Origin of the sequence: Nocardia sp. NPDC127579 (genome assembly GCF_042672005.1) — a bacterium.
In the GTDB taxonomy this organism is placed as follows: domain Bacteria; phylum Actinomycetota; class Actinomycetes; order Mycobacteriales; family Mycobacteriaceae; genus Nocardia.
In genome coordinates this window covers 282,229-339,899 of record NZ_JBHXVZ010000009.1, presented here as the reverse complement: position 1 = coordinate 339,899, position 57,671 = coordinate 282,229, and the positions used below count along the sequence as shown (strand labels likewise).

Annotated in this window: 49 protein-coding genes and 2 pseudogenes (2 of these 51 only partly in view); 29 read left to right on the top strand and 22 right to left on the bottom strand. The window is 67.6% G+C overall.

Features of this window, described 5'->3' with window-relative positions; all coding sequences use genetic code 11:
- Both ACFVMC_RS28530 and ACFVMC_RS28525 read right to left on the bottom strand, forming a co-directional pair.
- Positions 1-1,106, bottom strand: partial view of a WD40 repeat domain-containing protein gene (locus ACFVMC_RS28530; RefSeq protein WP_379215294.1) — the 5' end (the start) only. The gene continues 2,281 nt to the left of window position 1, outside the view; only the first 1,106 of its 3,387 coding nucleotides appear in the window; it begins with the start codon at positions 1,104-1,106; its stop codon lies off the left edge, out of view.
- 84 nt (positions 1,107-1,190) lie between these two features.
- Positions 1,191-1,850 carry a DUF4190 domain-containing protein gene (locus ACFVMC_RS28525; protein WP_379215292.1) on the bottom strand — a complete coding sequence of 220 codons (660 nt, stop codon included), beginning with the start codon at positions 1,848-1,850 and terminating at the stop codon, positions 1,191-1,193.
- 94 nt (positions 1,851-1,944) lie between these two features.
- On the opposite strand from ACFVMC_RS28525, the gene ACFVMC_RS28520 reads away from it, so the two are divergent.
- Genes ACFVMC_RS28520 through ACFVMC_RS28495 form a run of 6 tightly spaced genes read left to right on the top strand, consistent with a single transcriptional unit; the run spans position 1,945 to position 7,826 of the window.
- Positions 1,945-3,453, top strand: a complete 1,509-nt coding sequence (locus ACFVMC_RS28520; protein WP_379215290.1) for an Hsp70 family protein — start codon at positions 1,945-1,947, stop codon at positions 3,451-3,453.
- Positions 3,450-3,917 carry a nucleotide exchange factor GrpE gene (gene grpE / locus ACFVMC_RS28515; RefSeq protein WP_379215288.1) on the top strand — a complete coding sequence of 156 codons (468 nt, stop codon included), beginning with the start codon at positions 3,450-3,452 and terminating at the stop codon, positions 3,915-3,917. Before ACFVMC_RS28520 ends, grpE begins: the two co-directional genes overlap by 4 nt.
- Positions 3,914-6,661, top strand: a complete 2,748-nt coding sequence (locus tag ACFVMC_RS28510) for an FtsK/SpoIIIE domain-containing protein (RefSeq protein WP_379215286.1) — start codon at positions 3,914-3,916, stop codon at positions 6,659-6,661. Before grpE ends, ACFVMC_RS28510 begins: the two co-directional genes overlap by 4 nt.
- Positions 6,661-7,182 (top strand): hypothetical protein, encoded by a 522-nt coding sequence (locus ACFVMC_RS28505; protein WP_379215284.1) that lies wholly within the window; start codon positions 6,661-6,663, stop codon positions 7,180-7,182. Before ACFVMC_RS28510 ends, ACFVMC_RS28505 begins: the two co-directional genes overlap by 1 nt.
- 9 nt (positions 7,183-7,191) lie before the next feature.
- Positions 7,192-7,452, top strand: a complete 261-nt coding sequence (locus tag ACFVMC_RS28500; protein ID WP_379215282.1) for a hypothetical protein — start codon at positions 7,192-7,194, stop codon at positions 7,450-7,452.
- 2 nt (positions 7,453-7,454) lie between these two features.
- Positions 7,455-7,826, top strand: coding sequence for a hypothetical protein (locus tag ACFVMC_RS28495; protein WP_379215280.1), 372 nt, complete (start codon positions 7,455-7,457; stop codon positions 7,824-7,826).
- Positions 7,827-7,838: 12 nt separating this feature from the next.
- On the opposite strand, the gene ACFVMC_RS28490 is transcribed toward ACFVMC_RS28495, so the two are convergent.
- From ACFVMC_RS28490 to ACFVMC_RS28460, 7 genes are read right to left on the bottom strand one after another with little or no spacing between them, the layout of a single operon-like run.
- Positions 7,839-9,647 carry a hypothetical protein gene (locus ACFVMC_RS28490; protein ID WP_379215278.1) on the bottom strand — a complete coding sequence of 603 codons (1,809 nt, stop codon included), beginning with the start codon at positions 9,645-9,647 and terminating at the stop codon, positions 7,839-7,841.
- On the bottom strand, positions 9,637-11,373 hold the full coding sequence (locus ACFVMC_RS28485) for a hypothetical protein (RefSeq protein ID WP_379215277.1): 1,737 nt from the start codon (positions 11,371-11,373) through the stop codon (positions 9,637-9,639). The genes ACFVMC_RS28490 and ACFVMC_RS28485 overlap by 11 nt, the downstream gene beginning before the upstream one ends.
- Positions 11,374-11,379: 6 nt before the next feature.
- On the bottom strand, positions 11,380-12,528 hold the full coding sequence (locus ACFVMC_RS28480; RefSeq protein WP_379215275.1) for a hypothetical protein: 1,149 nt from the start codon (positions 12,526-12,528) through the stop codon (positions 11,380-11,382).
- The gene (locus tag ACFVMC_RS28475; protein WP_379215273.1) at positions 12,525-15,170 is read right to left on the bottom strand and encodes a hypothetical protein; all 2,646 of its coding nucleotides are present in this window, start codon (positions 15,168-15,170) and stop codon (positions 12,525-12,527) included. Before ACFVMC_RS28475 ends, ACFVMC_RS28480 begins: the two co-directional genes overlap by 4 nt.
- 13 nt (positions 15,171-15,183) lie before the next feature.
- The gene (locus ACFVMC_RS28470; RefSeq protein ID WP_379215271.1) at positions 15,184-16,770 is read right to left on the bottom strand and encodes an Hsp70 family protein; all 1,587 of its coding nucleotides are present in this window, start codon (positions 16,768-16,770) and stop codon (positions 15,184-15,186) included.
- Positions 16,771-16,796: 26 nt separating this feature from the next.
- Positions 16,797-17,351, bottom strand: a complete 555-nt coding sequence (locus tag ACFVMC_RS28465; RefSeq protein WP_379215270.1) for a nucleotide exchange factor GrpE — start codon at positions 17,349-17,351, stop codon at positions 16,797-16,799.
- Positions 17,348-19,195 carry a hypothetical protein gene (locus ACFVMC_RS28460; RefSeq protein ID WP_379215268.1) on the bottom strand — a complete coding sequence of 616 codons (1,848 nt, stop codon included), beginning with the start codon at positions 19,193-19,195 and terminating at the stop codon, positions 17,348-17,350. Before ACFVMC_RS28460 ends, ACFVMC_RS28465 begins: the two co-directional genes overlap by 4 nt.
- A gap of 180 nt (positions 19,196-19,375) precedes the next feature.
- On the opposite strand from ACFVMC_RS28460, the gene ACFVMC_RS28455 reads away from it, so the two are divergent.
- The 4 genes from ACFVMC_RS28455 to ACFVMC_RS28440 are packed head-to-tail and all read left to right on the top strand — an operon-like array spanning position 19,376 to position 24,469.
- The gene (locus ACFVMC_RS28455; RefSeq protein WP_379215266.1) at positions 19,376-22,231 is read left to right on the top strand and encodes an ATP-binding protein; all 2,856 of its coding nucleotides are present in this window, start codon (positions 19,376-19,378) and stop codon (positions 22,229-22,231) included.
- On the top strand, positions 22,228-22,527 hold the full coding sequence (locus ACFVMC_RS28450) for a hypothetical protein (protein ID WP_379215264.1): 300 nt from the start codon (positions 22,228-22,230) through the stop codon (positions 22,525-22,527). Before ACFVMC_RS28455 ends, ACFVMC_RS28450 begins: the two co-directional genes overlap by 4 nt.
- Positions 22,528-22,538: 11 nt before the next feature.
- Positions 22,539-24,074 carry a hypothetical protein gene (locus tag ACFVMC_RS28445; RefSeq protein ID WP_379215262.1) on the top strand — a complete coding sequence of 512 codons (1,536 nt, stop codon included), beginning with the start codon at positions 22,539-22,541 and terminating at the stop codon, positions 24,072-24,074.
- Complete coding sequence (locus ACFVMC_RS28440) at positions 24,071-24,469, top strand: hypothetical protein (RefSeq protein WP_379215260.1); 399 nt, start codon at positions 24,071-24,073, stop codon at positions 24,467-24,469. Before ACFVMC_RS28445 ends, ACFVMC_RS28440 begins: the two co-directional genes overlap by 4 nt.
- A 9-nt stretch (positions 24,470-24,478) precedes the next feature.
- Here ACFVMC_RS28440 and ACFVMC_RS28435 read toward each other — a convergent pair whose 3' ends face one another.
- From ACFVMC_RS28435 to ACFVMC_RS28425, 3 genes are read right to left on the bottom strand one after another with little or no spacing between them, the layout of a single operon-like run.
- Entirely contained in the window at positions 24,479-24,877 is a 399-nt protein-coding gene (locus ACFVMC_RS28435; protein ID WP_379215259.1) for a hypothetical protein, read from the bottom strand.
- A complete protein-coding gene (locus ACFVMC_RS28430) occupies positions 24,874-25,563 on the bottom strand; it encodes a J domain-containing protein (protein ID WP_379215257.1) in 690 nt (229 codons plus the stop codon). Before ACFVMC_RS28430 ends, ACFVMC_RS28435 begins: the two co-directional genes overlap by 4 nt.
- 39 nt (positions 25,564-25,602) lie before the next feature.
- Positions 25,603-26,472 (bottom strand): hypothetical protein, encoded by an 870-nt coding sequence (locus tag ACFVMC_RS28425; RefSeq protein WP_379215255.1) that lies wholly within the window; start codon positions 26,470-26,472, stop codon positions 25,603-25,605.
- Between the two features lie 153 nt (positions 26,473-26,625).
- Between ACFVMC_RS28425 and ACFVMC_RS28420 the strand changes: the two genes are divergently transcribed.
- From ACFVMC_RS28420 to fabG, 3 genes are all read left to right on the top strand, one after another.
- Positions 26,626-27,282: a DUF3558 family protein gene (locus tag ACFVMC_RS28420; protein WP_379215254.1), complete on the top strand. Its 657-nt coding sequence runs from the start codon at positions 26,626-26,628 to the stop codon at positions 27,280-27,282.
- A 369-nt stretch (positions 27,283-27,651) separates the two neighbouring features.
- The gene (locus ACFVMC_RS28415; protein ID WP_379215253.1) at positions 27,652-28,593 is read left to right on the top strand and encodes a hypothetical protein; all 942 of its coding nucleotides are present in this window, start codon (positions 27,652-27,654) and stop codon (positions 28,591-28,593) included.
- 43 nt (positions 28,594-28,636) lie between these two features.
- Complete coding sequence (gene fabG, locus ACFVMC_RS28410) at positions 28,637-29,335, top strand: 3-oxoacyl-ACP reductase FabG (protein ID WP_379215251.1); 699 nt, start codon at positions 28,637-28,639, stop codon at positions 29,333-29,335.
- Between the two features lie 9 nt (positions 29,336-29,344).
- Here the strand turns inward: fabG and ACFVMC_RS28405 are convergent, their stop codons facing one another.
- Positions 29,345-30,583: an MFS transporter gene (locus ACFVMC_RS28405; protein WP_379215250.1), complete on the bottom strand. Its 1,239-nt coding sequence runs from the start codon at positions 30,581-30,583 to the stop codon at positions 29,345-29,347.
- On the bottom strand, positions 30,580-31,800 hold the full coding sequence (locus ACFVMC_RS28400; protein WP_379215248.1) for an acetyl-CoA carboxylase biotin carboxylase subunit family protein: 1,221 nt from the start codon (positions 31,798-31,800) through the stop codon (positions 30,580-30,582). The genes ACFVMC_RS28405 and ACFVMC_RS28400 overlap by 4 nt, the downstream gene beginning before the upstream one ends.
- Before the next feature lie 253 nt (positions 31,801-32,053).
- Between ACFVMC_RS28400 and ACFVMC_RS28395 the strand changes: the two genes are divergently transcribed.
- Complete coding sequence (locus tag ACFVMC_RS28395; protein ID WP_379215246.1) at positions 32,054-32,863, top strand: alpha/beta fold hydrolase; 810 nt, start codon at positions 32,054-32,056, stop codon at positions 32,861-32,863.
- A 10-nt stretch (positions 32,864-32,873) separates the two neighbouring features.
- Entirely contained in the window at positions 32,874-33,221 is a 348-nt protein-coding gene (locus tag ACFVMC_RS28390; protein ID WP_379215244.1) for a zinc ribbon domain-containing protein YjdM, read from the top strand.
- Here the strand turns inward: ACFVMC_RS28390 and ACFVMC_RS28385 are convergent.
- The 3 genes from ACFVMC_RS28385 to ACFVMC_RS28375 all read right to left on the bottom strand — a co-directional run bounded on the left by ACFVMC_RS28385 (position 33,208) and on the right by ACFVMC_RS28375 (position 37,055).
- Positions 33,208-34,830: a SulP family inorganic anion transporter gene (locus ACFVMC_RS28385; RefSeq protein WP_379215242.1), complete on the bottom strand. Its 1,623-nt coding sequence runs from the start codon at positions 34,828-34,830 to the stop codon at positions 33,208-33,210. The genes ACFVMC_RS28390 and ACFVMC_RS28385 overlap by 14 nt on opposite strands.
- 2 nt (positions 34,831-34,832) lie before the next feature.
- Positions 34,833-36,659: a phosphoenolpyruvate carboxykinase (GTP) gene (locus ACFVMC_RS28380; protein ID WP_379215240.1), complete on the bottom strand. Its 1,827-nt coding sequence runs from the start codon at positions 36,657-36,659 to the stop codon at positions 34,833-34,835.
- A 96-nt stretch (positions 36,660-36,755) separates the two neighbouring features.
- Entirely contained in the window at positions 36,756-37,055 is a 300-nt protein-coding gene (locus tag ACFVMC_RS28375; RefSeq protein WP_379215337.1) for an ArsR/SmtB family transcription factor, read from the bottom strand.
- A 754-nt stretch (positions 37,056-37,809) separates the two neighbouring features.
- On the opposite strand from ACFVMC_RS28375, the gene ACFVMC_RS28370 reads away from it, so the two are divergent.
- The 3 genes from ACFVMC_RS28370 (at position 37,810) to ACFVMC_RS28360 (ending at position 39,221) form a co-directional block, all read left to right on the top strand.
- Complete coding sequence (locus tag ACFVMC_RS28370) at positions 37,810-38,385, top strand: transglycosylase SLT domain-containing protein (RefSeq protein ID WP_379215238.1); 576 nt, start codon at positions 37,810-37,812, stop codon at positions 38,383-38,385.
- A gap of 88 nt (positions 38,386-38,473) precedes the next feature.
- Positions 38,474-38,797 carry a hypothetical protein gene (locus ACFVMC_RS28365; protein ID WP_379215236.1) on the top strand — a complete coding sequence of 108 codons (324 nt, stop codon included), beginning with the start codon at positions 38,474-38,476 and terminating at the stop codon, positions 38,795-38,797.
- Positions 38,798-38,927: 130 nt separating this feature from the next.
- Positions 38,928-39,221 (top strand): excalibur calcium-binding domain-containing protein, encoded by a 294-nt coding sequence (locus ACFVMC_RS28360; protein WP_379215235.1) that lies wholly within the window; start codon positions 38,928-38,930, stop codon positions 39,219-39,221.
- Positions 39,222-39,289: 68 nt separating this feature from the next.
- Here ACFVMC_RS28360 and ACFVMC_RS28355 read toward each other — a convergent pair whose 3' ends face one another.
- Positions 39,290-39,514 carry a DUF3618 domain-containing protein gene (locus ACFVMC_RS28355; RefSeq protein WP_379215234.1) on the bottom strand — a complete coding sequence of 75 codons (225 nt, stop codon included), beginning with the start codon at positions 39,512-39,514 and terminating at the stop codon, positions 39,290-39,292.
- Between the two features lie 72 nt (positions 39,515-39,586).
- Between ACFVMC_RS28355 and bcp the strand changes: the two genes are divergently transcribed.
- From bcp to ACFVMC_RS28325, 6 genes and pseudogenes are all read left to right on the top strand, one after another.
- Complete coding sequence (gene bcp / locus ACFVMC_RS28350; protein WP_379215232.1) at positions 39,587-40,057, top strand: thioredoxin-dependent thiol peroxidase; 471 nt, start codon at positions 39,587-39,589, stop codon at positions 40,055-40,057.
- A 74-nt stretch (positions 40,058-40,131) separates the two neighbouring features.
- Positions 40,132-40,284, top strand: a pseudogene (locus ACFVMC_RS28345) (helix-turn-helix domain-containing protein); the annotation flags it as partial.
- Positions 40,285-40,419: 135 nt separating this feature from the next.
- Positions 40,420-40,833, top strand: a complete 414-nt coding sequence (locus tag ACFVMC_RS28340) for a hypothetical protein (protein WP_379215339.1) — start codon at positions 40,420-40,422, stop codon at positions 40,831-40,833.
- Between the two features lie 64 nt (positions 40,834-40,897).
- Positions 40,898-41,260, top strand: coding sequence for a hypothetical protein (locus ACFVMC_RS28335; RefSeq protein WP_379215230.1), 363 nt, complete (start codon positions 40,898-40,900; stop codon positions 41,258-41,260).
- Positions 41,261-41,298: 38 nt separating this feature from the next.
- Positions 41,299-41,616: a hypothetical protein gene (locus ACFVMC_RS28330; RefSeq protein WP_379215228.1), complete on the top strand. Its 318-nt coding sequence runs from the start codon at positions 41,299-41,301 to the stop codon at positions 41,614-41,616.
- A 22-nt stretch (positions 41,617-41,638) separates the two neighbouring features.
- Positions 41,639-41,701, top strand: a pseudogene (locus ACFVMC_RS28325) (peroxiredoxin); the annotation flags it as partial.
- Here the strand turns inward: ACFVMC_RS28325 and ACFVMC_RS28320 are convergent.
- The gene (locus tag ACFVMC_RS28320) at positions 41,698-42,429 is read right to left on the bottom strand and encodes a TetR/AcrR family transcriptional regulator (protein WP_379215226.1); all 732 of its coding nucleotides are present in this window, start codon (positions 42,427-42,429) and stop codon (positions 41,698-41,700) included. The pseudogene ACFVMC_RS28325 and the gene ACFVMC_RS28320 sit on opposite strands and share 4 nt — an antisense overlap.
- 158 nt (positions 42,430-42,587) lie before the next feature.
- Here ACFVMC_RS28320 and ACFVMC_RS28315 point away from each other — a divergent pair, with 158 nt between their 5' ends.
- Together ACFVMC_RS28315 and ACFVMC_RS28310 are read left to right on the top strand one after the other, a co-directional pair.
- Positions 42,588-43,532 (top strand): ATP-binding cassette domain-containing protein, encoded by a 945-nt coding sequence (locus tag ACFVMC_RS28315; protein ID WP_379215224.1) that lies wholly within the window; start codon positions 42,588-42,590, stop codon positions 43,530-43,532.
- Positions 43,533-43,551: 19 nt separating this feature from the next.
- The gene (locus tag ACFVMC_RS28310) at positions 43,552-44,322 is read left to right on the top strand and encodes an ABC transporter permease (protein WP_379215222.1); all 771 of its coding nucleotides are present in this window, start codon (positions 43,552-43,554) and stop codon (positions 44,320-44,322) included.
- 54 nt (positions 44,323-44,376) lie between these two features.
- Here ACFVMC_RS28310 and ACFVMC_RS28305 read toward each other — a convergent pair whose 3' ends face one another.
- Complete coding sequence (locus ACFVMC_RS28305; RefSeq protein WP_379215220.1) at positions 44,377-45,636, bottom strand: hypothetical protein; 1,260 nt, start codon at positions 45,634-45,636, stop codon at positions 44,377-44,379.
- 252 nt (positions 45,637-45,888) lie between these two features.
- Between ACFVMC_RS28305 and ACFVMC_RS28300 the strand changes: the two genes are divergently transcribed.
- From ACFVMC_RS28300 to ACFVMC_RS28290, 3 genes are all read left to right on the top strand, one after another.
- Positions 45,889-46,509, top strand: coding sequence for a TetR family transcriptional regulator (locus ACFVMC_RS28300; RefSeq protein WP_379215335.1), 621 nt, complete (start codon positions 45,889-45,891; stop codon positions 46,507-46,509).
- 16 nt (positions 46,510-46,525) lie between these two features.
- Complete coding sequence (locus tag ACFVMC_RS28295; RefSeq protein WP_379215218.1) at positions 46,526-47,197, top strand: Uma2 family endonuclease; 672 nt, start codon at positions 46,526-46,528, stop codon at positions 47,195-47,197.
- Between the two features lie 69 nt (positions 47,198-47,266).
- On the top strand, positions 47,267-47,944 hold the full coding sequence (locus tag ACFVMC_RS28290; protein WP_379215216.1) for a Uma2 family endonuclease: 678 nt from the start codon (positions 47,267-47,269) through the stop codon (positions 47,942-47,944).
- Here the strand turns inward: ACFVMC_RS28290 and ACFVMC_RS28285 are convergent, their stop codons facing one another.
- Positions 47,945-48,382 carry a holo-ACP synthase gene (locus tag ACFVMC_RS28285; RefSeq protein WP_379215214.1) on the bottom strand — a complete coding sequence of 146 codons (438 nt, stop codon included), beginning with the start codon at positions 48,380-48,382 and terminating at the stop codon, positions 47,945-47,947. It abuts the gene before it with no gap.
- 79 nt (positions 48,383-48,461) lie between these two features.
- Positions 48,462-57,671, bottom strand: the 3' portion of a protein-coding gene (locus tag ACFVMC_RS28280; RefSeq protein ID WP_379215212.1) for a fatty acid synthase subunit beta domain-containing protein. Its footprint extends 123 nt past the window's final position; only the last 9,210 of its 9,333 coding nucleotides appear in the window; its start codon lies beyond the right edge, outside the window; the stop codon is at positions 48,462-48,464.

Sequence of the window (57,671 nt, the reverse complement as noted above, 5' to 3'; positions counted from 1 at the left end):
GTCAGATTTCGCCGCGTGCGGGTCCGCGCGATGGCCTCGTCGACGGTGCGGGCGGATTCGATTCCGGTGTAGTGATGCGGCGCGGTCCGGACGGCGTCGTCGCTGCCCGCGGCGGCGACCACGACACGCAGCGAATGTCTTTGGGCGGCCTGCAGTTTCCCGGCGTAGCCGCCCACCTTGGTGAGTTTGCTGCCGTCCAGTCCGGCCGTGACCGCGCAGTGTGGGTCGAGACGACGTGGTCGCAGCTGGCGCAACCACCGATAGCGCGGCGCCAGATCGTCCAGGGCGACCGCCAGTGCGGCGCCTAGAGATTCGCCGTTGACATCGTTGGCCGGCGCGCCACGATCCGCGGTCACGGACCAGAGCACGCAGGCATCGCTCGCCGCGAGCCTGCTGATCTGCCATGCCTTGCCGAGACTGGCGGTGAACGCGGCATCGGCTTGCAGGAAGCCCATCCGGGCGGGATCCGGATGCAGACCGGACGGCCCGCCGTCGACCTGGGTCAACCGCAGCAGACCGACCTGCCCGACGTCGTAGGCGTCGACGAACAGCACACTGATCTCGGTGGTACGCACCGTGTCCGGTCGCCGCCCCGCGAGCTCGAGTGCGGCGAGGATGGCGAATCCGCGTGCGGCTCGATCACCACGCCCGAGCAGGTGCAGTACCAGCGCACCGAGGGCGCCGGGTTCGCTCGTCAGCGGGACACCCGCCGGCAACAGCTGAGTGCCCATGGAGCACAGGCCCGCTCGTTCGGCGTGGTCGAGAAAAGCGGTCGCGGCCGCACCGGCCGACGTCACCGCGCTGAGCGCGCAGGCGAGTTCGGCGAATGCCCGCGCCGCCGAGAGATCCGCGGTGATGGGCAGATCGTCCTGATCGAGAGTCTCGGCTTCCTCCGCCAGCAGATCATCCTCGCTGTCGAGGTCCTTCCATCGTGCCAGCGAGGCTCGGGCCAGCACCGCGGTCTCGGGTCGCGGCGCCAGCAGCCCACGAGCCGCCACCGGACCGTCGGCCACCGCCGCCCGGCACATTCGCAACCAGCCCTGTTCCGCCCCGGTCAACTCATCGAGCAGAACATCGTCGGGCTGACCGGCTCGGACCGTCGTCATCGTCCCCCCTGGTTCGGTAGCCGTCGATGCTACGCGGCGGATTCGCGGCATGACGGTGGTCGGCCTACTCGATCGGGACCACCCTCAGATGTACAGCGTCCGGCTCAACGTGACCAGCGCGAACCCGACCAGGCCGACGCCACCGAGCACGATCGCCAGTATCGCCTTGCCCTGCCCCTCCGCGCCGGTGCGCGCGATCTGGTTTCGGGCGAGCACGCCCAGCACCAGACCCGCGATCGAGAACATCCCGATCGGGCACAGGACCAGGCCGACGCAGGACAGAATCAGCGCGGGCGTCACCATCGTGTTGGCCGGCATCGGCGCGGGCGCCGCGAATTGCGGTGGGGGCTGATAGGCGGGGGGCGCGGGCTGCCAGGCCGGAGCGGGGGCGGGCGGCGGCACCGGTGCGAAACTCTGCACCGGCGCGACGGCCGTGGTGGATGCCGGCGGCCGTTGCGCGTCCGCGAGCCGCTGGTCGTACTCGGATCGTTTCCCCGGATCCAGCAGCACGGCTTTCGCGTCGGCCAGCCGCTGGACGTTTCGCTCGGCTTCCTGTCGGCGCTCCAGATCCGGCAGCCCGGTGCGTTTCATCCACATTCGCTGCGCCTGAGCGATCTCCGACCTGAGCAGGTCTTCGGACGCCGACGGTGACACACCGAGCAGATCGTAGAAGTCGTCCAACGACGTTCCCTTTCGTTGTCGCAGCAGTCGGCCGTCGGTCAACAGCGTTCTGGTGTCACTCACAGAGAAGCCATCGGGCTCGGAATCGGTTCGAACCGATTACCCGCCGAACCGCATCTAACGTTCGACCACCTTTCAGACCCGGCGAGGACACTTCATGCAAGCGATCGGCATCGATCTCGGGACCACCTACTCGGCAGCGGCATTGGTGCAGGCGGGTAACCCCACGCTCATCGAGAACCAGGACGGCGATCAGCTGACGCCGTCGGTGGTGCTGATCGGCGCACCCGACGATGTCCTGGTCGGTGAGATGGCCAAGCGCAGCGCGGCTCTGATGCCGACGAGTTGTGTGCAGTTCGTGAAACGCGAGATGGGCAACCCGAATTGGCGGTTCATCGATCCGACCGGCGCGGAGTACACGCCGGAGCAGATCTCGGCGGCAATCCTCAAACGGCTCGCCGCGGGGGTCGCGAGCCGTTTGGGCGAACCGGTCACCGACGCGGTCATCACGGTGCCCGCCTATTTCGACGACGCACGTCGCAAAGCGACCCAGGACGCCGCCACGATCGCCGGTCTGAACGTGCTCCAGCTGGTCAACGAGCCGACCGCGGCGGCCATCGCCTACGGCGTGACCAAGCGCCGGGACGGTCTGCTGTTCGTCTTCGACCTGGGCGGCGGCACATTCGATGTCACGCTGTTGCGGGCCGACGGAACCGATTTCGACGTCAAGGCGACCGACGGCGACCGCAACCTCGGCGGCTACGACTTCGACAACGAGCTGATGGCGCATATCAACCGTATGGTTCAGGCCGACGGCGGTCCGGATCTGACCGAGGACGAGGTCGCCGTGGCGGATTTGCGCGAGCGCGCCGAAATCGCCAAGCGCACATTGACTTCGGTGGCGAAGACGCAGGTGATCGTCAGCGGCAAGGGCCGTACACACCGGATCGCGATCACCCGCACCGAGTTCGAGCAGCTGACCAAACCGCTGCTGGACAAGGTCGAGGTGATCGTCGAAGGGGTGCTCGCCGACGCCGGGGTCGGCTGGGCCGAGATCGACCACATTCTCCTGGTCGGCGGGTCGACCCGGATGCCGATGATCCCCGAGTTGCTGCGACGGCTCTCCGGCAAGTCCCCGGAGACCGGAATCAATCCCGACGAAGCGGTCGCGCTGGGCGCCGCGATTCTCGCCGATCAGCTCGCCGCGGTGGATACCGGACTTCCGCCGAAACTGGATGTGCCGCTGACCATCTCCGATGTCACGTCCCAATCGCTTGGCACGCTGGTCATCGACGACGGTCAGTTGGTCAACACCGTCATCATTCCCCGCAATTCCACCATTCCCTGCGCCGAGGAGGCCGTCTTCGGAACGACCGTGCCGAACCAGGAGACGGTCAAGACCGAGATCACCGAAGGGGAAGGCAGCGATCCCGACTACGTGACGATCTTGACCCAGAAGCTGATTCCGCTCCCGCCGGGATTACCCAGGGGCGCCCCGTTGCGCCACATCATGTCCTATGACATCGACGGCATGGTCCACCTGGAGATCATCGACGAGACCAGCGGCCACACCCTCGGCGAGATACCGCTGGACCGTCCGCTGAATCTCGGAGACGCGCAGGTCGACGCCATGCGGGCGGCGATGCAGGCATTGGAGATCCAGTGACACAGCACGACGAGACAGCAGTCGACGGCCTGGTTCGTGAAATCGGCTACCTGCGTGACCTTTTCGTCCGGCGGCTACGCGAGGACACCGACAAGCGCGCGCTCATCGACGACCTGTTCGCACGTACCAAACAAGCCGAGCTCGGACCGTTCCGTCAGTATCTTCAGCCACTCGTCTCCGATCTCGCGCTCCTGATCGGCCGGCTCGACGACTACGCGGGCAGCGACGCGGGATTCATCGATTCGGTCCGGGACGAACTACTCGAGGCCCTGGCGCGATACGGCGTCCGCGAGGTTCCGACCGACGGCGTCTTCGACCCGAGCCTGCATGAGGCGGTGGCAGTTCAGGAGTCCGAGGCCCCTCAGCACAGCGTGCTCGCTGTCCGGCGGCGAGGGTTCAGCCATGACGGCTGGGTATTCCGGCCCGCATCGGTGGTCATCAGCACACAGGACGCCGGGCAATGAACAGCCCGCTCGACCGGATCGATCTCGACGACATCGCCGGCTGGCAGGGGCGCGTCCGCGCGCTGAACGCGGCGACCGGCCGATTCCGCACGGCAGCCGCGCGGGTCGGCGCCGAGATCGTCGCCACCGCGCAGCGGCAACGAGATACCGAAGCCGCCGCGGCGAACTCGGCCGCACAGCTGGCCGCCCAGAAGCTCGACGCGGCGTCGGCACAGGCGGTTCGAGCGGCTGAGACGCTCGCCACCCGCATGTTCGACCAGCTGTGCCCGGGTGGTGCGGGGATGCCGTTCGATTCCGCGCAATGGAGGTCACCCGACCTCGTGGGCATCGGGCTGCCGACCCACCTGCGCGCCGGTAGCTGGCGGGGTGTCCCGGTAGCACTGCCGCTGCTGTCGGCCCGCGGCTGGTCGGTCAGCGGCGACCCGGCCCGTACCGCGGATTTCCTCCGCGGCGTCGTCTTGCGTCTGATCAGCTCGGCCCAACCCGGCCGGCTCCAGATCAGCTGCTTCGACCCGAACCTCTCCGGAACGCTCGGTGCGTTCGGCGGTCTGCGCGAGGACGACCGAGCCGCCGAGATCCTGCCGCCGACCATGACCTCCACCGCCGAACTCGAAACCCACATCAAGGATCTGGTCGCCACCATCTCCCGGCGAGCGGACCGGCTCAATCAGTTCGGCTATCAGTCCTTCGAACAGATGCAGCGCGAGAATCGTCGTCTCACCGAGAGCTTCCGGGTGCTGGTCCTGCTCGACTATCCAGCCGGTATCGACGCCCGCCTACAGCAGGAGGTGAAACGCGTCGTCACCTCCGCGGCCGGACGGGGGGTCTTCGTGCTCGTGCAGCACAACACCGAGGTGGTGCCCGCACCCGATGTCGTCCCCGCCGAGGTGACCGACCAGCTGTCCGGTATCACCGGGTCGGGCACCGGATGGGCCAGCACCGTTCTGCCGTCGGTGCGGATCGAGCACGAGAACGCGCCGGGTGCGCGGGAATGCGCGGCGGTCGCGGCGGCGGTCGCGACGGCAGCGGCCGGGGCCGCCCTGGACTCGGTGTCGCTCTCCGAGGTGCTGGTGCCTCCGGCCCGGAGGCTGGCTCGCGTCGAAGACGAACTGCACGTCCATATCGGCCTCGACGAGAAGGGCGAACCGACCGGACTCCGCCTCCGCAGTTCCAATCCGCCCCTGCCGAACGTGCTCATCGGCGGTGCGGTCGGCCAGGGTAAGTCGAACCTGCTGCTGACTCTGATCCACGGTCTGGCCGCCGCGTACGCACCGCGGGACCTGGAGATGTACCTGCTGGATTTCAAACAGGGACTGGAGTTCTCGGTGCTCGGCCCCGGGCCGGACCGCAACTACTGGCTGCCCCACGCCCGGGTGCTCGGTGTCTTCGCCGACCGCGAATTCGGGCTCGCGGTGCTGCGCCACGTCACACAACAGCTCGAGGTGCGCAGCACGCTGTTCCGCGAACTCGGGAACATCACCGATATCGCGAGCCTGGCACCGGACGTCGAACGGCGACCGCCGCGAATCCTGCTCGTCCTGGACGAATTCCAGACGCTGCTGAGCGAGGACGACGAGATCGCCGTGGAAGCCACCGAACTCCTGGAGAAGCTGGTCCGGCAGGGGCGGGCGTACGGCATCCACCTGGTTCTGGCGACCCAGACGCTGCAGGGAATCCAACGGCTCGCGGTCAAACGCGACGCGATCTTCAATCAGGTCCCCTACCGAATCGTGTTGCGCACCAGCGAGAACGACTCGCAGGAACTGTTGTCCCCGCGCAACACCGCGGCTGCCGGTTTGCGATTCCGGGGCCAGGCGATCGTCAACGACAGCCTGGGCGCCGTCGACGCGAACAAGGAAGTCCTGATCGCGCATGCCGACAAGTCCGAACTCGCCGACCTGCGCCTGGAGCTGTGGCGAACCGCGCCGACTCCCCCGCCGCGGATCTTCTCCCAGGAGGATCCGGCGGCGCTACTGGACACCGTCCGCCGGCATCATGACACGCTGCGTACCGGCGAGGAGAGCCGGCGCCTGTGGCTGGGGCTCCCGGTGAGCGTCGAGGAGACCCCCGTCGCGTTCGAGCTCCGGCCGGAACCGGGTGCGGGACTGGTGATCCTCGGAGACGACGCGGCGACCGCGCTCGGCGTGTTGTCGGGTGCCGCTGTCTCCCTTGCGATCTCGGCGCGCGGTGCGGGCGACCGCTTTCTGTTCCTGGATCTGCTGCCCGCTGACCCGCAGATCTCGCGGGCACGCGACACCCTGCTGCGCACGATGCGCAACCTGGGCGCGGATGTCGACATCGTCGGACGAGCCGAGGTCTCCGCGACCCTGATCGACCTGGCGGAACGCATCGCGTCGCGTGATGGCACCGAACCGCCCATCCACCTGCTCGCCTTCGGCTTACACCGAGCCGTCCGGCTCGACGCGGGGATCGGCGGCACCGCCCGAGATGCCCTGCAGACAGTGGTCACCGAGGGCGCGACGGTCGGTGTGTTCCTGCTCGGCTGGTGGAACCGTTTGAAATCCTGTGTCGACCAACTCGGATACAACCACGGTGTCGGTGCGCATCTGTTCTTGAGGCACCCGCTCGACGGCATCCGCGAGATCTGCGGATCCGGCACCGTGTGGGCACCGCGGCCGTTTCGCGGGCTGTTGAACGACGGCATGGCCGACGAGCCCCGCGCTGTGGTCACCTTCGTCGCTCCGACCCCGACCGAAGCCTCGGCCATCGTGCGGAGCGTGTGATGACCGATCCATGGAATCACTATGCCGAGGCTTTGCGCGCGCTGGCCGACGCACCGAACATGACCGCCGGTCAGCGGCGGGCGATCACCGACACCAGAACCAAACGTATCCAGAACGCGGACAAGCTGTTACGGGCGAGCATCGAGAAGCGTGAGCGGCTCGATCAACGGCTGCGCGAGCTGGCCGCCCTGGCCCGCAGCGCCGACTCGCAGGTTGTCGGCGACCGCAGCACACCACCGCCGACCATCACCCTGCCCGAACCGAAGACGATCGCCGAGGTCGTCCAGATCTGCGATCTGCTGACCGAGCATTTGCGGCACGCGACCAAATGCCTTGCCGAAGCGCGTCGCCGGAAAGAACGCCGGCAGATCGTCGTACCCGCGCCGGTCGCGCCCGCGCCGGTCGAACCACCACCGGTGCCCCAGGTCCCGCAACGGTCGGAACTTCCGTGGCCGTTGGTCGCGGCGGGCGTCATCGCCGCGGTATTGCTCCTTACTCTTCTCGTCCTCCTCGCCTTGTAAAGGAAAATCATGGCTCAATTGCAGAATCTCCGGTCCGAATTGCACCGCCTCGCCGCCGACGCCAAGAAGGTCAGTGCGGAGATCGCGGCGTTCGAGGCAAAGTTCTCCAAGCAGATCAGCGAAGTGGAGCGGCTGATTTCCGGGGCCTCCAAACGGGAGGACAAGAAGATCATCGAAATCCTGCAATCGGCCTCGAGCACGACCAAGAGCGCCGCGGCGACATTGCAGCAGGCGGGCAATGCCGCGCGGTCCTTCGGCGACAACCTCTGACCATGTCCGAGCTGAAGCGGATCACCGATGAGCTGACCGAATGCCTGCGCGCGGGCCTGGAGTCGGCCGACCGGTTGCGTTCGATCGCGCGACGGCTCGACCTGCTCGCCCATTCGGCACGCAGTCTGGCGGCGCGCGCCGACATCGACTCGCCCGATTACGTGCCCGCGGCGGCCGCCGCACGGACCGCGAGCCTGCTCGAGCAGGCGGCCCGCCAATGTGTCCGGGCCGCACCGCAGTTGGAGCAGGCCCACCGGCTGGGCATGCGATGGGTCGCCACGGCCGGCGAGTCCGCGTTCACGGAGAGCCTGCTCGCGCCGGACCCCGTGGACGAGGCCGCCGCGCGCGCCCGAGACGCGCAACGGCAGGCGTGAGCACCTGTCCGCTCAGCACTCCGGATCGACGCTCGCATCGCACAGGTCGGGAGCGTCGGTTGCTCTGTTCTGTTCGACCGTCCCCCAGACCGCCCGGGTAGCGATCAGTCCTCCGTTCAGGCCACCAACGACTCCACCCACGAGAACAAGCACCGCGGCGCACACCGCCGCGGCGATACTCATGACATACAACGCCTTTCGGCCGTGCCTGTAGCCCCGCGGCAGGCCGCTGACTGCCGCGCTCGCGGGCGGCATCGACACCGGGGCCGCGGTTGCGGGCCGTACCTGGCCCAGCCACAGCAGCGGATCGGCACCGGCCGAGTTGCCCGGATCGAGCCCGGATCGGTAGTACCTGACCTCCGTCGCGCTCTGTTCGAGCAAACGAACGTTGTTTCCCCAGCCGACCTGTTCCAGCCAGCTGCGCACGGACTCCCCCGTCCGCAGGTCCTGTCCCACCGCATGATCGATCAGCGCATCGGCCTTGCTCACCACCACGGCGATACGCCGCAGCCTCGGCAGCCGGGAGCGCGAGCGCAGCGCATCGAGCAGACGTCCGACGATGACATCGGGCAATCCCACCTCGGGCATGCCCTGCGGGCCGCCGACAGCGTGGCTGATCTGCTCACGTTCCATCGGTGTCAGCACGCGTGCCACCCCGTCCAACGCGAGCGGGTCGACCACGATCAGAAGTCCCTCGGCGTGCTCCAGGTAGCCCTGCGCTTCGACCCCGGCAGCGTCGACATAGGACTCGCCCGCCGGATCGAAGACGTAGAGAATGCGGTCCGAGCGACCGCCGGAGTCGATGTCGACCATCAGGCCGTCCGGCATGCGCTGCACGGTCTTCAGCACCGATCCCCCGTCGCGCAGTGCCGCTCGTGCCGCTTCGAACGCCGACTGCTGTGCTTGTTCACCGAAGGTCATGCGGGCGCCGGCGCTGTCGAGCGTGTGCCGCAGCGAATCCACCGACAGGCAGATCAACGTGCTCTTGCCCGCGGCCGTGCCGCCCACGACCGGGATGGCGACAATCGGCACCCGGCCGATGCGCCGGGGCAGTCGACGGTCGCAGTGCGGGCAGACCGCCGCCGCGGCGCCCCGGTGCCGCCCGAAGAGGACTGTCGTGGTCAGCGAAGTGCCACAACGACAATCGTGGCGCAGCAAGCCGAACCGATTGGGTAGCAACCGTCGATGCACCTGCTGACAGCCCGCACAATCGTAGGCGGGCAGCGCGATCGCTCGATAGCAGCCCGCGTAGGGACACGATTGGCGAATCCCCCGCCACACCATGACGAGGGATTCCATCGCGCTCACCGCGCTCCAGGCCACCAGCCACACCGACCCGCCCACCATCAGCAGCAGCGTCAGGAAGACCGCGATCAACAGATACGCGGACATGATTCCGGCGACGCTGCCGGCCACGATCGCGACCAAGGCCGGCAGCAGGACGAGCACCGGCACCACACCGAGGTCGAGCCGATCGAAGCCCGCTCGGGCCGCGAGCCTGGTCTCTTCCCACGCGCTGCCGCCGATTCGCGCCAGGTCCTGCCACAGCTGTCTGATCGGATAGGCGAGGTAAGCGGGTTCACCGGAGTCCTTGTCCGCACGCCGACGATAGGGCGGCAATTCCGTTCCGGCTTTGGTCCGGTCGCCCAGCACGATCCGGGTCTCGTTCACATAGTGCAGGATCGTCACGCCGGCGAAACCGATCAGTGCCACGCACCCGATGATCGGAACCAACGCGATCTGCAGCATGAAGAACATGACCGCGACGCAGACGCCGAACCCCGCGATCAGCAGCCACACGATCCATCGGTCATCTTTCACGAGTGAACTTCCTTAGAAAATGCCCCGGCTCGGCGGCGTTGTGCGCGCGGCGACCACGCAGCAGATCGTTGAATTCCGTAACGAATCCAGGGTCACGCTGACCGAGATAGCGTTCACATCGGTGCTTCGCCGACCGGGTACCGAACAGATTCCGCAGGTGGTATTCGAACTGTCCCTCGGTCTGCCCGAGTCGGTAGAAGCGCAGAATCGTCTCCGCCAAGAAATGCGGATCCACGTGCAGGTTGGTCGATTCGATCCACACCTCGGCGATATCGCATCGAAACCCCGGGGCCATCTCGGCCAGCAGCTGGGCCAGGAACGCCGAATCGTAGGAACGGAGTAGACCCGCCAGGGCACGGTCGGCGTGCTGCCTCAGCAGCGGGGAAGCGTGCCGCCTGAGCTGGTACACCGACTCGATCGCGGCCCCGGGATCGAGGTCGGCGTCGAATGCCTCGCAGACCTCCCAGACGGCGAGCACGAACTCGGCGTCGCAGTGGATGGCCTGATCGGACCAGCGGTCCCGCTCGCCGACCGCCGCGGTGCGCGACAGATCGAGGACCGCCCGCGCCAATTGCGCGCTCGCGCGCGCGTCGGCCAGGCCCGATGCGAGCGCCTGGCCCAGCATGGCGAATACGTCCGGCTGGTATGCGATATCGCGGTCGAGGACTTCGAGCACATCGAGGCTCTCGCGTGCGCTCGGCGGATTGCCGTCCCACAGCCGGGCCACGCTCGCCGCCAGGTCCCGGCCGGACAGTTCACCGCTGTGGTAGCGCCGCACTGCCTGATCGACGGCGTCGAGGCGACAGCGTGGATCATGGCGGGCCGCCGCGCGCTGTGCGGCGGACCCCACCTCGACCTCGACCTCGGCCCCCGCCTCCGACATCTCGATCAGCGTGTCGATGGCCTCGAGATCTCGCTCCCGCCACGCCCGGACCACGGCGGTCGCGAACGGGCTGCACGCCGTGGAATCGATCTCCGCGACATCGGACATATCGAGATGGAAGACGCGGCCCCGGGGGCGCGCAGTAGCCCAGATGCCCGGCGTGGTGCCCACCAGGCGATACTGCGCGGCATCCGGGTCCGCCGAGTAACTGAGGAAGCTCAGTTCGTCCGTGCTCGTCGCGGGCAGCGAATAGAACAGTGCCGCGATCCACAACGCGATCTCGTCCGTGTCGACGGCGGTGAGCAGAATTCGACCGACATTGCGAGCCAGGCTGTCCTGGACCGCGTCGAGCAGCGAGCCCAAGAGCGTGTAGGCGTCGGGTCCGCGCGCATCGAGGTGCTGCGCGATCACGTCGGGGCTCAGGTCCGGGTTCGGCATGATCTCTGCCAGCTCCGGCAACACCGCGTTCTCGGCGACGGATTGCGGCCATATCGGCGAGCGCCAGAGTTCGATCGGGCGAATGCCCTCGAGTTCGTCACCGTCGATGATCAGCGCGTGCGCGAGGAAATTCCCGTACCGCCCCGAATAGTCCCTGCCCAGATATCGGGTCTGGGTGATGGTGCGACGCGGGCCGCCGGACAGGTAGCCCAGAGCGACCGGAAATCCGGCGAGGTCCGCGGCGTCGGGCCGGGCCGCCAGCTCCGGTGGCGGCCGATAGGTCATGTGCGGCAGCACAAGTCGCTTCTCTTCGTCCGATACCGCCGGGCTCGCCGCGACGTATTGGAACCCCGAATGGCCGGAGAGCCCGCGTTCCACCGAGGAGAACTGAAGTTGCTTGACCATCCTCGTTCACCCCTTCGTCGCGGGCAGCATGCCGAATTCGTGCAGCAGCCACAGCACGGGATCCTCAACGCGATGCGGCTGCACGCCGACCGGGTCGACCGTCTGATCGATCGGGGCGTTGCCCAGGGCCGAGAGGCCGAACAATCCGTACCGTCGATAGTTGTGTGAGATGAACAGATCCAGTTGCCGGGCCTGCCAGATATCCAGTAGCGCGCGAATCTCCTCGTGCACCGCGTTGCGGTCGGCGCCGTCGAGGATGCCTGAGGCCGGCCGGGGCTCCAGCAGACGCGAGTTGCGGGGCAGGTCCGAACGCAAGGTGTCCGCCTTGGATAGGGCGAGTGCGATCGGAACAGGCAGCAGCGCACCGCTTTTCACCCGATGGTGGGCACGCAGATGCTCGGTTACCCGTGCGATCACGTCCAACCCGGCTTCATCCCGCAGCGTGCTCGGATCGACCAGGAAGATCACCGCGTCGGCGGCGCCCAGGTAGGCGAGATTGCGAGCGACGGCATCCTCGCTGGTGAAATCCTCCCCGGCATTGTCGAACAACACCATCGTCACGGCGGGGTTGCGCCCCCAGCGCCGACGCTCACGGCCGCCGGTGATGGTGTACAGCAGCGGATGATTGAGGCCCACCGCCGTGGACTGGGTGCTCTTGACCATTGTTCGCGCACCGAACAGCGGATCGAAGAATTCCTCGCGATAGCGCCGCCGGGTCGTGTCATCGCACTCGGCGAGCGACAAACCGAATTCCTTGCCGACCCGATTCTTGAGTTCGTGGATCAGTGTCGCGATGTAGGTACTCTTCCCCGACTCCTTGGCTCCGATCAGTGCGACGATCCGGGCCGGTGTGTCCACATACTGCCCCGGCAATCTGCTGTGGCAGTGCGGGCATACCCGGTGCGCGGATTCGAGCCTGCACTCCGGGCAGATCGCGAGCGAATTCCGGCCGTCCGCCGCGAACACCGGCGCCATCAACTCCGGTGCGGGTAGCCGCTTGAACGTCGCGAACGCCCTATCCGGCACGTCCGCACACCCACGCTGACCGGCCACCTGGCCGCGACACCGGAACTTCACCTCCTCCAGCGACGCGGAGCCGAAACAGTACGGGCAGGTCAGTGCGGCCCGCGCGGCGACACTGCGTTTGGGTCTCACCGTCGGCCCCTCCGAAGTTGATCCACTGGCGGGTCGGCCAGTTCGACAGCGTCACCTTCGACGAATCCGCGCAGCCAGAACGGTTTCGGTCCGGCGGGCAACGAGAGCACCCGGCGCACCGGCGCGTCCGGGGCGATATCGACGACCAGCTCGAGCACCCGGGCGCATTGCTCGACCAGCACCGGCATGACCGTGCCCGCCCGCTGCCCGAGGATGAACCGGACACCGGACACGCTGGTCGCCGACCGCAGTTCGAGAACCAGCTCGCGCCGCCAGGGCAGCCCCTGGGCGGTAAGGGTGTAGGACACCCGGGATATGGCGGGAACAGTGGCGCGCTGCGGTGCACCGACCCGGTCGATACCGCCCAGCCGCGCGATCGGGCGCACCGCGACCACGGTCGCCCGGCTCCGGTCGACGTCGAATCGGATGGCACCGTCACGCTCGTACTGCGCCCTGCTCGCGGTGATCAGCCGGCGCTGGTCCCCGTTCCACCATTCGACCGAGGCCGAGGCCAGTTCCTCGGGCCAATGCCAGCTGACCGTGACCTGATCGCCGGCACCGCCGGCACGCAGCCCGCGCAGCGGGGCCAACGGCAGGTACTCGATATCGGCGCCGATCACCGCCGACTCCCCGCCGATGCTCACCGCGACCACACGCAGCGCGCGGTCCGGCAGCTCGAGGGTCATCCCGCGCGATCCCGCGCGTCCAGGCAATCGGCGTCCCGCGGCGGTCAATTCGGCGATCGGAACACCGGCGCCGAACGGCCACGGCACACCCGACTCGAAACCGAAGAATTGGACGACCCCCTCCGCCGGCTGGGTGTAGCTCAGGTCGAGCCGGCCGTTGTCGACATCGAAGTCGAGTTCGCGCACCGGCTCGGGCGGGCTGGACGGCTGGACCGTGTGGAACGTCCCCGCGGTGCGGGTCTCCGCGCCGTCACCGTCCAGATAGACCGCGGAAATGTGGTAGCGGTAGGCGATTCCGTTGCGCACGCCCCGGTCGAGGAATCCGTCCCGCTGACAGGGAATCTCGACTCCGGTGTCGTCTCTGCCGACCTCCCGGCGCCGAACCACAACCCGGTCGGCTTCGGGTGCGATGGTCCAGCGTCCCGATACCGTCAGGTCGTGGGTCTGCAACCCGATACCGTCCGGTTCGGGCCGCAGCACGATCGGCGAGGCGACCGCCAGCGTGGACGCGATGCCGTCCCGCTCTGCGAGCACCGCGTAATGCAGCGCCGAGTTCACCGGCGGTGCGCCGTCGAGCACGGATCGAGTGCCGGTCTCGCCCACTGTCCGTTCCGCCTCGAGCTCGGTGCTCGGCGCGCGATCTCGCCCCACCAGCACGCGATAGGAGATCTCCCCGGCCTGCGACCGCGATCCCCGCCACGTCACCACGACACCGTTACTTGCCTGCGCCGCAACCACATCCGTCACCGGCGCCGGTGCCAAGAGCCGGGCGAGCCGGGGCAGCGCCGGCAGGTCCGCGGCGAGGTCCTGCGCTTGCTTCCACAGACCCCAGTGCAGATCGACCGTCACCGGATCGGCGCGGCCGGGTTCGATTCGCGCACACAATTCTTCGGCCTGCGCGACGCGCTCACGAGCCAGTGTCGCGATGGTCTGCGCGTCGGGGGGCACCGGCGCGGAGTTGGCGACCAGCTGCGCCGCCGCGTAGACCTCGCCCGCGGCCATGAGATCCTGCAACTGCGCGAACAGGGGACTCGCCCCCACCGCCAGGTCCTCGTGCATCACCGCGAACACGACACGCTTGCCGTCGGCGCGATCGATACCGAGGTCGCCGACGAGGTATTCGAGCAGCCGATCCTCCGGTGTCCGGCTACGGCGCCGGTCCCGCACATATTCGGCGATCTCGTACTGGAGCAGCTTCAGGATCGCGTCGTGTCCTTCGGCGACCACACCATGCAAAGCGACTCGAACGGTGTCCGCGTGCGTCGACCGATGATCGCGTGGGCGTTCCTCCCAGGCTCGGCGCACCCGCTCGAGCTGGGCATCATCGATCCGGAGCCCGGCGCGCCGCCCCACCGCGAACCGGTCGAAGACCGAAATCGCCTGATGCCGCTCCTCGAAGACGAAGTCGACGGTATGGCGATGATCGAGGACACGCAGCGCGTCACTGTAGGTCCCGAAGGTTCGGATCGGCGGCACGGCAGGCAGTAGGTCGGGCTCACCGATCCGAACATCCGGCAGCGCGCCGGCCGTAGCGAAGGCGGACTCGCGCACGAGCCCGTGCTGTCGCGCCAGCTGTTCGACAATCGCCGGCGCCACCCGTCCGGTCACTCGTGCGACCGCCGTGACCGCCTCACCGAAGCCGCGCGACCGGGAACTCAGCTCTTCGCGTTCCGCGCGGATCGCGGCCTTGATCGCCGAATCGTCGCCCGCCCGCGCCGCGGCGAAAATCGCCTCCAGATCGGCGTGTTCGGCCATCATACGATCGACGAGGACCGCGTACTGGGCCTTCTTCCTGGCCCGTCGCCACGCGGCCCGCACCTCGTCGGCCCGCTCGGCGATCCGTCGTCCCGAGAGATCCCCGATCTGATACCGCTGCTCGAGTGCGGGCAGAAGATTGCCCGCCCGCCGCGCGGGCGTGAGCACTTCCTCCACGTAGCGCTTTTCGTCGAAATCCACGGCGGTGCCTCGTCTAGCTGACCGCCGCCGCGGACACCGATTGCCGTGCCTGCTCGACCTCGTCCTCGGTCATCCCGCCGACATCGATGGTGAGATCGAGCCGGGCGCCTGTTTCCCGCTCGATCGCGACGACATCGAGGGTGCCGTTCTTCGCCAGCCCGAAGGTGACGTCGATCGGCCAGCCCGCGAGTTTGCCCGGCGGTATGGCGACATCACCCTCACCGATGCAGGCGTTGTTCTCGAGCTTGTCGGATTCGCGCGCCCCGGCCTGCTCGTGCACCCGGACCCGGATCCTGGTCTGGCCGTCTTCCAGGGTGTAGAACGGCTGGGTCGCCTCGGTCGGCAGCACATCGTTGCCGTGGATGAGGTGATGGACACGTTTGATCCGGGTCGTCTTGTCGGTTGCCTCCATGCCGAAGCTCCGTGAGGCGACCGTCTGGATCTGGCGTTGCGCGATCACCTGTTCGTCGGCCGCGGACAAACCCGCCTCCGCCGCCAGTTGTTTCGCCTTCTCGGTGTCGCCGCTGATGACCGCGTGCCGGAACGACTCCTCGAAGGCGTAGCGGGTGGCCCCCTTCGCCACGGCGAGATCGGGGTCATGGACTTTGACGTCGAAGCCGAACTGTTCGGTGAGCCGCGTGAGAACGGCCGGCATGCGGGTGGATCCACCGACCAACAGGACCTTGTCGAACGACGAGACACCCCGCCGCGCCGCCTCTTCGACGGTGCGTTTGGTGATGTCAATGGTGCGGTCCAGCAGGTCGCGGGTCAGATCCTCGAAGCCCTGCCTGGTGAGCGTGACGTCGACCCGGCGGCCGTCGTGCAGGATCTTGCGCGTCAACTCCTTCTTCGAGGACAGCATCTGCTTCGCCTCCTCGGCCAGTTTCAGCAGATCCTGCTCGACCTCGCTGCTCTCGAGCGGGTCGGAGGCATCGGGTTGACCCGCCCGGAACTCTTCGGCGAAGTACTCGACAAGCCTGCGGTCCCAGTCCGCGCCACCGAGATCGTGGTCGCCGTCGGTGCACACCACCTGGATGTCGCCGCCACGAATACTGATCACCGTGGTGTCGAACGTGCCGCCGCCGAGGTCGTAGACGAGGATGTCGGCATCGGTGCCACCGCTGACGACACCGTAGTCGACCGCGGCCGCGACGGGCTCGCTGACGATATCGATGACATTCAGTCCGGCGATCTCGCCCGCGCGCCGCGTCGACTCGCGTTCGGCCGCACCGAAATACGCGGGGACGGTGATGACGACGTCACGGACTTCGTGCCCGGAGAACTGCTCGGCCTCCGCCGCGAGCTTGCGCAGGATGTAGGCCGAAACCTCCTCCGGGGAGTACCGCCGGCCATGGATCTCCGGCGTCTTGTACTCGTTTCCCATCTCCCGCTTGATGAGACCGACGACCAGGTCGGGCTGAATCAACGCCGACTCCTTGGCCGCGGCGCCGACCGTGATGTCCTCGGCCGATTCGAAATAGACGACCGACGGCAGGATGTCGCGCCCCTCCGACAGGCGCACGATCGCTGGGCGGCCGACGTCATCCATATAGGCGATGCACGAATAGGTCGTGCCGAGGTCGATTCCGAACACTGCCATGTGAATTCCCGTTCGCTAGAGGGCGTTTACTGTTCTCGATCGGCGACGAATCGACCGACCACGACTTGCGCGGGCCGCACGACGCGGTCACCGCGTTCGAATCCGACCGCCGTCACCTCCAGCACGCACGCGTCCGATTCCGGATCATCGACGTCCATCCGGCGTCCGACGCGGTGCCGGACCGGATCGAAACGCTGCCCCGGCGCCACGTCGTAGGGCTGCACGCCCGTGCGTTCGATCAGTTCACGCACGTCATCGGCGAAGGCGTCGAACAGATCGCGCACCGCTTCGACCGGGGGCGGAGTTCCCGGTGCCCAGCGGCCCACCTCGCGGCACAGCGCATCGTGCAGTCGAAACAGCCCGTTGCGCACCGGGACCAGCATCGAATCGATCTGGTCGCGGCGCAGTGCCTGGTTCTCCTGATGCAGCCGGTCGATCACGACTTCCCGGGCACGGGCCCGATCGTGTTCCCGGCGCACCTGCGCGGTGAGCTCGCACAGCGCGTGCACGAGGTCGGTCTCGGGAGCCGCGTCGGCGACTGCGTGCGGCTCGGCCGATTGCTCGATCGCGTCGGATGTCATCTGGTCCTCGCTGGACTGTCGAGTTCACGGGAAATGCGGTCGTGCAGAACGAGTCCGGGATTGCAATCGCCGAATACGATCCGCCGTTGCTCACCGGCCGGTTCGACCAGGCAGAACGCCGTCGGGGGCAACGCCTGGAAACGGGTGGGCTCGACGATGAACTCGTATTCGCGCGCGGTCACCTCGCCGCGGCCTTCGCTGGTGCCGCCGCCCACCGTGGTGGTGCGGCTCCATGCGATATTGCGGGAGTCCGTCACCGATCGCGATTTCTGCGTATCGATGAATTCGTTCCATTGCCGGGAGCCGCCCTTGGTGCCGGAATCGCCGTAGCCCTTGTTGACGCCGTCCGACTCCGACCAGTTGACCTGCTTGCCGAACTCGACGGTGAGCTGGCTGAGGGTGAATTTGTGGTCGCGGCCGATGAATTCCGCCGCTGCCGCCGCATCCTGGTCGTGCCCCAGTTGCATCAGGATCGCCGCGCTGTGCGCGGTACCGATCAGCTCGCGCAGATCCCCGTGCAGTCGCTCCATGACGAAGACCAATCGGGTGCCGCCACGGCGAGCCTGCAATGCCATTTCCGTGAGCCGTTCGCGCCCGATGCAATCGGCGCCCGCGACGACGAGAACCCGGTCGCGCGCCCGGCCGGACCGCCCGCTCAGTTCGTGCAGTGCCCGTTCGAACAGCACCCGCTGCATGGTGCGGCGACGCCGCGCGTGCGGGCTGCTGCAGGTGGCGACCACCAATCCTGGCTCGTCCCACCAGGTCCGCGGCGTCGGCCGGTGCGGTGCCGGGCCCGATTCGGCGCGGGCGGCCGCACGCGCGAGGTGGCCCAGCTCCGAGGCGAGGAACTGCAGATTGCGATCCGACTCTCCGGTGGCGTCGGCGACCTCGACCAAGCGCCGCGTCTCGTCCTCGGACAACGCGGTGCTGCCCGCCGATCGGTAGGTGCGGCGCAGCACACTCAATGCCTGGGACAGGCGTTCCAGGGTGATCGTCGTTTGCAGCTGTGCCGCGGCCAGTTCCAGTAATTCGGCATCCAGAGCGCGGAGGTCCTCCTGCTCGGAAGGGGACTGGACGGGCCGGATCGACGCGGCCAGGATCTCGGCGACGTCATCGGGCGAGAGTCCGTCGAGCAGTCCCCCGATCTCGAGGTCGGCGGGGAAGTCGAGCTTGACCGCGCGATGTCCCACCTGCACCGTGCACCGGCCCAGGGCGTTGGCGACGTCCTCGTCGGTGAAGTCGAGTATCACCACGGCGCTGCCGGACCGCAGCGCCGAGGCGCCGAAAGTCGTGAGCAGACTTGCCCACCCGTGGCCGGAGCCGCCGAACACGTCGATTCGCGTCGCCCCCGACCGCAGATCCACCGGCTGCCACCGCGAACCGGCCTGCTCGGCGGACAGCTCCCGGCGGTGCGCCTGCCGCTGTTCCCAGGCACGCAGCGCCGCCCGATGCCGGCGCTGCGCACGTCGCCGGCGCACCGTCGGCTGTCCGCTACGCACCGCGGCCGAGGACAGCACCACCGGCCCGAAGCTGAAACCGATCACGACCAGCAGCGTGAGGAAGAAGTAGGTCCCGTCCGGATCGAGGTCATTGGTCTCGTCACCGCTGAGCACGACGAGAACCACCACCAGCACGACACCGCTGATCTTCAGCCGGGTCCACAATCCCCGCACCGACTGCGACCGCCGCTGCGTACGCTCGACCATGACCTCGGCGGACACCGGTTCCGGCTCCACGAACTCCGGCATCAGGTCGGTGCCGGAAGCCTGTTCGACCGGCTCCCGGAACTCCCACCCCCAACGCTCCCGAGCGACGAAGAGCCGCTCGGCCAACATGCTGTTCAATCGCTACCCGGTTCTCTGCGTGGACCTTTCGTTCACCACACAGATGCGATCGGCGCGGGGGTCGGTTCGCGGCGGTGGGACGAACCGAACGCACCACCACTCGCATCTGAGTAGTCGGGCCGATGCAGCGCGTGTCCGCGTTGCACAGCGTCGCCTGGTAGGGAGGTCCACGACACCACGATGAGCGCGGCACCGAGCCTGGACCGATTCGAATTCCACCGCATCACCGCGACACCACGCCTGTACGCCGAGCCGAACGATGTCGAACGCGAGGATCTGACCGACACCAAGATCGCGGCTCAGTTGTTCGCCGGGCTCACCGCCGCGCATGCGGAACTCGGCGACCTGGACGACGGCGCTCTCGCCATCGCGTGGGATCGTCTGCCCGGCACCCGGGAGCTGCGCGTGCTGCACGGTGGCCGCCCGGTCGATCCCAGCGTCGAACGAAGCAGTGCCGGAACCGAACTGCCGGTGCTGTACCCGCCGGGCAGCCGGGGCCAGCGGATGCCGGCCGGTCGACTCGTCCGCGAATGGGCGTCGTTTCCGGTCTGGATGTGCTGTGCGGGCCGTTCCGATCCGCTGTGGGGTCCACAGGGCCGATCCGAGACCACAGCCCCCGGCCGGGGCGGGTTCGAAGACTACGTCGCGCACATCAACGGCGGTTTCGCCTGGCTGGTGGTGGCCCAACCGCTCCCGACTGCGGCCGTCGATGCCGAACTCGCCCGGCTGAACCGGGAACTGCCCGGTTTGCGGCGGCGCGAGAATGTCGAATCCGATCGGGTTGCGTTGCTGCGCGGCGAAGCCCGCTTCCGGGAACTGGCGCGAGCGCATGCCGCCGGCCTGTGGTCGGTGCGCATTCTCGTCGGTGGCACGGACCTGGCGAGCGCGAAGCAGGCCGCTCGCCTGCTGTGCAGTTCGTCAGACCTGGACCAACTTCCCTACACGGTGCGACCGCTGCCCGGAAGCTTCGACCTGGCCGGTGCGCTCGCCGCGCACGAGAACGCCACCGACGAGTTCGCCGCTCCCTTCACGGCCACCAGCGAACTGGTGGCCGCACTCGCACGGCCACCACGCCGGGAACTTGCGGGTATCCGGGTGATCGAACCACCGGTCTTCGATCAGACACCCGAACGCCCCGGCGAGGTCGGCATCGGCGTCGTCCTCGACAGCGCCGACCAGGAAGTCGGCGAATTCTCGGTCTCCCTGGACACGCTGAACCGCCATGCATTCGTGGCCGGGGCTACCGGATCCGGAAAGTCGCAGACGGTACGGCATCTCCTGGAAGGGTTGCACGGCAGGGGAATTCCCTGGCTGGTCATCGAACCGGCCAAGGCCGAATACGCGCGCATGGCCGGTCGGATCGACGATGTCGTCACGGTGATCCGGCCCGGGGATCCACACGCGGCCCCGGTTGGGCTGAACCCGCTCGAACCCGAACCCGGATTCCCCGTGCAGACGCATATCGACCTCATCCGCGCGTTGTTCCTTGCCGCTTTCGATGCCGAGGAGCCGTTTCCACAGGTGCTCGCGAAGGCGTTGAATCGCGCCTACACCAACCTCGGCTGGAACACCGTCGTCGGAACGTCCATCCATCCGAAGGCCACCCCGCGCTATCCGCGGATGTCCGAACTACGCGAGGTCGCACTGGAGGTGGTCGATGACATCGGCTACGGAAGAGAGGTGGCCGACAATGTTCGCGGCTTCGTCGACGTCCGTATCGGCTCACTGGCCCTCGGCACGCCGGGCGTCTTCTTCGAAGGTCGCTATCCGCTCGACATCGGTGATCTCCTGCGGCGCAACGTCGTCCTGGAGATCGAGGACGTCGGCAACGACCAGGACAAGGCCTTCTTCATCGGCGCGGTGCTGATTCGAGTCTTCGAGCACCTGCGCATCCGAGCCGACGGAGGTCCGGCCACCCTGCGACACGTCACCGTCGTCGAGGAAGCCCATCGCCTCCTGAAACAAGCGCTACCGGGTTCTCCCGCCGAGCACGGCGTCGAATTGTTCGCGGGCCTGCTGGCCGAGATCCGCGCCTACGGTGAGGGAATCGTGGTCGCCGAACAGATCCCGGTGAAGATCGCGCCGGAGGTCGTGAAGAACACCGCGCTCAAGATCATGCACCGGCTCCCCGCCGCGGATGACCGTGAATTCGTCGGCGCATCGATGAATCTCGATGACGCGCAGTCCCGCAGCGTCGTCGCCATGGCGCCCGGCGAAGCCGCCGTGTTCGCCGACCGTATGGACCGGCCCATCCGCGTGCGGGTACCGGTCGGGGAAGGCCGGGAAAGCACCGAGAAGGCGTGCGGCGACGCGAAGATCCATGGGTCGGCAGCGCCGTTGACACTGCTCGAGCTCGAGGTGGCCAGACGGCTCGCCGACGACCCCCGGCTCGTGATCTGGATCGAACTGCTCGTCATCGCACACCTGACAGGAAGTCCATCGCCGGTCCCGGATCCCGCCTGGCTGGCCGGACTTTCGAACGGGATCTCTTCCGGCGTACTCGACGAGGCGATCGCCCACGGTATTCGAACCGCGGTAGACGACAGGTACGCCGGGCTGGCGGCGCATTATCAGCCGGAGGATCTGACCGACCACCTGCTCTGGTCGGTCGCACGAACGCGCCGCCTCGACCGCAGTTGCAGCGGATTCGAAGTCGAATGGCAGGCAGGGCGATTCCGTTGGGCGGACGTCATACGCACACTGGCGAAATGCGCGAAGCAGACGACGGGTGGCCCGCATCCGATGACTCCCGCGTGGAAAGCCCGCGGACTCGTCGTACCGGGTGACAGTCCGGCAGAGCAGTTCGATCAATTGCGCGATGATCCGAGCAGCTGGCTGCCGAATCGTTCGATCGTATTCGGCTCGGGCACGCCGAACCGGCTGGCCGCCGCACTCTCGAGAACGTCTCGAGAACGTATACCAGTCAATAGATTACGCGAAGGAAGCAGGTTCCTCCGAATAGCTGGGTCATGGCCCGAAGAAGTTCTCGAGCCATTGCTCGAGAACGAGTCCCAATGGAAGGTGAACACGAAATGAGCGAACTGCGTCCAGGTGGCGATTCCAATGGTATCGAGGACACCAAAGAGAACCGGCCCGACGCTGGTCAGAATCAGACAGAAGTCGACGACAACAGGGTGGACGCGCAACCGCGCGAAACCAGTAACGAGCGAATGTCGAAGTTCGATCAAATGCCGGGCGGGCGTGCGGAAGCCGATGAGCCCGGGTATGCGAAGGCCAACGACAAAGAGACCGACGCCGAGACCGGTAGCCCGGAGCCGCTCTCTGCGGACAACGCCAGCGACAGTAGCAGCGGCGACGGCGACGGCAACTAGCGCTGTGTCAGATGCGGGAACTACGCAGCGGCACAGCCGATCAGACTGCGGCGGCTGAGGGTTCGAGCCGCTCACCGCAGGACGAAAGCCAGGCTGTCGATGGGCAACGCGGCGGACCCGGCACCCACGACTCGGCGTCGGGACCGCAATCGGCCGACTCGTATCGCCCGGCCACGCTGCGCGATCTCGGCTTCGACTCCTTCGATGAGCTGTCGCCGAGCAAACGGGATGGCCTCGAACAGGCGCTGTCGGTCACCGAGATGGTGCCGGCAGCGCAAGTGCGATTCACCCAGCGCAGCATCAGTCCGGCCACTTCCGACGGGCTGTCCATCACCGATCTCGCCGCGGCCATGCGGGAAGGAGGCTGGCGCGGCGGTCCGGTCCATGCCGTGAGGTGGGAGACCGGCGAGCTGGCGAGCCTGGACAACAGACGCGTTGCCGCAGCCCGCATGGCGGAGCTGGATCAGGTGCCGACCGCCATCCACGATCCGAGCGATCGGCTCGAGGACTGGCCGCACGAATGGGACCGGGCCCGCCGCGAACGCAACGCACTCGGCGTAGACATTCGAGAACTGCCCGATGGAACTCTCCGTGTCGGCGGCGACGAAGGCGACATCCGCCACCACCGGGGGCAGGTCGCCGAAACCTGGGGCGAGATCGCGCTGTTCCGAGCGGCGGAGCAGCGCAGCCTGCTGCCGGGGGAACTGAAGGGTTCCGCCGAGCGGCCGGTCTACGCCGCCAAGCCCGCGGATCGCGGGGTCGCGGAGTTGCCCGCCGACGATTCTCGCTATATCTCCGAAGCCGTCGCCGCTGCCCGACCTGCGGCCGATCGAACCCGAGACGACCTGCGCGAAACGATCGGCGGCGTCATCGAGGACCTCGAGCTGAATGACGAACCGCCGGAGCTCCTCGGCGAGGATCACCGAGTGAAAGCGCCGGAATCGCTGGAGCGAAAGTACCTGACGGAGCGGAAACCTGGTGAGACGGTACCCGACTTCGTCGAACGGCAGAACGATCTGATTCGCTTCTCGATACAGCTGCCGGAAGGCGAAGACTATCGCCCCGCCTTCGAGGCTACACTCGGACAGCTACAGGAACGCGGGTACGAGGTCGTCGACATCAAGAACTTCTGGAAGGCAGACAATCGGTATCTCGGCATGAACACGACCGTGAAATCTCCCGATGGAGCACAGTTCGAACTTCAGTTTCCGACTGCCGACAGCTGGCGCGCCAACAAGCTCACCCATGAGTACTACGAGGTGTTTCGAAACAAGGACGAGCCGATCGAACGCAGAGTCCACGCGCTTCTCCGAACACTCCGTGTCAACAAGGAACTCGGGCTTCCCGACAGGATTCCACCAGGAATCGAAAGCCGATGGGCACCGGCCGATACCGGTTTCGAGACGTGGCGCAGAAAGCACCCGGATCTTTGGGCTGACTACGATGACTGGCTCGAGAACAACGGTCGCGACCCGGAATGGGCGGCAAGGCAATTCGAATTGGGCACAGCTCAATTCAGCGGGCACAACGAGGAGATCCGGGAGTGAGCATGCTCTACTACACTGCGGTATGCGAAGGCAAATTCAATGAGACACCGCCCTTTACACTATTCGTGAAGAATCGATCAGGCGATGCGCTGGTCTGGAATCAAGGAATTCAACAGTGGCAGTACGATCCGGCAAGGGTCGACTGGTTCACTTCCGACGATCGCAACTGGGAACGTTACGAGCCGGTCGACCGGGCGGCAGCGGAAGCGTTCTCCCGCCAGCTCGCGGTGGACGGCTCCTCGATCAGCGAACTGCCCAGCGAGGAGTGGATCGAGTGGTTCTTCTCCTGGAAAGGGGATCCGCCGTCCCACGAGGATGTTTCATGGGACGACGATCTCTATGTACGGGAGGCGAAGGAGGCCCGGCGGCAGCAGCTCGAGAACGGAGGCGAATAGATTTCGCGGCTATTCGGAGTACGCGCCGGGGCACACCCGCCATTGCCCATCCACGAGCGCCAGCTCGACCGTGCCCGTCCACCTGTTCGATGGATCATCGCGAGCGGCCAATCGTATTCGTACTCGCCCGACGGCGCCTCTGACCTTCACGTCGTCGAGCTCATCGATGGTCACCGGACCGGGGTCGAATCGTCCGACCGCCGCCTTGTTTTCGAGAAAGCTCGCGCAGAACGAGAGTGATAGATCGTTGCCTGCCGTGAACGCCCGCTCCACGACAGCCTTGATGTCCTGTGCTTCGCCGGCGGTGGCAGGTCGGGCCGCCCCCGCCGCCACTTCGAACGCGACAAGAACCGCGCCGCCCAAAGAGGCGGCGAAGGCGCCGACTGTGATCGATTTCGAATGGCTCATCGGAAGAATATCGGCTCGCTCGAGTTGGCGTCGACCAGACAGACGACGACTATCCAGGACAGGCCGACGATTGCCAGCCCGAGAGCAGGTCCCGCGCTTCCCCAACTCCCGCCGGCCCGGACGGTCCGGCGCGCGCCTGCGACAGCGAATCCCAACCCCCACAGATTCAGCACGGAACTGGTCAAGAAGACCAGCAGGGTCGCGAGTACGTGCTTCGAGGTGCCGATCATCCCTGGACAGCTGAGCAGGCTCACGGCCGACAGGGCGAGCGAGATCGTCAGCATCGGGTCGTCCGGGGTGCTCGGCTTCGAATCCTTCAGCACCGCAGTGGGTTCCGTGTCATCATCCGCGGCGGGACCTGTCTGGCCGAACGGAACAGGCGCATACGGTCGCACGACGGGCATCGCGGATTCGTCGACGGTGGGCAGACGCGGCGGTGTTCTGCCCGGTGGCGAATCACGCGGCGGCGCAAGCTTCCTGTCGTAGGCGGAACGCGCCACGGGGTCCAGCAGAACCGCCTTCGCCCGGTCGATCCTGCGCACCATCTGTTCCGCCTCTTGACGCCGATCCAGATCGGGCAGGGCGGTACGCCGCAGCCACAGACGCTGCGCCTCGGTGAGCGCCCCCCGCACAGCATCGGGCTGGGCCGTGGGAGATATGCCGAGGAGTTCGTAGTAGTTGTCCAATGGGGTCCGTCCGTGGTGCCGGCCAGGTCGATGGCGCGTCTAGCCGGCCGTGGTCAGGTAGTCGCTGTTGCCGTCAGGATTGATCCACCCTCGGATGACCTGGGCGAGTTGCGGCGGTTTCACCTCGTTCAGCGCCACGAACGGCGGCAACTCGGCCAGTTCCGGGAATTCCGACGGTGCCGGATAGGTGGTGTAGGCAGTTTCGATGAAGGCTCGAATCATCGCCGCCAGCTGCCAATTCGCGTCGTCGACAGCCCAACCGGGCGGTCGCGCGCCAGGTTCGATGACGGGGTCGCAGCCGAAGTATTCGACGCGCTGCCGATGCAGGTGCTCGCGCACCTCGAGCAGGACGGCCTTGCGCTTACCCGGCTCGATCAGCGTGCGCCGCCACCCGGAACGCAGCTCGTGATCGCTCGGGAGGAAGGTGAGATAGCCGTAGGTGACGCCGTCGGACTGCCAGGTGTGCTCGAGATCCCCTTCTTCGGCAGCCCATTCGGCCCGTGAAATCGATTGCCGAACGATCTCTTCGAATGCCGTCAGCCACTCGCTGTTCCTGCGCTCGAGCGTTTCTACCAGCGGCAGCACCCGATCGCACCATTCCTGGAACGCACGCCCGTCCGCGGTCTGCCGGTAGGTCATCCACGCATTGCGCTGCTGGATCTCGAGCATCTGCCGGTTGTGCTCTGCCTGCGCCTGCGCGTGTGCCCGCTCCGCATCGAACTGTTCGGCCTGCCTTCGTTCCAGTTCATCGAACCGATCCTGCTCGGCTTGCTGCCGATTCCGCGCAGCGTCGGCCTCGAGGCTCGCGTTGTACGCGGCCACCGTCGCCCGTGCCGCCGTCCTGGCGGCCGCTCTCGCCGCGGACTTGGCCAAGCCGATCGGCAGCCCATCGGTCAGGTGGTTCAGCATCGCGATCTCCTCTGGCACGCTCGGATCGCTGAGCGATCACACGTCTCCTACAGAGAAGCGGTTGCGGCCCATACGGTTCGGCGGATGTCTGTAACGAGGCCGACCACCCGCCGGATCTCCTTCGAAACAGGTGTATGGGAAAGGGTTTCGTGCATGTCCGGGAGATCTACCTTGATCGGTGTCGCGGCTTCGGCCGCCGGTGTGGCGTTGCTGCTGGCCGGGTGTAGCGGAGCAGGGGGTGCCGGGTCGGCGGCCGGCGATACGACAACAGCGTCGACGACGAAGGCGGCGAGCAGCGCTGCCGCGGCACCGAGCAGCGCGACGGTCGCGTCCGAGCCCGAGTCGGCGGAAGCGACCACGGCGACCCCGGCTCCAGCGAAACAGCCTGCGGGAGCATCGATCTGGAATCCGTGCGCGCTGCCGGACTCCGCCCTGGCCGCAGCGGGATTGGACACCGGTTCCAAGGAGAAGGTCGCCGCCCTGGACGGTTCGGGCGCGCTGACCTGCAAGTGGAAGTCGGTCGGCAATACTCTCGAACTGCATATCGTCTCGTCCACCGCCACGGAGGCGGATCTGAAGGCGACCGGGAATTACGTGAACTTCGTTCCGACCTCGATCGGCCTGCGCAGCGGGGTGCAGTATCGCGCGGCCCAGGACACCAGCAAACTGGGGTGCTACCACAGCACCGCCACGCAGTACGGCCTCGTCACGTTCACGGTCAAGACCTTGAAGGTGCAGACCGATGCCTTCAATTCCTGCAACGACGTGGGCAATATCGCCGCGGCACTGGTCGACCAATTGCCTGAGTAGACACCGTTTCGGTGCGGCACGCGAAGCCGGTGCACGTCGATCCCCCTCCGAATCGGCGTACCCGCATCACGTGCCGCGCTGGCGACGAAGGCGAGGGGGGCCGCGGGCTATCGCCCCGGGAGCGGGTGTGTGCGATGTTTCACAGTTGTGATATCCGTAGCGGATCGGTAAGTGCGGCAACAGTGGTCTCGATTCCAGGCATCCCAAAGCAGACCCACTTTTGCGGGCCCCTGCTTCCGGGCGGGAATCACTCACCTACCGGCGCGGTCGCGGACGAGCACGTCGCGACCGAGCGATGCTATCGGCTACGCTCTCACCTGGCAAGTTCGGTCCGGCTCAGTGGAATTTCGCTGCTTTATGCTGTGCGACATGGCACTACCGGCGATGTGGATCGCGGTCGATCTCATCGGCACCGAACTTTCCGACGACGTATTCGTCCATTCGGCCGGGGGTGACCGCGTAGCCCGGCCATTGCGTCGCTGCGCACCAAAGCTCGGATTCGATCGCGCCGGCGAGGCGCTGTTCCGGGCCGTGGTGGCGGCATCGGCGCGTGGCGCGGAGATTCCGCGAGTCGATGGCGTGGTGGTCGAAACCCACCGGATCGACGCCGCGGACGGCACGCCGGTGGGACTGGTGGTGTGGCTGTCGCCGCAGCGGCCCGATCCGCGCCCGACCTACAACGCCTGGGTGCTCGACATGACCGCCATGACCACGCGCACCAGCGGTGACGATCCCGCGATGATCGGCGACGGCCGGCAAGCGGGCGAGGAACGGCATGTGCAGTATCTGTTCACCTGGCTCAACCCGGAGGACGCGTGGTCGATGGTCGGGGGCTATTACGACGCCCTGACCGGCGACGACGGCCTGCTGATCCAGAGCTACTGGAGCCTGCGCCCCGAAGGCGCGGACTGGGTGCACATGTGGTCGAGTTGCCGGCTGCGGGTGGACGCGAGCGGGCAGCGCACGCTCTACGGCTTGACCCTCAAGATCGCCACCCGCGAAATCGAAGCCAATATCGCCTCACTCATCCGCTACAGCCGCGCGACCCTGCTGCTCGTCGAGGCCAACAACAAGATCCCGATCACCACCGTCGGTCGCCTGGCGCCGCTCGGCGAGGCCCGCATCGGCCAGATCCTGGACCAGGTGGACCTGGATCAGCTCGCCAACCCGCAGTCGCCCGAAGCCGCCGAGCAGCCGATCCAGATCGACGGAGCCCCTTTCCTCGCCTCGACTTTCGCGTTGCATTCCGCGCGCGAGAAACACGGCGACCCGGTCGCCATCATTCTGCTGGTACAGGGCGATTCGGCCTGAGCACCCAGCTGTTCCACTGTCTATCTACCCGGAGGTCCAACCCGTGCGTGTCCTAGTGACCGGAGCCAATCGCGGTATCGGAGCCGCTATCGCCAGCCGCCTCGTCGACGAAGGCCACACCGTGTGGGGCACGCATCGCGGGGCCGCGGTGCCGGACGGGGTGCGCGGGGTCGAATGCGATGTCACCGATGACGAATCGGTGGATGCCGCGTTCAAGCTGATCGAAACCGAGGACGGCCCGGTGGAGGCGGTGATCGCCAATGCCGGCATCACCGACGACACGCTGATCATGCGAATGAGCAGTGAGCAGTTCGGGCGGGTGATCGACACCAATCTCACCGGTGTCTTCCGGGTCGTCAAGCGCGCCACCCGGAACATGCTCAAGCATCGCAACGGCCGCATCGTCATCATCGGGTCGGCCTCGGGTCTGTCCGGCATGCCCGGCCAGGTCAACTACACCGCCGCCAAGGCCGGTGTGGTGGGGATCGCGCGATCGCTGGCCCGCGAACTGGGCTCACGCAACATCACCTCCAACGTGATCGCGCCCGGTTTCACCGAGACCGACATGGCCGCCGCGGTCAGCGAGAAGGTGGTGGAGACGGCGCTGTCCCATATTCCACTGGGCCGGTTCGGCAAGCCGGAGGAGATCGCCGCCACCGCCGCATTCCTCCTCTCCCCCGGCGCGGCCTACATCACGGGCACCGTCATCAATGTCGACGGCGGTATCGGCATGGGGCACTGAGGGATTCGGCTAGGCCGGGACGAGGGCACGCGCTGGGCGGGTCGCTTCGGCCCAGCGGGCGACTCGCGGCACCATGAGTCCCGCGGCGACCAGCAGACCGGCGGCGATGCACCAGCCGAGCACGCCCAGGCCCAGGCAGAGCCACATCAGCAGGAGCGGGCCGACGGTGTCGGCCAGCCGGATGCCGCTGCCGAAGACGCCCAGATACTGACCGATGGCGTGCTCGGGCGCCAGGGCGTTGGCGAGCTCGTAACCGCCTGCGGTCTGCAGGATTTCGCCCATGGTCAATACGGCCGCGCCGATCGCCACGGCGGTCACTGCGACCCAGGCCGGCTGGTCGCGGGCGGCCGCCATCAGCACGAGCGCGATACCGAAGGCCAGGCCCGCGCGCCACATGGCGGTCGCGCCGTCGCGGGCGGTGACGATGGTCCTGCTCACTTGGATCTGGCAGCAGACGACGAGCGCGATATTGATCAGGTCGGGTACCACGACGGCCCAGCGTGGCGCCGTCGTTCGCTCCAGGATCCACAGCGGCAGGGCCGCCGTCAGAATCCACGCCTGGAGCGACAGCACTCCATCCAGAGCGGTCAGCGCGAGAAATGGCCGGTCGCGCAACACGATCCAGCGGTCCGCGGGCGAATTCCGCTCGGCCGCAGCGGGGCCCGGGTCGGGTAGCCGTTCGACCAGAACGGTGCCGCCGAGCAGGCAGATCGCGCCGACCACCATCGTCACCCGATAGAATTCGGCCGAATCCAGTTGCACCGCAACCGCCGACAATCCGAGCCCGATACCCATGCCCAGGTTCAGGATGGTCCGGATGTAGGCGCGGAACTCGTTGGGGCGGTCTGTGACCATTCGGCTGATCAGCGTCGAGATCATGAGCTGGACGACCGCCTGCCCCGCCGCGGTGATCGGCACGATCACCAGATACATGGCGAAACCGCGCACGGTGAGAAAGGCGAGTGTGCCGCCCGCCGCCACCAGCAATCCCGCGCGCAGCACCAGCAGCGGCCCGCGCCGGTCCGAAGTACGTCCCGCGAGTACGTTCGCGGCAATGCAGGCGACACCGGCGACGCTGAGCCCGACACCCACCTGCATGGACGAAATATGCACCACCCGAGTGAAATACAGCACGACGGTCGAGAGGTAGACACCGGAGAAAACCGCTGCCATGGCGGCGATCAGGGCGAGTGTGCGACGTGGGCCGCGCGGCGGTAGCGCCAATCGGCCGGGAATCGAATCGTTCACGCCGACCGCACCAGGGTCGCGGCCGCCGCGCCGGGCGCACACTCGAATACGAATCGCTCAGCCGTGCGCCGCATGGACGCCACCACCTGCGCGGTGGACGCACCGTGGAATCGGAAGGCCGCACCGACACCGGTGTAGCCGAAGCTCTCGCTGATCACCGACCCGGGTCGTGGAATCGACTGATAATAGGGAGCATTCGCGTCCGGGACGTCGAGCCGGGCAGCCAGTACCGTGCAGGGCGGGGACACCGGCGGATGGACGAGCAATTCCCCCGCGACCACGCCTTCGAGCAGCGGTGCGATCACGGGTTCGCGTCCCAGCTGGAGATCCAGTGCCGTGCCGAACAGGTCGTGGCCGTGCAGCTCACGCCACAGGTGACTGGTCTCCCCACCGGCGACCCGCGCCGCGACCTCCAGAAATCGCGGTTCCGGCGCGGTGTCCGAGCCGCCCAGGAAGAGTTCCAGATGGAAGACCGAGGGCGTATTCGGACTGAGTGCGGTCAGTACGGTTGTCGCGAATTCGGCGAGCGCGGAGTTCAGCACCGGGTGGTCGATTTCGACATAGCCGAGACTAGGTGCGCTGGCCGCGAATTCGAGGCAGGTGCCGACGTATCGGGAGGCACGCCACGGCCCGAGCCGGGCGCCGGTCCACACACCGTCGACCGCGCCCACCTCGTCGGGGCAGAAGCGCTGCACGAGAAAGGGTTCCGCGGCCAGATCGGGGAGCGCGGCCAGATCGTCTATCGAATCGAGTTTGACGACATCGCGGCTACCGGCACCCAGGCGCGGCTTCACGATCAGCGGAAACCCGTGCACCGCGGCGAATTCCTCGACCGCGGCGAGGTTCGGCGCGGGCGCGAACTCCGGCGCCCGCACACCGGCAGCGACCACCTGCCGCCCCATGACGAGCTTGTCCCGAAACGGTGCCACATAGTCCGGCCGGTCGCCCGGAATCGCGAAGTGGGCCCGCAGTTCCGCCGCCGCGAGCAGATCGAATTCACTGAGCGCGACGATGCGCTCCGGCCTGCCCCACCGTCGCGCCAGATCCAGCACCACCGGACCGACCTCCGACATGTCCTGGAGCGGAACCACTTCCGCCGCCGAAACACCCGGTATCCCGGCCACGGCGTTCTCGGCGCACACATACGTCACCGCGGTCGACTCGTGGTCGAGGCGCTCGAGGTAGGAGACGTCGACTCCACGTACACGATGAATCACAACCACATGGGGCCGCACGATTTCCTCCGGTCTGATCTTGTTGCCGAAGCTAACCGAACTGGCCGGAGGTGACTGTTCGGTGACATGCCAGCTAACGACCGCGGGCCCGTGAGGGAAGGATCCCACCGTGCTGTTGCTCCGTAGCCGCGGCGGCCGACCCGGGTGAAATCTCCTCCCGGCAAGTCCGCCGATCGGTGCCGATTGGGCAGTTGCTAATGTTCGCAATCAATTATCGGTGTACAGGGAGACGAGCATGCCCATCGCAAACCTGAACGGGATTCAGCTCAGTTATGAGGTCAGCGGGGACGGACCGCTGGTCGTGCTTGTCATGGGGACCGGCAGTCCCGGCAGCGTGTGGCGGTCCTACCAGGTGCCCGCGCTGGTCAAGGCGGGGTTCCGGGTTGCCACGATGGACAATCGCGGGATCGCGCCGACCGACGGCGGCCTCGGCGGCATGCGCTTCGAGGACCTGGTCGGCGATACTGCCGCGCTGATCCAGCATCTCGGCGGCCCGGCTCACGTGGTCGGCACCTCGATGGGGGCGCGCGTGGTGCAGGAGCTCGCGCTGGCCCGCCCGGAACTGGTCCGCAAGGCCGTCATGATGGCCACGGTCGGGCGACCGCATCCCCTGGCCCAGCTGCTGAACCGCGGCGAGCAGGCGATGATCACCGAAAAGGTCACGCTGCCCACGGAATACGCGGCCTCGATCAAGGCGATGCTGAACCTCTCGCCGCATACGCTGGCCGATCCGGACCAAGCCCAGCAGTGGCTGGACATCTTCGAATACAGCGCGGGCACCAAACCCTCCCCCGGCGTGCTGGCGCAGCTGGCCATGGACCGCTCCCAGAACCGGCTCGCAGAGTACGCGCGCATCCGGGTGCCCAGCCTGGTCGTGGGTTTCGCCGACGACCGGATGGCCCCGCCGATGTTCGGCCGCGAGGTCGCCGAGGCGATCCCGGGCGCTCGCTACGTCGAGATCGAGAAGTGCGGCCACTACGGCTATCTGGAGCGCCCGGACGAGGTCAATCGCGTGCTCGTCGACTTCCTGACCGCTACCGAATGAGGACGTACCCATGACGGACACCCTGCCGCCCTGCCCCGCCTGTTCGAGCGTCTACACCTACGAGATGGGCGCGCTGCTGGTGTGCCCCGAGTGCGCACACGAGTGGTCGGCCGCGCCCGCCGAGGCGAGCGCCGCCGATGCTGTGATCCGCGACGCGGTGGGCAATGTGCTCGCCGACGGCGACACGGTCACGGTGATCAAGTCGCTCAAGGTGAAGGGCAGCCCCACGGGGATCAAGGCGGGCACCAAGGTTCGCAATATCCGCCTGGTCGACGGCGTCGGCGATCACGATATCGACTGCAAGATCGACGGTATCGGCCCGATGCAGCTCAAATCCAGTGTGGTCAAGAAGATTTGACGACCAGCGCACGCGCCGCGGCGATGGCGTCCGGCGTGTGCTCGAACAGCCGGCCCGCGGGTAGCGCGCCGAGGGCCGCGAGCCGGCGGTGATGATCGGCGCGCAGGCCCGACATGAGCACCGCGATCCCGCGATGCTCGAGTTTTCCGATCGCGTCCTTGAGTACCAGCGCCCCGGTGGTGTCCAGCGCGGTGACGTGCGACATGCGCAGGATCACCGCGTGCACATCGCAGACTTCGGCGAGCTCGAGCAGGAAACGGTGCGCGGCGGCGAAGAACAGCGGACCGTCGAGCCGATAGGCGACGATGTGATCGTGCAGCAGGTCGTGCTCCTCGGCCAGGTGCTCGGTGCTTTGTTCCAGCGGAATCTGGTGCAGCCGAGCCTCTCTCGCCACCGCGCGCAGCGCCAGCAGCACCGCGATGCCGACGCCGACCGCGACCGCGCTCACCAGATCCAGCGCCACCGTCACCAGGAAGGTGATCGCCATGATGAGCGCGTCACCCCGGGAGGCGCGTGCGATCGCGGCCAGCGACGCGGTCTCGACCATGCGCACGGTCGTCGCGAGCAGCACGCCCGCCAGCGCCGCCAAGGGAATATGCGCGACCAGCGGCGCGGCCAGGTAGATGATGGCGGCCAGCACGGCCGCGTGGGTGAGCGCCGCCAGCCGGGTGCGGGCCCCGGAGCGCACATTGACCGCGGTGCGCGCGATCGCGCCGGTGGCGGGCACCCCGCCGAACAGCGGCGCGGCGATATTGGCCAGGCCCTGACCGAGCAGTTCCCGATCCGGATCGTGCCGGGTACCGACCGCCATGGAGTCGGCGGCGGTGGCCGACAGCAGTGACTCCAGGGCCGCGAGCGCGGCCACCGCCAGCGCGGGCGCCAGCAGCGCGCCGATCTCGTCGAGATGCACGAAACCCACGGTGGGGGCGGGTAATCCGGACGGCAGGTCACCGATCGGGGCCAGGTCGAGATCGAAGACCCGGGCCGCGACGGTCGCGGCCGCCACCGCGATCAGCGCGAACGGCAGCTTCGGCAGATATCGTCCGCCGATCAACACGACGAGCGCCACGACCAGCGCGGTCACGAGTGTCACCGCATGCGGCTGCGCGGCGTACTGCCGTACCGCGTCGGCCGCGACCTGCCACACCTTCTCGCCCTCGGCCTGGGCGATCCCCAGCGCGGACGGGAACTGCTGCAGCGCGATCACCACCGCGATCCCGGCGGTGAATCCCTCGATCACCGGGGCGGGCATATAGCGCACCGCACGCCCGACCCCGGCGATCGCGAGCACCACCAGCAGGAGGCCGGCCAGCAGCCCCACGGCCAGCACTCCCTCCGCCCCGTACTGGTGGACGATCGGTACCAGGACCACGGTCATGGCCCCGGTCGGCCCGGAGACCTGGAAGCGCGAGCCGCCGAAAACGGCGGCCACGGCACCGGCGACGACGGCGGTGGCCAGGCCCGCCGCCGCGCCCAGACCGGAACTGATGCCGAAACCCAGCGCGAGCGGTAGCGCGACCAGTGCAACGATCAGACCGGACAGCAGGTCGGCCCCGGGCGAGCGCACCGCCGGTCGCCAGTCGGACCAGGTCGGCAGCAGCGCCCGCACGGTCAGTGCGCCTGGACTTCGGATGAACGATGCGCTGCCAGCCGGGATTTCAAGGCGGCCAGCTGTTCGCGCAGGACTTCGGGCAGACGGTTGCCGCCGATGGTGGCGAACCACTGATCGATCGAGTCGATCTCGGTCGTCCATTCGTCGAGCCGCACGGTGAGCGCGGCGGCGGCGAGTTCACGTTCGGCGTCGGTCAATCCGTCCAGATCCAGGGCCTCGGCGGTGGGCACGTAGCCGATGGGCGTGGCCTCGGCGGGCGCGTCACCGTCCAGGCGCTCCAGCGCCCATTTCAGCACGCGCACATTGTCGCCGAAACCGGGCCACAGAAACTTGCCGTCCGCGGACCGCCGGAACCAGTTGACCTGGAAGATCTTCGGCAGTCGCGCCCCCTCACGCTCGGCCAGACCGAGCCAGTGCGCGAAGTAGTCGCCGACGTGGTAGCCCAGGAACGGCAGCATCGCCATCGGATCGCGGCGCACCACACCGACCTGGCCCGCCGCGGCGGCCGTGGTCTCCGAGGACAGCACCGACGCGGTGAAGACGCCGTGTGCCCAGTCGAAGGATTCCGCGACCAGCGGGATGGTGGTGGCGCGCCGGCCACCGAAGAAGATCGCCGAGATCGGCACGCCGGCCGGGTCGTCCCATTCCGGCGCCACCGAGGGGCACTGCGCGATCGGCGTGCAGTACCGCGAATTCGGGTGGGCGGCGGGCTCTTCCGACTTCGGGGTCCAGTCGCGGCCGTGCCAGTCGATCAGGTGGCCGGGCGCCTGGCCGGTCAATCCCTCCCACCACACGTCACCGTCGTCGGTGCGGGCGGTGTTGGTGAAGATGGAGTTGCCGCCGTCGATGGTGGCGATCGCGTTGGGATTGGTCTTGGCGCCGGTTCCCGGTGCGACGCCGAAGAATCCGGCCTCGGGATTCACCGCGTAGAGCCGCCCGTCGGCGCCGAACCGCATCCAGGCGATGTCGTCGCCCACGGTCTCGGCCTTCCAGCCGGGCAGTGCGGGCTCGAGCATGGCCAGATTGGTCTTGCCGCACGAGGACGGGAACGCCGCCGCGATGTAATGCGTCTTCCCTTGCGGCGAGGTCAGTTTCAGGATGAGCATGTGCTCGGCCAGCCAGCCCTCGTCGCGCCCGAGCACCGAGGCGATGCGCAGCGCGAAGCACTTCTTGCCCAGCAGCGCGTTGCCGCCGTAACCCGAACCGTAGGACCAGATCTCCCGGCGCTCCGGGAAGTGCGAGATGTACTTGGTCTTGTCGCACGGCCACGGCACGTCCGCGTCACCGTCGGCCAGCGGCGCGCCCACAGAGTGCAGGCACTTGACGAAATCCGTTCCGGCGGTGAGCTTCTCCCACACCGGCGCACCGGAGCGGGTCATGATCTGCATGGACACCGCCACATACTCCGAATCGGTGATCTGCACCCCGAACTTCGGGTCCTCGGCATCGATCGGTCCCATGCAGAAGGCGATGACGTACATGGTGCGCCCGGCCATGGCGCCGCGGTAGTGCTCGGTCATCACGGTGCGCATGTCGACCGGGTCGACCCAGTTGTTGGTCGGCCCGGCGTCCTCGGCGTTCTCCGAGCAGATGAACGTCCGGTCCTCCACCCGCGCGACATCGTCGGGGTCGGACACGCACCAGAAGGAGTTCGGCTTCTGTTCGAGGGCGACGAAGGTGCCCTTGTCGACCAGCAGGCCGGTCAGCCGGTCCCATTCCGCACGGGAGCCGTCGCAGAACACGACCTGCGCGGGGGCGGTGAGTTCGGCGATCTCGGCGACCCAGGCCGCGACGCCCTCGTGGTCGGTGGTGGACTGCTCGGGCACGACGAATTCTCCTTCGCGAAAACAACAACGTATTTATTTTAGAAAAGATGCAATCAGTGAACCGCACACACCCTACCGAGCCGGGGCGCGATGGGTCTATGCGGGCTTTTCGAGGGCTTCGACCTGCCCGGCGGCCACTCCGGTCAGGATGGCGCGGGCCGCGGCGAGCAGCTCGGCGACCCGAGGCGAGGTCAGCTCATAGGTCACCGAGAGCCCCTCGCGCCGGGCGACGACGAGCCCCGCCCGGCGCAGGATGGACAGCTGCTGGGAGAGGTTGGCCGGCTCGATGCCGATCTCGGCGAGCATCTCCGAGACGGCGTACTCACGTTCGCTGAGCAGTTCGAGGACTCGGATCCGCACGGGATGGCCGAGGGTTTTGAAGAAGTCGGCCTTCATTTGATAGAGCGGTCGCCGCAACCCTGGCACGCCGTCACTCCCTCTCCACATCGTCCTGATTGCACAGTTTAGCAAGCAGAGCAACCCGCCGATCGAGGCGCAAATCCGGACATACAAGGCTTCTGGACGATTGATCAGTTCGTAATGAAGTCGCCGCATTTCTGGCAAATCGGACGCGCCCGCCAGGGTCTAAACCTTAAATCACGGATTAGTTACAGATTTTTTTGTGACCTGGAGCACGGGCAAGCGAGGGGCAAACTCCCCGCATAGCGACGGTTTCATGCGCTCTGGCCAGCGCAAACCAAGATCGCTACACCCTGCCGTTCGCTTTTCGTTCACCCTGTGTTCACCTTCCGTGATCACTCTGTAACGAGGTCGCAAACAGACCCGAAGTTGGTTAGACCAAGGAGAAGTACAAACCCCATTCGGAAATGAACCGCTTGGGCCAGGAACAGAACATGATCCTGCGGCGGTTGGCGGAACGAGCATCCAGCTCGCGATCCCCATTCCGATTCACCCTTCTCGTCGGTGTGACGAGAAGTTCCGCGCGACGCCGCGGACCAGGGAGCGCCTAGGAGCGCAGACCCGATGTCCGCACCCCGACCTGCGTCGTGTCCGGGGACAGAGTTCCCCCACAACAAAACCAGACAACAGCACAGCTCTGCGGCGAGCCTCCCACATGGTAGCCCGCCAAGGATTCGCGCTGCTACGCGGCCGGATCGACCCTGTCCCCGAACAAGGAACCGACTACGTAATGAAGCTCTCCACGCTCCGACGACCGAACCTCCGCGAAGGCCTGACCTTCGGTGTGGCTGCCCTGGGTATCGCGGCCGTCGCCGCCTCCTCCGCGGTGTCGGTGGCCGACGACAGCGTTCCCTCGCGTGTCGCCATGATCTCCGAGGCCAAGCCGGCCACCAACCTCGCCGCCTCGGCCGTCAAGGCCGCCGCGCCGGTCGAGAAGGCCGCTGCCGCCGCCCCCGCCCCGATGCCGGAGCCGGCTGCCGACTACCCGGACAACCTCGACGGCTGGATCCGCGAAGCCCTCGACATCATGAAGGAAAAGGGCATCCCGGGCACCTACGAGGGCATCCACCGGAACATCATCCGCGAATCCGCTGGTGACCCGGGCGCGATCAACCTCTGGGACTCCAACGCCGCCATGGGCATCCCGTCCAAGGGCCTGCTCCAGGTGATCGACCCCACCTTCCAGACCTACCACGTGGAAGGCACCGAGTTCGACGTCTGGAATCCGGTCTCCAACATCGTCGCGGCCTGCAACTACGCCGCGCAGCGCTACGGCTCGATGGACAACGTCAACTCGGCGTACTGATTCATCGACAACTGAACAAACAAACGCATAGTTCGAGAAGCCCCGCGACCGCTGTATCGGTCCGGGGCTTCCGGCATACACTCGGCCGGTGGCCGATGACTACGCGCACTCCGACGTGTCGGTGAACCGGCGCGCCGAGAAGGCGCGCCGCCTGGCCACCTATCTCTGGGATCGCGATATCAGCGGCGCCGAAGTCCTGGATCTGTCCGCCGCCACGCGGCGCAAACTGGCCCGCGCCGCCGACACCAACCCGCCGAGCACCGATGAAACCTGGACGGTCGTCGCCCGCCTGCTCGACGAGAAAACCGCTTGGGCGACACGGAATCCCGGACATCCGGCCGCGCGGCGACCATCTGCGGAGGAAAAAATACTGTGGGTGAAACCGCCTGTCAGGCCATGGTCTGCGGACTGAGCACGCGATGATCGGTATTGTGCGCGGTTGACAAGCGGCGCGACCGTAACCACAGTGTGATGCGGCGTCGCTTGACCGTGCGCCAACCCAACCGCAGCAGACCACCGCAGTAGTAGACACAGAGGAATACATGAACGTTCGCCGGCTCACCGTCAGCGCCGCCGTCGCGGGCCTGACGCTCCTCGCGGCGCCCGCCGCCATGGCCAACCCCACCGGGTCCTCGGGCACCGGTTCGTCCGCCATCGACACCGGCTCCGCCGCGACCGGTTCGGCTGGCCTGTCCCAGACCGGTTCCGCCCAGGGCACCTTCCGCAATTGCGACGAAGCCATCGCGCAGGGGCGCGCGCCGCTCTTCCGCGGGGAACAGGGTTACTCCCCGCACCTGGACCCGGACGGCGACGGGTTCGCCTGCCCGACAGTCTGATACAGCTGAAACGAAAAACACCCGGTGGTGACACCGGGTGTTTTTTATTGCCGCGCCGCGGTTTCCGGTCAGCGGCGGAAGACCTTGACCAGCACCAGGCCGACGACGACCGCGCCCGCGCCGATCAGGCTGTACTTCACCTTGGGTTCGTTCAGCTTCGCCAGCACCATGTGCTTGGTGTCGTCGGCGATCCGCTGCGGATCGGCGCGCACCGCGATCTCGTCGAGCGTGCTCGCCAGCCGGGTGCGGGCCAGCTCGATCTCCCGCTCGATCCGCTCGGTATCCCTAGCCACTCTTGTGTCCTCCTGTCGGATTTGGGTCCGAGTGTATCGGTCGGTATCGGCGGGGTGGGTTACCGTGCAGGAGTGACCGACAAACGACTCTCCCCCGGCGACACCGCCCCCGCGTTCACGCTGCTCGACGCCGACGGCGCCGAGGTCTCGCTGGCCGATTACCGCGGCCGCAAGGTGATCGTCTACTTCTACCCCGCCGCGAGCACACCCGGTTGCACCAAACAAGCCTGCGACTTCCGCGACAACCTCGCCGAACTGGAAGGCGCGGGCATCGAAGTGGTCGGCATCTCCCCCGACAAACCCGCCAAGCTGGCCAAATTCCGCGATGCCGAGAAGCTGACCTTCCCGCTACTGTCGGACCCGGACAAGCAGGTCCTCTCCGCCTACGGCGCGTTCGGCGAGAAGACCATGTACGGCAAGACCGTCGTCGGCGTCATCCGATCCACCTTCCTGGTGGACGAGGCGGGCAAGATCGAGGTCGCCCAGTACAACGTGCGCGCCACCGGCCATGTCGCCAAACTGCGGCGCGATCTGTCGGTATAGCCGAGCACATATCGCCACACATTTAGACGCTCTGAGCAGTATCTATTTACACATATAGTCTTTTGGGGGACTATATGTGTATGAACGAGATGACGGCCGCCCAGGCGGCCGAGGTACTCGGCATCTCACCCCGCCAGGTTGCCCGCATGGCATCCGCTGGCCGAATCGATGTGGTCAGGCGAGTCGGACGCACCCTCCTGATCGATGCTGGATCAGTGCACCGACTCGTTCGGCAACACAGACACCCCGGGCGAATTTGGACTCAGCGCACAGCATGGGGCGCGCTGACGTTGCTTTCCGGCTCCAATCCCGCGTGGATATCTCCTGCCGAACGCACTCGGCTCACTCATCGGCTCCGCAGAATGGACGCGGAAGAGCTCACACATCTGAGTTCCAACAGAGCTGACACCCATCACTTCCGCGGCAACTCCGATGCTCGGCACAACCTGCCGAACTACATCGCGGCGACCGGATCATCCGCGACGCAACACCCCGACTGGCAGCGCTTCGATCTGACTTCCGAGACCACGGGAGTCGATGGGTATATCCCGACCTCCGAACTGGCAACTCTGGTAGACCATTTCCATCTCATCCCCGATCCGGAAGGTGAGATAGTTCTTCGCACTACAGCGTTCGAGGATGCGTTCAACGCCGATGGCACCCCCTGGGCAGCGATCGCCATCGATTTGGCCGAATCTCTCGATACCCGCGAGAGTCGGGCTGGCCACAACGAACTCGCCGAACTGCTCACAAAGATGCGCCATCATGAGCGATAGCGTCGACCGCCCACTCTGGCGCATACAGGCTCCAGTAGGCGGTTGGGGCCCACCTTGGCCACAGGTGACCGAACTCGTCTCGGTTTTCCCCGGCGACCTGTGGACATTGGTCGGCGGTCTGATGGTCCAAATCCACGCCGCACATGCCAACCTGCCGATCCACAGAGCAACCATCGACATCGACATGGTTCTACATATCGAGACCGGTGCAACGACATTCGGGCGGGCCCGACGTGCCCTGGAATCGGTGGGCTATCAGCTTCATCTCCCGACCAATCGGAAAACACCTGTGCACCGATTCGAACGGGGTCCTCAGCAAATCGATGTCATGATCGCTGATCATCTGGCGCCGAGCCATCGCCCGACCGTGGCGGGACGCGAGTATTTCGCATTCCGGCCGGTACCTCGGCGCTCCGCAAGACCGTGAACTGCGACATCGAACTGTCCGAAGGCAACACCATCACAGTGAGTGTGCCGAACGTTCTCGGGGCACTGGTACTCAAAGGTGCCGCCTATCTGGAGGATTCACGCGACCGCGATCGCCATCTCGACGATGCGGCCTTATTGGCGTGCGCGATCACCAATCCGCGGGCGGATGCCCGCGAGATGTCCGGCAACGATGCCAAGCGAGTCCAAATCCTCACGACTCAGTTGCAGGACCCCTTGCACAGATCCTGGTTGGCCGTGCCCGCCGAACTGCGCAACCAAGCCCGGGATGCCCTGAGCGCGATGGTCCGCGCCCCGAAACCACTGCCACCCGTGCGGCGGCTCGGCAACCGGTGAACTCACGATTGAGGCGTGTGGCGCCCAGTACAACGTGCGCGCCACCGGCCATGTCGCCAAACTGCGGCGCGATCTGAGCGTCTAGGTCTCGAAGGAGCGGATGAAGTTTTCGTAGCCGTCCAGCATCCGCTCCAGACCGAAGTCGAAATCGAGTTTCTGCCAGTCGATTTCGTCGTCACCGAAGGGGAAGTCGGCGAAGGCCGCGATGACGCGGGGGAAGCGTCGCGGATCGATCAGGGTGGCCAGCACCGCGCCGAAGTCGTCGTCGGAGCTGTCGGTCGGGTCGATATTGCGCGCCACTCGCGCCCGGCCCATGACGTAGAAGGTCATGTTCATCAGCAACTGCATGCGCAGCGGGGGCGGCAGGGGGGTGTCGTCGAAGGTGGCCAGCCCGGCTTCGAGCCACGCCATATTGTTCGGCCCCATCGGCGGGTCGTGCACCGGGATGTCGAGCCACCAGCGGTGCGCCTCGATGGCGGCGAATTCGGCCTGCGCCCAGCGGCGCAGGCCGTCGCGCCACGGCATGCCGGGCACGATCTCCGGGGGTAGACCCAGTACCCGATCCTGGAGCATTTCGAAGAGAGTCTGCTTGCTGTCGACGTAGCGGTACAGCGACATGGCGGTGAAGCCGAGCTGCTTGGCGATCCGGCCCATGGATATCGCCGCCAGACCCTCGCCGTCACCGATCTCGATGGCGGTTTCCAGGATCTGATCCAGGCTGAGACCGCGTTTCGGTCCGCGCTCGCCGCCGGTGTCCAGCCCCCACAACAGGGCCACCGCCTTCGGTATCGCCCCGTCCTCCGGTGTCGCCATCGACGTTCATGCTCCCTTCCTGCACCCGCGGGTGTGGGCTCAATCCTGCTCGTTGCTACCCGGTACCGCGCAAGCGGTCTCCAACTCTTGCGCCCTTAAACTGTTTACTCTATAAACTGAGTTTAGTGCATACACAGTTTTGGATCGGAGCTCTGCTGATGTCCCCACAACCACCGCCCGCACTCGCGGTCCACCAACTCGGCAAGTCGTTCGGTGCGCACACGGTGCTCGACGGCATCGACCTGGAGGTCGCGGCCGGCAGCATCTTCTCCCTGCTCGGCCCCAACGGCGCCGGCAAGACCACCCTGGTCCGCATCCTCGCCACGCTCAGCGCGCCCACCACCGGCACAGCGCGCGTCTTCGGCCACGATCTCCTGCACGAGGCCGACACGGTGCGGCGGTTGATCGGCGTCACCGGTCAGTACGCCGCGGTCGACGGCGTGCTCACCGGCACCGAGAACCTGCGGCTCACCGGCAAACTCCTACACCTGGACCGCGCCGAATCCCGCACGCGCGCCACCGAATTGACAGACCGTTTCGATCTCACCGACGCCGCCGGCCGCCGGGCCGCCACCTACTCCGGCGGTATGCGCCGCCGCCTCGACCTGGCCATGAGCCTGATGGGGCGGCCGCGCATCATCTTCCTCGACGAACCCACCACCGGCCTGGACCCGCGCAGCCGCCGCGACCTGTGGCAGGTCATCCGGCGGCTCGCCGCCGACGGCGCCACCATCTTCCTGACCACCCAGTACCTGGAGGAAGCCGACCAGCTCGCGGACCGAATCGCGGTGCTGGACAACGGGAAGATCGTCGCCGAAGGCACCCCGGCCGAACTCAAACGGCTCGCGCCGGGCGGGCACATCCGGCTCGCCTTCGGCGACCGGGACGCTCTCGCCGCCGCCCTGCGAGTCGTCGACGGACAGGCCGATCCCGAACAGCTGAGCCTGCAGGTGCCCTCCGCCGGGCACGCGGACGAGGTACGCAAGCTGCTCAACCGCTTCGCCGAACTCGATATCGCCGTCGACCAGGTCACCGTGCACGTGCCCGACCTCGACGACGTCTTCTTCGCGCTGACCGGCCACCCGGCCGAGTCCGCCGCGTGAACCCGAAGGAACCACGGACATGACCACACTCACCCGCAGCGCCGCCGACGCGGGCACCATGCTCGACCGCAATATCCGCCACACGCTGCGCAGCCCCGACGCCGTGATCATGACGGTCGCGCTGCCGATCGTCATCCTGCTGATGTTCGTCTACGTCTTCGGCGGCGCGATGGACGTCGGGCCCGGACCGTACATCGACTACGTGGTGCCCGGAATCATCCTGCTGTGCGCGGGCTTCGGGGCCGGTGTCACCGCGCCGAGCCTCACCACCGATCTCGCCGATGGCATCATCGACCGGTTTCGCACCATGGCCATCGCCCGGACCGCGGTGCTCACCGGGCACGTCCTGGAAAGTCTGATCCGCAATATGCTGACCACCGGGATCGTCATCGGGGTGGCGGTGGCGCTCGGCTTCCGACCCACCGCCGACCCACTGCGCTGGCTAGGCGCACTCGGCGTGATCGCGATGTTCGTGTTCGCGCTGTCCTGGGTGGCCGCCGCGCTCGGCGTCCTGGCCAAGAGCCCGGAGGCGGCCAACGGATTCACCTTCGTCTTCATGTTCCTCCCGTATGTGAGCAGCGCGTTCGTCCCGCCGGAGTCGATGCCGAGCGCACTGCACCGGTTCGCCGAGTATCAGCCGGTCACGCCGGTGATCGAGACCATGCGCGGGCTGCTGATGGGCACGCCGATCGGGAACAGCGGATGGCTGGCCGCGCTGTGGTGCGCCGGGATCGCCGCCGTCGGATACCTGGCGGCCGGGAAGCTGTTCGAGATCCGCACCAGGGACTAGCGGATGGGAAAGGCCCGGCGCCGTTGCGGCGCCGGGCCTTTCGCGTGGTAATGGTCAGGCGGGCATGATCTGCTGTGTGGCCCACGTCATCATGATGCGAACGTGGTTGTCCCACCACTGGTAGGACTCCGGGGTGAACGCCGCGGGCGGCGGGGTCTCACCCGGGAACAGCAGCGCGCCGTTGGGCGCGCCGACCTTGACGGTGGCGCCGGGGACGCCGGTACCGGGCAGCGCGGCGGCCGGTCTCGGGGCGGTGTCCGCGGCGCCGAGTTCCTCGAGCGGCACCGAGTTCTCCGGGCCGGAGTGACCCCAACGCGAACCGACCAGGTGCGAATCGGGTGTCTGGGTGTCGAGGATCACGATCGTCGGCTCGGGACCCGGCACCGGAGCCCGGGACGGACCCGCCGCCGGCTCGACCGCACTTCCCGCCGACGATCCGCTGGACGAGCCCGTAGGAAGCGGCACCTCGTCCTGGATCAGCCGGGCATCCGCGACCACCGCGGGCGCTGTCCGCGAGTTGGCGACGTACAGGCTGCCCACGACCAGGCCGCCGGCCAGCACGCTGGCCGCAGCGACCACCGCCGCGGTGCCGCGCGCGTGATGCACGGGCTCGACCGGATCGGCCACGCCGACCAGATCGGCCATGGCACACAGCGCCGCGCCGACCGCGGGGGCCGTCGTGGCGATCGCGCAGGGCAGCACCGGGGCGCCGAAACCGTCCACCGCGGCCCGCACCTCGGGCGTGCTCGCGGCGGACCCGACCAGCACCACCGCGTCGGGACGGACGGCGGCGGCCTCGAACTGATCCCAGGCCGCGGTGACCGCTGCGCCCAGCGACTCCGGCGTCGCGCCGCCGACCTGGCTGGTGGCGGCCAGCACCCGGTCGCGGCCGCGATCGATCAGGGTGAACGCCTGGTGGCCGGGGACCACCTCGCAGATCACCAGATCGTCGAATTCGCTCAGCCACGTCATCGCGCCCGCCACGCTGAGATGCGCGGCCCGAGCCGACACCAGCGACGCGGTATGCCACTGCCCCGAGGCTAGTTCGGTGACGACGGCGCGCCGCTCGGCCGCGTCCCGGTAGGTGACGGCGGCGCCCGCGATCTGCGCCACGCCGTCGAGTTCGGCGGCGAGCGCGTCCATGACCGCGTGCACCGCCGCCGCGACATCGGCCTTGGTGTCGCCGCGTGTTTTCGCCACCAGATGCCGCAGCACCCGCTCCGGTAGCCGCTCACCGCCCTCGGCCAGCGCTACCGCGTGCACGGCACCGCGTTCGGTGGATACGCCGAGAGTGACCACTGATCGAGCTACCACTGATACGCCTTCCGCTGTGAACCCTGCGCCTGTCTGCGAGCACGCGAATGCAGGCCCGCTCGATATGGGTTCGGCACTGTTCGGGGCCTGGATGGGTGGTGAAAAGTGACAGACCTCGGACACGCAGTACGCATGCGCGTGTCGCACGCGTGTCGGTACCGCTAGCCTGGGGATGTGGATGTGCACACGGAGGCCAGGGCAAAGCGGCACCTGGACCCCGCGTTGGAGTTGCAGGACGACCCGCAGGAACTCATGCCGCGCCGCAGGCCCACACAGGAGCGCAGCAAGCGCAAGTTCGACGCCCTGTTGCAGGCGTCCCGGGAACTGCTCACCGAGGTCGGGTTCGAGTCGTTCACCTGTGAAGAGGTCGCCGCGCGCGCGGAGGTGCCGATCGGCACGCTGTACCAGTTCTTCGCCAACAAGTACGTCATCGTCTGCGAGCTGAATCGCCAGGACCTGGTGGCGGTCTCGCGCGAGCTCGCCGACTTCCACGGCGAGGTCCCCTCGCTGGACTGGTTGCGTCACATGAACCAGTTCGTCGACCACATGGCCAACCTCTGGATGACCGATCCGTCCCGCCGCGAGGTGTGGCTGGCCATGCAGTCCACCCCGTCGACCCGGGCCACCGGCGCACTGCACGAGAAGGAATTCGCCGAGGTGGTCGCGCAGATGCTGCGACCGCTCACACCACGTACCCCCCGGGTGCGCCGCACCATGATGGCCGAGGTGCTGGTCCATGTCGTCTATTCGATGCTGAACTTCTCGGTCCAGGACGAGCAGTCGCACAAGGACGCCGTCTCCGAGCTCAAGCGCCTGATGGTCGCGTATCTGCTTGTGGCCGAGAAGGAATCCCGTTCCGCAAGCGGTCGCTGAGGCCTACTATGCAGTTATGTCGATTCCGCATATGACGCAGGACGAGCAGGACCGGCCGGACCTTCCCGAGTTCATGACGTGGGACGAATTACTCGAGCTGCCCGATCAGATCGCGCGCCAGATCGAGCTCTGGGCAGGCCGTGTGGTCTGGGCACGCACCGGTACGCCCGAGCATCAGTTGTATCGCAACCTCCTCTGGAAGGAGCTGCATCGGTGCGCCCGGGAATACCGAGCCAGTACTCCGGAGCAGTGCTGGCTCGTCAACACCGAAACGAACGTCTTCCTCGACCGCAGCCACAAGAACGACTTCCTCACCCCGGATTTCGTGGCCTACCGCTGTCTGCCGAAGGAGTACGACTACGTCCATTTCGACGACGTCGCGCTGGTGGGCGAGGTCCTGTCGCCTTCGAACACCGTGTCCGACATCAGTGCGAAGAAGGCCAGATACGCCGGCGCCGGAATCCCGATGTACTGGCAGGTCGAGCTGGCCCGCGAACCCCGGGGCATAGCCCGGGTGACGGTTTCCGCGCTGCTGAGGTACGACCAGGAACTGTTCCCCGGCATCACGCCACTGAAGCCGGTGCACTACGTCGAGATCGCCGAATGGACTCCGGAGAGCAACCCCGACGGCATCCACATCTCGGTACCGTTCCCGATCCACATCCCTTGGGATGAGCTGGCGTTCTGACTATTCGGCGCTTTTGTGGGCGAAAGAAATCCCGTTCCGGACGCGTCGGCTGAGCACTACCATGCTGTTATGTCGATTCCACATAGCGGAGCTTCGGACATACCCCCGTACATCCAGGAACTCCCCAAGTACATGACCTGGGATGAGCTGGGAGATCTCCCCGACGAGGTCGCCGGGGAGATCGAACTCTGGGACGGCCGCGTGGTGTGGGCACGCACCGGATCACCCGCGCACCAGAACTACTCGGTCGAATTCCGCAATGCGCTGAAGAAGCGGGCAGCGGACGAGGCCGAGCGGAACACCCGCGACTGCTGGCGCGCGACGACGGAAACCAATGTCTTCCTCAGCCACCATCACAAAAACGATTTCCTTACCCCGGACTTCATGGTCTACCGCTGTCTGCCGGACGAGTTCGAGTATGTCCACCACAACGATGTCGCCCTGGTCGGCGAAGTCGAGTCACCATCGAACACCAGCACGGATATCGAGCACAAGAAGGCTCGATACGCCGCAGCAGGCATCCCTTGGTACTGGCACGTGCAGCTGTCACGCCACCCGCGCCGTGTCGCGGGTGTCACGGTCTTCGCTTTGCTGCGCGACATCACCGAGGTGCTGCCCGGCGTAAGTCCGTTGCATCCCTCGAACTACATCGCCATCGCCGAGTGGAATCCAGAGGACGATCCGGACGGCATCCAGATCAACTTGCCGTTCCCCATCGTTATCCCGTGGGAAGAGCTCGAGTACTGACTATTTGGCGGCGTCGCGGCCTTCGATGAGGTCGGCGAGTTCGCCCGGATCCTCCAGGACGACCATGGCGGCGGCCGTGTCGCCGTCGTGGGTCAGCGACAGGTGCACCCGGACCCGGGGCAGGAATTCGGCCGCCAGACCGTGCAATTTGATGCTGGGCCGCCCCCAGGCGTCGTTGACCACCTCGATCAGCGGGTAGGGGTTGTCGCCGATCTGTGGGCTACGGGCGAAACGTGAAGTGGCCCAGGCCTTCAGCACCGCCTCCTTGGCCGCCCAGCGGGCCGCGTAGCTGCGGGCCGGGTCGGTGCCCTTGCTCTGGCAGTACCGTCGCTCGCCGGGGGTGAAACTCTCCCGGACCATGGTGGTTCCGGCGCGATCGAGCTGTTCGGCGAACTCGGAGATGGACACCAGGTCCAGGCCGATCCCCACGATTGTCACAGCGTTGTGGCTCCTCGATATTCGGGTAAGGGGCAGCCGCCGGATCGGCGACTGCCCCTTGGATTCTCAGCAGAGTAAATCAGAGACCGGCGTCGAGCTGGCCCAGAATCGCCGCACCCGTACCGCATCCCGAGCCGTCGACCCGGTACGCCCCGCTGTCACCGAGGCGTGCCTCGGGCGAGAGCAGCACATCGGCTTCCAGCTGCCGAATCTGCTTGGCGGGGGTGCCTTCCGCACCCAGTCGCCGGTCTGCCGGACGCTCGTACAGCGGCGCGCCGCCACACATGGCCTCGGCGAACCGCTGGCGGCCCGCCAGCTGCCGCTGCTGCGCCCGCTGCTGGTACTCCTCGCGCCGGCCCGGCGCGATGGCCTGGACGAACGCCTCCGGATGCACGATCGCGAGCAGACCGGAGACGTGCCCGAAGCCGAGCGAGGTGACCAGACCGGCCTTGAGCGGGAAGCGCTCGCCGAAGCGCAGCGGCTCGCGCGCCCACACCAGGTGCGGGTAGGCCCGCATCTTCTCGTCGACGCAGTCCAGGCTCCGGTTCGGCGGCACCACACCGTGTTCCAGCACCTGGCACAGCCCGATCAGCTGGAACGCGGCCGCACCGCCCTTGGCGTGACCGGTCAGGCTCTTCTGCGACACCACGAACAGCGGCGCGCCTTCGGAGCGGCCGATCGCCGTGGCGAGCCGCTCGTGCAGCTCGGACTCGTTGGGATCGTTGGCGGCGGTGGAGGTGTCGTGCTTGGAGATGACCGCGATGTCGTCGGCTTCGACACCGAGCTTGCGCAGCTCGACCGCGAACCGCGACTGGGCGCCGCCCCGGCCCGCACCCAGCGCACCGAGTCCGGGCGCGGGGATGGAGGTGTGCACACCGTCGGCGAAGGACTGCGCGTAGGCCACCACGCCGAGTACCGGCAGACCCATTTCCAGCGCCACGTCGCCGCGGGCCAGCAGCACCGTGCCGCCGCCCTGCGATTCGACGAAGCCGCCGCGACGACGGTCGTTGGCGCGGGAGAAGTAGCGGTCGCTGATTCCCTTGGCGCTCATGGCCGCCGAGTCCGCGGTGGCCGACATGTCACCGAAGCCGACGATGCCCTCGATACCGAGATCGTCGTAGCCGCCGGCCACCACGAGTTCGGCCTTGCCGAGCTTGATCTTGTCGACGCCCTCCTCGACCGACACCGCGGCCGTGGCGCAGGCCGCGACCGGATGCACCATCGCGCCGTAGCTGCCGACGTAGGACTGCACCACATGCGCCAGCGCCACGTTCGGAAGCGCTTCCTGGAGAATGTCGTTCGGGCGCGACTCGCCGAGCAGGTTGTCGACGTAGAGCGAACGCATCGAGGACATGCCGCCCATGCCGGTGCCCTGGGTGTTGGCCACCAGCGACGGGTGCACCCAGCTCATCAGCTCGGCCGGGCTGAATCCGGAAGACAGGAACGCGTCCACGGTGCAGACGATGTTCCACAGCGCCACCCGGTCCACCGAGGCCGCCATATCGGCGGAGATACCCCAGATGGTCGGGTCCCAGCCGGTGGGGATCTGGCCGCCGACGGTGCGCGAGAGCTTGGCCCGGCGCGGCACCCGGATCTCGGTGCCCGCCTTGCGGGTCACGGTCCAGTCGCCGGAATCGGCGACCGGGGTGATGATCGTCTGCTCCGGGTTGGCGACCTGGAAGGCTCGCGCTTCGGCTTCGCTGCCGACCGTGAACGACAGGTCCTCGTCGAGGAACACCGACGTCATCAATGGCGCGGAGTTGTCGACCATGGCGCCCTCGTCGGCGTAGCGGCGCACGCCGCAGCGTTCGACCACGGCGTCGTGGTAGCGCTGCGCCAGCTCCGATTCCGGGACGTAGTCGCCGGATTCGGTGTCGTACCAGCCCGGCTTGGGATCGTTCTCCCAGGTCACCAGGCCGGTGGTCCAGGCCAGCTCGAGCACGCCCGCCGCGGAGAGCGTGTCGTCGACCTCCACCTCGAAGCGGGTGCGCGCCGAACCGTAGGGGCCGAGCTCGCCGGCGCCGACGATGACGACCATGTCGGCGAGATCGGCGGTGACCTCGCCCCACTCCGGCACCGGCAGTGCCGAGGTCTGGGTAGGCGGCGCGGGCAGCGCCGAAATCGTCACCGCCGCATCGTCTTCGACGACCTCGTCGGCCGCCTCGTCCGCGGCCTGCTTGGCCAGGGCGGGCAGATCCAGCTTGGCTTTGGCCAGCCCGCCGGTGAGGTCGATCTGCTGCGGTCCGGCGATGGTGACCTGACGGGCCCGCGAGGTGCACCACTTGAGCAGCTCGTCGGCCATCTCGGCGGTGGACCAGGTCTGCACGCCCGCCTGCTCGACGGCCGCGACCATCGGGTCGTTGTGGCCCATCAGGCCGGTGCCGCGCACCCAGCCGATCAGCGCGTGCACCAGGGTGACCCGCGTCGACCAGGACTTCTCGGCCCGCCACTTGGCGACCACCGCGTCCAGCGCGGCCTTGGACTCGCCGTAGGCGCCGTCCCCGCCGAACATGCCGCGGTTGGGTGAACCCGGCAGCACCACATGCAGTTTCGCGTCCACGTCGTGGTCGGCGCCGAGCTTGGACAGCCCGCCGATCAGCCGCTCGACCGACCAGAGCAGGACCCGCATCTCCATTTCGGCGCGAGCGCCGGCGTCGGCCAGGTCACCCGCGACCCGCGGCGCCGCGAACGGCAGCAGCAGGGTGGGGGTCATGGCGTCCTTGGTCTTGAGCTTGGCGCCGCCCGCGTTGTCGACCTGCTCGGTGCCGACCCACTCGATCAGCGCGTCGATATCGGAGTAGGAGGCCATGTTCGCGGGCACCACCCACAGCGCCGCGCCATGGCGGGCGTTGTCGCGGTAGAGCTTCCGGTAGAACGCGAGCCGGTCGTCGTTGAGGCTCGAGGTGGTGACCACCACGGTCGCGCCGCCGCCGAGCAGTCGCCCGGTGACCGCGGCGGCGATGGAACCCTTGCTGGCGCCGGTGATCACGGCGATATCGGAGGACCACAGGCCCGGGTCCTCGGTGCTCAGTGCGGCCTCGGCGATCCGGCCGTAGACGCCGGCCAACACCGAGCGGGCTTCGCTCTTGGCCCGCTCACGCCACCAGTTCGCCTGTGCGGCAACGGCTTCGCCCGCGCCCAGATATCCGTCGACGGCGATGTCGGCAGTGTCGGAACCTACGGGGGTGGCAGCCGTCGGAGCTTGCGGAGACGGCGGGGTGGGTGAACCCAGCCAGAGGGTGACCAGGTCTTCGCGGGCCGTCGCCCAGCGGTCGTCGATCAGCACGGCCTTCTTCGCGTCGAAGGCGGGCGCGACCAATCGCGGCCAGTCCGAACCCAATTCGGCCGAGACCAGATCGACCAGGGTGTCCGGGGTGGTCTCGGGGGCCGAGATCCGCTCGGACAGGCCGAGCTGCTCGAGCACCACCCGCGCGGCCGTGGCCAGCACGCCGTCGCGGCCGGTGATCTGCTCGGTGAACTCGCCGAGGGCGGCCGCGTCCACGGTCGCTCCCCCACCGCCACCGGCGGAGGGCAGCGAGACCGCGACACCGCGCCGAGCGGCGACCGCCTGCACAGCGGCGTCGATGGCCGCGTCGACCGCGGCGCCGTCGCCGAGCGCACCGGAGACGAGTCCGCCGAGATCGCCGCCGCGCACGCTGACACCCTCGCGGGTGCCGAGCGAGACCTCCGCAGTGACGTGGCTGGCCCAGCCGTCACCGAGCTCCCAGACCTTCTTGACCCGCTCGGCGATGGCCGCGGGCCGCTTGCCGGAGGGACCGAACACCTTGCGCAGGTGATCGCCGATGGCATCGGACAGCACCGAGCCGAAGGGCTTGTAGGTGCGCGCCAGGCGTTCCACGGTGGCCGCGAGCGCGCCCATGTCGGCATCGGCCGCGCCGTCGATGGCGCCCAGCGAGAGTTCCGCGCCGAGGTCGACCAGCAGCTGGTTGCGCCGCGAGGAGACGCCGTCGCAGAGGCCCTCGATGGTGTCGACCGGGCCGATCTGGTCCAGCCGCAGCTTGGTCCACAGCGCGATCAGCACGCGGGTGGCGTCGGCGGCGGAGAACCCGATGTCGTCCGGTCGCGGCCCGCCGGAGGGGGCGGCGGGCGCGGCGACCGGCGCGACCGGCGCCGCGGTGGCGGCTTCGGCCGTCGCGGCGACCGGCTCGTCCGCGGGCTCGTCGACCGGGGCGGGATCGGTGTCGGTCGAGTAGACGACGCCCGCCTCGCGCTCGATATTGAGCACCTCGACGGTGACGCCGCCGAAGTCCGGCAGCTTGAGGGTCTGACTGGCCAGGTTCGCCACGGTCGGCGTGGCGCCCAGGCCGATCTCGAGGAACCGCTCGACGCCGAGCCCGCCGTGCGCGGTATCGGTGAAGAGCAGGTCCTGGGTCTCGATCCAGCGCACCGGGCTGGCGAACTGCCAGGCCAGCAGCTCGATCAGCAGCACCCGGCAGAGTTCGGCCGGTCGCTGCGCCCAGCTCTCGAAGTCGGCCAGCACCGCGTTCAGCGGCTCGGACGGCACCAGATCGGCGATCTCGGCGAGGAATTCGCGATCCAGCGTGAACGGCCGCGGTACCAGGTTCGGAATGTAGCGTCCGACAAGCACTTCCGGATCCAGCACCGCGGGCAGCAGCTGCTCGAGCTTGTGCCGGAACTCCGGGACGCCCTTGCGCAGCACCGTGGAGTGGAACGGCACATCGATGCCGGGCACCAGGATGAAGGCCCGCTTGCCGCCGAATTCCGCACGGCGGCGGTCGATCTCGGCCTCCAGCGCCTCGAGGCCCGCGACCGTGCCAGCGATGGCGTACTGCGATCCGCGCAGATTCAGGTTGACGACCTCGAGGAACTCGCCGGCCTGCTCGCCCACGCCTTGGACGAACCCGACCACCTCGGCGTCCGGCAGCCCGATCTGCGACGGACGGATCGCTGCCATCCGATAGTTACTGCGCCCCTTGGCATCTCGCGGCACCAGCTCGTGCATGGCAGAGCCGCGCTGGAACACCACCTCGAGCACCGCCTCCAGCGGCAGCACCCCGGCCACGGCGGCCAGCGCGTTGTACTCGCCGACCGAATGCCCGGCCAGCATGGCGCCCTCGACGAATGCGCCCGCCTCCCGCAGCTCCGCGACCTGCGCGACCCCGAGGACCGCCATGGCGACCTGGGTGAACTGGGTCAGGTGCAGCACGCCGTCCGGATGCCGGTGCTCGACGCCGCGCGCCTTGAGATAGGTCGGGTTGTCGCGTACCACCGCGAGGATCGAGAAGCCCAGCGCCGCACGGGTGTGCTTGTCGGCGCGCTCCCAGATCTCCTTGGCGGCCTTGGAGCGCGACCGCGCGTCCAGACCCATGCCCTTGCGCTGGATGCCCTGACCCGGGAAGGCGTACACCGTCTTCGGCGCGGCCGTGCGGCCGGTCGCGGTCATCACCAGATCGCCGCCGGTGCGGCAGGAGACCTCGATGATCTCACTGCCCGCGTCCACCGCGACCCGCTCGACCCGGACGTCGATCTCCGCGCCGGGGCGGACCATGCCCAGGAAGCGGGTGGTCCAGGCGGTGAGAGTGCGTGCGGGAACCGTACTTTCGGGATCCACCGCGGATACCGCGTGCTGCGCGGCTGCCGAGAGCCACATGCCGTGCACGATCGGGCTGCCGAGCCCGGCCAGCCGGGCGGCGGAGGAGCTGGTGTGGATCGGGTTGTGGTCGCCGGAGACATGCGCGAACGCGTGCATGGTGCGCGGCGCGACGATGGTGACATCCCGGCGGCGGCGACGCGGCGTGTCGGTCGCACCGCCGGACAGCGTGCCCGCGGCGCGCGGCGGATCGGTGAGCTCACCCGTGCCGTTGCGGCCGCGGATGGCGAAACGCTCGGTCAGGGTCGCGACGGTCGGCATGGACAGCCCGGTCTCGGGCTTGTCGAGCATGCCGGTGATCTTCACCCGGACCTCGACGACCCGGCCCATATCGGTGTCGAGGGTCTCCCCCGCCTCCGCGCGGACCGCGAGAACGCTGGTGGCGGACGGCAATTCGGCCGTCAGCTCGATCTGGTGATCGAGATGGACCAGATCCAGCATACCTTCGATGACACTGGTCCCAGCCGCATTGCGCGTAGCACCGAGCACCGCGAACACGGCAGGCCAGCAGGCGCCGACCAGCACGTCGGGGACGGTGCGGCCGAGCGTGCTCAGCGTGGCGGGCATACCCGAACCGGTGACACCGGCGTGATCGGCGATCAGATCCGGGGTCCAAGCGATATTCACATGCGCGACACCGCCCTTGACCTCCGGCAGCGACTGCCCCGCGGCCACCGCCAGCAGCGCGGACATGGCCGTGTCGGCGTCCGCCTCGGTGATGACGGGCGCGCCGCCGTTGAACGTGGAGGCGGGCACCGTGATCCGGATGGTCACCGCGTCCCGGCCCAGCAGCGGCACCGTCAGCTCGACGTAGGAGTGGTCGGCCTCCGGGCCCTCGGTCTCGACCAGGGTCGCGCCGGTGCGCGGGTGCACCGCCCCCTTGCCGTCGACGGTCCACTCGTCCAGATCACCCAGGCGGTGAATCGGATTGATGGTGGTGCGGCCCGCCCACTCGACATCCGGCGCGGCCAGCACCGCGTCGATCGGACCGGCGGTCACGCCCGCGACCCGGCGTGCGTCCACAGCGACCGGAACCACCCCGGCGCGGACCAGCGAGTACGCGGTGTCCTGCTCGAAACGGTCCAGCAGCTCACCGACCGGCTCGTCGACCCGGGTGATGCCCGCGACCGCGACCGTGCCCGGAATGACGCACACCTGGTCGGCCGAGTAGCGCGGATCATGGGCCTGCCACAGCGAATCCGAGCGCCACCAGCGGCGCACGTCGCCGTCGACCACCGGCACGAAGTTCACCGGCTTACCCGGGGTCTTGCACAGGCTGACGAAGAACGGGACGTCCGCCGGATGCAGCAGCGTCTCGGCGGCCGCCGGGTACTGCTGCTTCAGCGCGCACAGCGCGTCCACCGGGCGCTCGAAGGCCGCGGCGGTGGCGAACAGCGTGGGGATCTCGCCCCGATCGGCGGGATGCAGGCGAGATTCGGTGCGGCGCACCATCTCCGCGAAACGGTCCCGCCAGGTGATGTCGAGCCACACCGAGCGGGTGGCGTCCAGAATGGCCTCGCCCAGATCGCTGCCGCAGTCGAAATCCTTGCGGCGGTCCAGGCCGACCGCGAGCTCGACGTAGCGCTCCAGCCACTCCAGGTAGGTCATGGTGGCGACATCGCCGAAGTACGGCTTGGCGGTGCCGTTCAGCGCCGCGATGATCTCGTCCCGGCGCTCGGCGACCGCGTCGGCGTCACCGGCGACCTCGTCCAGCAGGCGGCCGGTGCGCGAGGCGGCGTTGTCGATCTCGTGGATATCGGCACCCAATTGGCTACGGCCGGAAGCCATTCCGCCGCTGGCCGTGCCGGCGCCGACCCAGTCCGGGGTGCCGGGGGTGTCCACCAGCAGTTGCTTGACCTCGGGTGCGGTGGTCGCCTCCAGGGTGGCCATGGCGGCCGTGCCGACCAGCACGCCGTCCAGCGGCATCACCGGGTAGCCGTGCGGGGTCGCCCACTCGCCGGTCAAGTATTCGGTGGCACGCTCGGGGGTGCCGATGCCGCCGCCGACGCAGATCACCACATTGGCGCGGGCGCGCAGCTCGGCGTAGGTCTCGAGCAGCAGGTCGTCCAGGTCTTCCCAGGAGTGGTGACCACCGGCCTTGCCGCCCTCGATGTGCATGATCACCGGGTAGCCCGGGACCTCGTCGGCGATCCGCAGCACCGCGCGGATCTGGGCCACGGTGCCCGGCTTGAACGCGACATGCGAGATGCCGACCTCGGTGAGCTCCTGGATCAGCGCGACCGCTTCCTCCAGCTCCGGGATACCGGCCGTGACGATGACACCGTCGAACGGTGCGCCCGCCGTGCGCGCCTTCTGTACCAGGCGCTTGCCGCCGAGCTGGAGCTTCCACAGGTAGGGGTCCAGGAACAGCGAGTTGAACTGCACCGCGCGACCCGGGTGCAGCAGTGTCTGCAATTCGGCGACCCGGTCGGCGAAGATCTGCTCGGTCACCTGACCGCCGCCGGCCAGCTCGGCCCAGTGGCCCGCGTTGGCGGCCGCCGCGACGATCTTCGCGTCGACGGTGGTCGGGGTCATGCCGGCGAGCAGTACCGGCGAACGACCGGTCAGCTTGGTGAACGCGGTTTCCACCACGATCCGGCCGTTGGGCAGCCGAACCGGCTTGGGCGCGAACGCCGTCCACGGCTGGGCCAGCTCGGGCGCGGCGCCCGGGGTAAGCAGGCTGCGCTGCCCGGCACGGGTGGCCGCGGCGACGATGCCGACGCCGGTGCCCTTCAGCGAACCCGAGGTGAGCCGGCTCAGCAGATCGCCCGGGCCCAGATCCAGCATCCACTGCGCACCGGTGGCGACCGCGGCGTCCACGGTGGCCACCCAGTCGATCGGGTCGACCAGGATCTCACGGGTCAGCGAGCTCGCGAGCGCGGCATCCAGACCGCACTGCTCGGCCCAGCCGCCGACCAGGTCGACGGTGTCCTCGAGTGCCGGGTGATGGAAGGCGACATCGACGGTCAGATCCTCGAACACCGGCGCGAAGACCGCGCCGCCGCGGGTCTTCGCCTCGCGCGCCTTGGTCTGCTCGTCGTGAATCGCCGTGCAGCGCTGCCGCACTCGCTCCAGCTGCGCCGGGGTACCCGACAGCACCGCCCGGCGACGGCCGTTGACGATCGAGACCACCGCGGCGGCCATCGGGTCCACACCCGCGCTCACCTCGGCAACGACCTGACGCAGCCGCGCCGGATCGACATTGGAGACGGCGACCATCGGCGACTTCGCGCCGACGGGCATCAGGCCGCGCCGACGAGCCACCAAACCAGCTGCGGCGCCGATCAATTGGGCGATCGCGAGGAGTTCGGCGTCTCGGTCGCCCGCGGCTTCGACCGCGGTCGCGGCCAGCCGGCCCTGCGAGTGACCGACGACGGCCACGGGGGCGTGTTCGGCCGGGTCGAGCCCCTGCAACTTCAGCGCCTTGAGCGCGGCCAGCTGGGTCAGCAGCACGCCCGGCATGGATACCGCGGCCGAACGCAGCACCTCCGGCGCCGGTGCGGTCGAGACTTCCTCGTCGGCGAGCTCGTCCTCGAGCATCCAGCCGACCGGGTCGAAGCCGACCGGGCGCACCACCAGCAGTTGCGCCGCAACGGGTTCCAGTAGCGCCGCGGCCTCGTTGACCAGCGCGGTCAGTTCGGGTTCCAGCGCGCTGTC

Excerpts from the sequence above, each read along its gene's own strand:
- ACFVMC_RS28520 (WP_379215290.1), top strand. The coding sequence starts at position 1,945 with ATGCAAGCGATCGGCATCGATCTCGGGACCACCTACTCGGCAGCGGCA.
- ACFVMC_RS28510 (WP_379215286.1), top strand. The coding sequence starts at position 3,914 with ATGAACAGCCCGCTCGACCGGATCGATCTCGACGACATCGCCGGCTGG.
- ACFVMC_RS28505 (WP_379215284.1), top strand. The coding sequence starts at position 6,661 with ATGACCGATCCATGGAATCACTATGCCGAGGCTTTGCGCGCGCTGGCC.
- ACFVMC_RS28500 (WP_379215282.1), top strand. The coding sequence starts at position 7,192 with ATGGCTCAATTGCAGAATCTCCGGTCCGAATTGCACCGCCTCGCCGCC.
- ACFVMC_RS28495 (WP_379215280.1), top strand. The coding sequence starts at position 7,455 with ATGTCCGAGCTGAAGCGGATCACCGATGAGCTGACCGAATGCCTGCGC.
- ACFVMC_RS28485 (WP_379215277.1), bottom strand. The coding sequence starts at position 11,373 with ATGGTCAAGCAACTTCAGTTCTCCTCGGTGGAACGCGGGCTCTCCGGC.
- ACFVMC_RS28470 (WP_379215271.1), bottom strand. The coding sequence starts at position 16,770 with ATGGCAGTGTTCGGAATCGACCTCGGCACGACCTATTCGTGCATCGCC.
- ACFVMC_RS28465 (WP_379215270.1), bottom strand. The coding sequence starts at position 17,351 with ATGACATCCGACGCGATCGAGCAATCGGCCGAGCCGCACGCAGTCGCC.
- ACFVMC_RS28455 (WP_379215266.1), top strand. The coding sequence starts at position 19,376 with ATGAGCGCGGCACCGAGCCTGGACCGATTCGAATTCCACCGCATCACC.
- ACFVMC_RS28450 (WP_379215264.1), top strand. The coding sequence starts at position 22,228 with ATGAGCGAACTGCGTCCAGGTGGCGATTCCAATGGTATCGAGGACACC.
- ACFVMC_RS28445 (WP_379215262.1), top strand. The coding sequence starts at position 22,539 with ATGCGGGAACTACGCAGCGGCACAGCCGATCAGACTGCGGCGGCTGAG.
- ACFVMC_RS28435 (WP_379215259.1), bottom strand. The coding sequence starts at position 24,877 with ATGAGCCATTCGAAATCGATCACAGTCGGCGCCTTCGCCGCCTCTTTG.
- ACFVMC_RS28425 (WP_379215255.1), bottom strand. The coding sequence starts at position 26,472 with ATGCTGAACCACCTGACCGATGGGCTGCCGATCGGCTTGGCCAAGTCC.
- ACFVMC_RS28420 (WP_379215254.1), top strand. The coding sequence starts at position 26,626 with ATGTCCGGGAGATCTACCTTGATCGGTGTCGCGGCTTCGGCCGCCGGT.
- ACFVMC_RS28415 (WP_379215253.1), top strand. The coding sequence starts at position 27,652 with ATGGCACTACCGGCGATGTGGATCGCGGTCGATCTCATCGGCACCGAA.
- ACFVMC_RS28395 (WP_379215246.1), top strand. The coding sequence starts at position 32,054 with ATGCCCATCGCAAACCTGAACGGGATTCAGCTCAGTTATGAGGTCAGC.
- ACFVMC_RS28390 (WP_379215244.1), top strand. The coding sequence starts at position 32,874 with ATGACGGACACCCTGCCGCCCTGCCCCGCCTGTTCGAGCGTCTACACC.
- ACFVMC_RS28375 (WP_379215337.1), bottom strand. The coding sequence starts at position 37,055 with ATGAAGGCCGACTTCTTCAAAACCCTCGGCCATCCCGTGCGGATCCGA.
- ACFVMC_RS28370 (WP_379215238.1), top strand. The coding sequence starts at position 37,810 with ATGAAGCTCTCCACGCTCCGACGACCGAACCTCCGCGAAGGCCTGACC.
- ACFVMC_RS28360 (WP_379215235.1), top strand. The coding sequence starts at position 38,928 with ATGAACGTTCGCCGGCTCACCGTCAGCGCCGCCGTCGCGGGCCTGACG.
- ACFVMC_RS28340 (WP_379215339.1), top strand. The coding sequence starts at position 40,420 with ATGGACGCGGAAGAGCTCACACATCTGAGTTCCAACAGAGCTGACACC.
- ACFVMC_RS28320 (WP_379215226.1), bottom strand. The coding sequence starts at position 42,429 with ATGGCGACACCGGAGGACGGGGCGATACCGAAGGCGGTGGCCCTGTTG.
- ACFVMC_RS28315 (WP_379215224.1), top strand. The coding sequence starts at position 42,588 with ATGTCCCCACAACCACCGCCCGCACTCGCGGTCCACCAACTCGGCAAG.
- ACFVMC_RS28310 (WP_379215222.1), top strand. The coding sequence starts at position 43,552 with ATGACCACACTCACCCGCAGCGCCGCCGACGCGGGCACCATGCTCGAC.
- ACFVMC_RS28300 (WP_379215335.1), top strand. The coding sequence starts at position 45,889 with ATGCCGCGCCGCAGGCCCACACAGGAGCGCAGCAAGCGCAAGTTCGAC.
- ACFVMC_RS28295 (WP_379215218.1), top strand. The coding sequence starts at position 46,526 with ATGTCGATTCCGCATATGACGCAGGACGAGCAGGACCGGCCGGACCTT.
- ACFVMC_RS28290 (WP_379215216.1), top strand. The coding sequence starts at position 47,267 with ATGTCGATTCCACATAGCGGAGCTTCGGACATACCCCCGTACATCCAG.